This window comes from Cellulosimicrobium sp. KWT-B, assembly GCF_002127155.1.
Taxonomy (GTDB): Bacteria; Actinomycetota; Actinomycetes; order Actinomycetales; family Cellulomonadaceae; genus Cellulosimicrobium; species Cellulosimicrobium funkei.
In genome coordinates this window covers 512822-568104 of the sequence record NZ_NEDO01000002.1, presented here as the reverse complement: position 1 = coordinate 568104, position 55283 = coordinate 512822, and the positions used below count along the sequence as shown (strand labels likewise).

Sequence of the window (55283 nt, the reverse complement as noted above, 5' to 3'; positions counted from 1 at the left end):
GGTGGGGCAGATAAGGTTAGGCAGTCCTATCCCATGACGAAGGAACCTCCTGTGCCGATCTCCCGGACCACGTCGAGCCCGCGCGTGCGCCGCAGCGTCACCACCACCGCCCTCGTGCTCGCCGCGACCCTCCTCGCGGCGTGCTCGTCCGACCCCGAGCCCGCGGCGACCGGCGCGCCGGCGCCGGACGACACCGCGGCGGGGTACGCCGTCGAGCACGCGCGGGGGACCGCCGAGCTCGACGCGGCGCCGCAGCGCGTCGTGACGCTCGAGCCCGTCGAGACGGACACCGCCGTCGCGCTCGGCGTCGTCCCCGTGGGCGCCGCCGTGCTGAGCGTCGAGGCGGGCGTGCCCGCGTACCTCGGCGAGGAGGCGCAGGCGATCGAGGTCGTCGGCACCGTGCCCGAGCCGAACCTGGAGGCCATCGCGGCGCTCGAGCCGGACCTCATCCTCGGCACGGAGTCGCGCCACTCCGACCTGTACGACCAGCTCGCGAGCGTCGCGCCGACCGTCTTCATGGCGACCCAGACCGACCCGTGGCAGGAGAACGTGCTCCTCGTCGGGCGCGCGCTCGGCCGGGAGGCGGACGCCCAGGCCCTGCTCGACGCCTACGACGCGCGGTGCGCCCAGCTCCAGGAGGACTACGACGTCTCCGGGACGGCGCAGCTTCTGCGCCCGCGCGACGGCATCGTGTCCGCGTACGGGCCGCGGTCGTTCGCGGGCAGCACGCTCGAGTGCGTCGGGTTCACGACGCCGGAGCAGGAGTGGGGCGAGGACATCTCCGTGGACCTGTCCCCGGAGCGCGTGACCGAGGCCGCCGCCGACCTCGTGCTCGTCTCGGCCGCCGACCCCGACGACGCGTCCGCGGTCCCCGCGGAGATCCCGCTCAACGCCGCGTCGTTCCCCGACGTGCGCGTCGTGGACCAGTCCTTCTGGATCAGCGGCGTCGGGCCGCTCGGCGGGCAGGCCGTGCTCGACGACGTCGAGCGCTTCCTGCAGGACCGTGCCAGCTCCTGACGCGGCGGCCGGGGCCCCGGCGACCGCCGGGAGCCCGGCCGGGTGCCGGTTCCACCGGTCGCCCAACGTGCTCTTCCCGACGACGGTCGCGCGCGTGCACGACGTCGGCCCGCGCCTCGTGCGCGTGACGCTCGCCGGGCCGGACCTGGCCGTATGCGCCGACGTCGGGCTCGACCAGCGCGTGAAGATCCTGCTCCCGGGGCCCGGCGCGGACCGCCTCGCGCGCCGGGCGCGCCTCGCGGACGAGAGCACGTGGCGCCGCGAGTGGTCCGGACTCGACGACGACGTGCGCCCCGTCATGCGCTCGTACACGCCCGTGGCCGTGCGCCCGGAGGTCGCCGAGGTGGACCTCGACCTGTACCTGCACGAGCCCGCGGGCCCGGCGAGCGCCTGGGCGCGGCGGGCGGCGGTCGGGGACCGCGTCCTGCTGTCCGCGCCGCACGCGCGGTTCGGCGTGACCGACCACGGCACGCAGTGGGACCCGGGGCCCGCCGTCGGGCACGTGCTCCTCGTCGCGGACGAGACGTCCGCGCCCGCGGTGCGCGGGATCCTCGCGAGCCTCGGCCCTGACGTCCGGGCCGACCTGCTCGTCGAGGCCGACGACCCGGCGGACGCCCCGCTCGGGGACGTGCCCGCGACCGTGCGCGTCGAGCACGTGCCCCGCCTGCGACGCCGCGGCGCCGAGCGGGCGGTGCTGGGCGCCGTCCGCGACTGGGCCGCCGTGCACGGCCGGTCCGCGGCCTCCGCGGGCGACGGCTTCTACGCGTGGTGCGCGACGGAGAGCGCCACGGTCGCGCGCGTCCGGGCCGAGCTCGTGGCGGCGGGCGTGGCCCGCTCGCGCGTGCACGCGCAGGGCTACTGGCACGACCGCGCCCGGCCGGACGCGGCGGTCAGACGAGGAACGCGACCATGACGACGAACGCGACCAGGAAGAACAGCAGCACGCCGAGCCCGACGAACAGGCCCAGCGCGACCGGGTGCGCCTGACGCCACGGCACGAGCCGGGGGTCCATCGCCCGCAGCTGCGCGGGCGTGACCGGCTGGTGGACCGGGTTGAGCGGGACGCCGCGGTGCGCGAGGTCGAGCGCGACGGCCGAGAGCTGGTCGCGGTCCCACATCTGTCCGACGAGCAGGGCGAGGCGCTTCGTCGGCCCCACGACGATGAGGTGGTGCGTCGGCGTCATGCCCCCGAACCCCATGCTGTCGACCGTGACGACGCGCTCGATCTCGGCCACCGTGAACCGCCGCGGCCGGCCCCAGCCCTGGACCGTCACCGACCCGTCGCCGAACGTGACGCGGGAGCGGTCGGTGAACCGGCGCGCGAGCACGTACGTCAGCGGGATCATCGCGAGCACGACGCAGGCGTAGCCCAGCGCGAGGGCGAGGTTGCGCGTGCTGATCCCCAGGGAGACCGCCGTGAGCCCGAGGATCGGCACGAGGACCGCGGCGAACGTGAGGTTGGCGCGCACCACGCGGCGCTTGGCGTCGTCGTGCAAGGTCAGCTCCGTCACGGGCGGCATCGTCCCACGGCACCGCGCCCTCGCGCCGGGCGGCCCGCCCGGGCGGTGCAAGGTTCGCCCACCGGGCGACACGATCGAGACATGACCCGACGACGTCCCCCGCGCAGGACGACGGCCCTCCCGGTGCTCGCCGTGGCGCTCCTCGCCTCGTGCGCCGGACCGGGCGCCGACGCGCCCCTCCGCCCGGGGGAGACGGCCGGGCCGGCGCCGACGACGGCCGCACCCTTGCCCGACGGCACGGCGCCCGCCACCGCGGGCGACCTGGTCGGCCGCTGGCAGCCCGGCACCGACTATGCGACCGACCCGCACGTCGTCCTCGCGGAGGACGGCTCGTGGACCGGGACCGACGGGTGCAACGTCGCGGACGGCACCTGGCGAGTCGGCGCCGAGGGGCGCCTGGTCGTCACCTCGGGCGGGCACACCGAGATCGGCTGCGAGGGCGAGCCGGTGCCGTACCTCCTGGCACTCTCCGCCCGCGCCGGGCTCGACGGTGACGTGCTCGTCCTCGTCGACCACGACGGCGTCGAGCTCGCGCGGCTGGAACGGGGCTGACTCTCGTAGCGCCCGTCCTGGGCTACCGGTAGGCGTCGGCAGATCGTCATGCCCGGGTAGGTACGGGTGCTCAGGAACCGCGGAAGAGGCGCTTGCGCGACCGCGGGTCGCCGGGGGAGCCGGCGGGCAGGTCGTAGGCGCTCGTCCACACCGGGACGTCGTCGGGCGGGAGCGCCCCGGCGCGGACCGCGGCCTCGTGCAGGTGCCGCGCGACGGCGCCGAAGCTCTCGCGGCACGAGAGCTGGCCCTCGACCAGGGAGAGCGTGACGACGGTCCGGTGCGCGGCGCCGTCGGGCTGGACCGTCGCGACGGCCCGCCCGTGGGAGAAGAACGCCGCCGCACGCGGGGTGACGAGGCGGAGCACGTCGAGGTCGTCGAGGAAGAACGCGCGGGCCGCGCCCCCGACCTCCCACAACGACGCGCCCTCGCGGTGCGCGGTGCCGGACGCCCGGCGCTTCCAGCGCAGCGCGCCGAACGCAGCGGCGACCCACCCGGCCGCCGTCTCGGGGTCGGTCGCGAGCACGAGGGTGCACGCGGAGAACGTCCCCCGCGGCGGGTCGGACGTGATGCGGACGGGAGGGCGAGCCACGCCCGTCACCGTAGCCCGTGGGGGTCGCGCCCCTCGCCGAGGCCGGCGAGCGCCCGCAGCAGCACGTCGTGACCGGACCGTGCGGCCCCGGGCAGCCAGGCGGCGAAGACCGCTCCGAAGGCGAGGGGGAGGAGCGCGACGAGCCACGCGACCCCGTTCTGGTAGACGGCGCCGAGCGTCGCGATCCCGGCGGTCGCGGCGAGCCAGATCGCCACCAGCACGAGGTCCAGCCCGCTCGGGGCGACCGTCCCGCGCAGGCGGACGCCGTCGGGCTCCTCGGTGAGCCGGGCGCGCAGCACGCTGTGCCCGCTCGCGTGCGCGCCGGGGGCCCAGCGGCGCGCGACCAGCACGTCTTCGCGCACGCGGACCCGGACCTCCTGCCCGCGGCGGGGCAGCTCCGCGGCGCGCCGCCGGACGTCGGCGGTGGAGACCCGCGGCAGGAGCAGGTCGAAGGGGACGCGGAGCACGGCGCCGAGCCTAGGCCGTCAGCAGCAGCGCGACCCCGGGTTGGCGTCCTGCTCGGCGTGCCGCATGCGCCAGAACTCGCGCTCGGTCATGACGACGCCGCCCGGGTGCACCGCGCGCTGGTGCGCGGCGTAGGTCGCGTACGCGTCGTCGCCCATCACCTGCCGCACGTACCAGCGGACGTGGACCGCGCCGTCGCGCACGCGGGCCGCGGCGGTGCGGAGCCCCGCCACGACGGTCGCGCGGACCGTCGTGGCGGGACCCTGCGTCCCCTGCCGCACCGTCACCGGTGCCCCGTCGCGGCAGGGCGCTTCTCGGGCGGCAGCGCCGCCCACTCCTTCTGGATCGCCTTCTCGGCCTTCGTCGCGAACAGGTCGGCCGGGGCGAACCGACGCGACGCGACGGGCGGGTCCTCGTGGTTGGCGCCGCCGCCGTCGCGCAGCGCCTTCGCGGTCACGAGGACCGACGCGACGATGACGACGATCGCGAGGACGACGAACACGATCGAGAGCGTGCCCTGGACGAACGTGTTGCGGACGACCGCCTCCATCGCCTCGACCGAGCCGGCGGTGCCGAACGACGTCTCGCCGGCGGCGAGCGCGTCCTTGAACGCGTTGTGGTTGGCCCAGTACCCGACCGCGGGGACGGGGGAGAAGATCTTCTCGATCGACGCCCAGATGGTGATGACCGCGGTGAACGCGAGCGGCGCCGCGACGATCCACAGCCAGCGCTGGTAGCTGCGCCCGCGCTTGGCGACGATCGCCAGCACGACGGCGAGAGCGATGGCCGCGAGGAGCTGGTTCGCGATGCCGAACAGCGGGAAGAACGTGTTGATCCCGCCGAGCGGGTCGGTGACGCCGAGGTAGAGGATGCTGCCCCACCCGGCGACCATGATCGCGGTGCACAACCACACGCCCGGCCGCCACGTGACGTCGCGGAACTTCGGCGACACGTTGCCGAGGGTGTCCTGGAGCATGAACCGCGCGACGCGCGTGCCGGCGTCGACGGCGGTGAGGATGAACAGCGCCTCGAACATGATGGCGAAGTGGTACCAGAAGCCCATCATCGCGGTGCCGCCCACGAGCTGCTGCATGATGTGCGCGAGGCCGAGCGCGAGCGTCGGGGCGCCGCCCGTGCGGGACACGATCGACGGCTCGCCGACGGCCTCCGCGGTCGACGTGAGCATGTCCGGCGTGAGGTTGACGCCCATGAGGCCGAGCCCGTTGACGAACGCGACCGCGCCCTCGACCGTGCCGCCCGTGGCGGCGGCGGACGAGTTCATCGCGAAGTAGATGCCGCGGTCGATGGAGATCGCGGCGACGAGCGCCATGATCGCGACGAACGACTCCATGAGCATGCCGCCGTAGCCGATGAAGCGCGTCTGGCGCTCCTTCTCGACGAGCTTCGGCGTCGTGCCCGACGCGATGAGCGCGTGGAAGCCGGACAGCGCGCCGCACGCGATGGTGACGAAGAGGAACGGGAACAACGCCCCGGACACGACCGGGCCCGTCTCGCCGCTCGCGAACTCGCTGATCGCGGGCACCGTGATCTCGGGCCGCACGACGATCACCGCGACCGCGAGGACGACGATGACGCCGACCTTCATGAACGTCGAGAGGTAGTCGCGGGGCGCGAGCAGGAGCCACACGGGCAGGACGGCGGCGACGAAGCCGTACACGATGACGCCGACCGCGATGGTCGTGCGGTCGAGGTGGAAGAGCTCGGCGCCCCACGCGGTGTCCGCGATCCAGCCGCCACCGACGATCGCGGCGAGCAGCAGGACGAAGCCGATGACCGAGACCTCGGTGATCTTCCCGGGCCGGATGTACCGCAGGTAGACGCCCATGAACAGCGCGATGGGGATCGTCATCGACACGGAGAACACGCCCCACGGGCTCTCGCCGAGCGCGTTGACGACCACGAGCGCGAGGATCGCGACGATGATGATCATGATGAGCAGCGACGCGACGATCGCGGCGGTGCCGCCCACGCGGCCGAGCTCCTGGCGCGCCATCTGGCCGATGGTCCGCCCGCCGCGGCGCATGGAGAAGAACAGGACGAGGTAGTCCTGCACCGCGCCGGCGAGCACGACGCCGACGATGATCCAGATCGTGCCGGGCAGGTAGCCCATCTGGGCGGCGAGCACCGGGCCGACGAGCGGGCCCGCGCCGGCGATCGCGGCGAAGTGGTGGCCGAACAGCACGTGCCGGTCGGTCGGGACGTAGTCCTTGCCGTCCTCGCGGGCCTCGGCGGGCGTCGCGCGGCGGTCGTCGGGGCGCGTGATGTAGCGCTCGATGACCTTGGAGTAGAAGCGGTACCCGATGAGGTACGTGCACACGGCGGCGAACACGAACCAGATCGCGTTCACGGTCTCGCCGCGGACGACCGCGAGCATGACCCACGCGATGCCGCCGAGCAGGGAGATCGCGGCCCACAGGGCGATCTTCTGCGGCGTCCAGCGGGTGCGCGCCTGTGCCCCGGGAAGCTCCTCGGGCACCGCGGTGGGGGGCAGGGACGGGTCCGGCACGATCTCCGGGTCGTCGTCCGCGGCGTTCCGCGCCGCGCGGGTGTCTGTCGTCATCGAGCCTCTCCAGGGTCGCGTCGTTGCGGTCCGACCACGGAAGGCTAGGAACCGCGGCGGACCGTGATCCACGTCACGACGGCGGGCGGTCGAGGTGTGCGACGAACGGTGGTCGGTGTGCGACGAACGGCGCGTTCGTCGCGCGTGGTGGTGCTCGTCGCGCTGTCCTGGGCACGTGCCGCCGGGCGGGCGGCGTCGCCGCGCGGACCCCTGAGCGGAGGGCTAGTGTCCTGCCGTGGCCGACGACGGCGCGGAGGGCAAGGGCGGCAGGTCGTTGCGGGAGACCGTGACGGTCGTGCTGCTCGCCGTGACGGCCGTGCTCACCGCGTGGAGCGGGTTCGAGGCGAGCAAGTGGGGCGGCGAGATGTCGATCGCGTTCTCGCGCGCGTCGACCCAGCGCATCGAGGCGTCGACCCAGCGTGCGCACGCCGACACCGCCCGGTCGATCGACCTGCAGGTCTTCAGCCTGTGGCTGGAGGCGTACGCGACCGGGGACACAGAGCTGGAGGAGTTCACGCGCGCGCGGTTCACCGACCACTTCCGGCCCGCGTTCGACGAGTGGCTCGCGTCCCGCCCGCTGCAGAATCCCGCGGCGGCGCCGAGCCCGTTCGCGCTCGACACGTACGTCCCGCCGGGAGAGGTCGAGGCCGCCGCGGCGGACGAGCGGGCCGACGCCCTCTTCGCGCAGGCGCTCGTGAACAACCAGCGCGGCGACAACTACACCCTCACGACCGTGCTCTTCGCGCTCGTGCTGTTCTTCGGGGCGTTCGCCGGCCGGTTCCGCTCGGAGCGCGCCTCGTGGGCGATGGTCGGGCTCGCGTGCGTGGTGCTCGTCGTGGGCGTGGGCTTCCTCCTCACCTTCCCCAAGATCGTCTGACGCCGTCGGCCAGGGCCCGCGCCGGCTCGTAGCCTGGGGCGGTGCAGACGCTGACGACGCCCCGACTGACCCTCCGCCCCTGGCAGCCCGACGACGCCGACGCCGTGCTCGACATCTACTCCCGCTGGGACGTGATGCGGTACGTCGGGACGACGCCGCGCGTCCTGGAGCACCGGGACGAGGCGCTCGCGCGCGTCGCCGCGTGGGCGGAGGTCGACGACGGCACGCACGGCGTCTGGGCGGTCGTCCCGCGCGAGGACGACGGCGCCGGTCTGCCCGACGGCGCACCCGTGGGGACCATCCTGCTCAAGTCGATCCCGGCGTCGGGCACGGGCGAGCCGCTGCAGCCGTCGGGCGACACGGAGATCGGGTGGCACTTCCACCCCGCCGCGTGGGGCCGCGGGTATGCGTCGGAGGCGGCCTCGGCCGTCCTCGCGCACGCGTTCGCCCGCGGCCTCGACCGGGTCGTCGCCGTGACGCACCCCGACAACGCGGCGTCCCAGGCGGTGTGCCGCCGGATCGGCATGACCCCCCGCGGCAGGACCGACGCGTACTACGGCGTGACGTGCGAGCTGTTCGACGTCACCGCGGCGGAGGGGGCGCGGGCGGCCCGACCCGCGTGAGGCGGCGGACCGCGCCGAGGACGTCGACGTCGTCGTGCGGCTCGGTGTCGAGCGCGCGGTGGATCGTCATGCCCTCGATGAACGCGTCGAGCACGCGGCACGTCGCGGGGTCGAAGTGGCGGCCCAGCGCGGCGCGGCTGCGACGCATCCAGTCGTTGGTGAGCGTCCGGTAGGCCGGGTCCCGCGCCGCGAGCGTGTAGAGCTCGTGCGACAGGACGAGGTCGCGCTGCGTCGCGAAGACGTCGTGCGTGATGAGCGTCGTGACGGCCTGGACGGCCTCCTCGGGCGTGCGCGCGTCGCCCATGCGGCGCTCGAACTGCGCGGCGGCCTCGCGCGTGAAACGGCCGAACGCCTCGCGCAGCAGGTCGTCCATCCCGGCGAAGTGGTACGTCATGGAGCCGAGCGGGACGTCGGCCGCCGCCGCGACGCGCCGGTGCGAGGTCCCTTCGACCCCGTGCTCCGCGATCACGTCGAGGCACGCGTCGATGATGCGGTCGCGGCGCTCCGGGTCGTGGCGGCGCGCGCGGCCCGTCGGGCCGGGGGGCGCGGGGGTCTCGGTCACGGCTCAGATGTTCTCGCGGATCACGCGCGCCGGGTTGCCGACGGCCACGACGTTCGCGGGCAGGTCGCGCGTGACGACGGACCCCGCGCCCACGACGGTGTTGTCGCCGATCGTCACGCCCGGGCACACGATGACCCCGCCGCCGAGCCACACGTTGTCGCCGAGGGTGATGGGCTCGGCGGCCTCGAGCTTGTCGCGCCGCGGCTGGGGGTCGACGGGGTGCGTGGGGGTGAGGAGCTGGACGTTCGGCCCGAGGAGGCAGTCGTCGCCGATGGTGATCGCCGCGACGTCGAGGGCGGTGAGCCCGGAGTTGACGAACGTCCGGTCGCCGAGGTGCACGTTGCTGCCGAAGTCGACCGCGAGCGGGGGCTTCACCGACGCGCCCTCGCCGAGCGAGCCGAGCAGGTCGGTGAGGATCGCGCGGGCGCCGTCGTCGTCGCCGTCGAGCACCGCCCGGTGGTAGGCGTCGACGAGGCGCAGGCCGCGCTGGACGCCGCGCGCGATCTCCGGGTCGTCGGCGACGTAGAGGTCTCCTGCGGCCATGCGCTCGTAGCTGGTGCGGTCGTCGCCGGCGAAGTAGTCGGTGGTCATGCGTTGGTCTCCTGGGACTCGAGGGTGCGGTCGTGGGGGGCGGGGTGGTGCGGCGAGCTGGTGGCGCGGCGCGGTGCGAGGACGCCGGCGAGCAGCACGACGACGACGCCCGCGAGCGGGAGCACGAGCAGGCCGGTCCGCAGGCTCGTGGCGTCGGCGACGAGCCCGACGATCGGCGGCGACAGGAGGAACCCGAGCCGCATGAGCCACGAGACGAGCGTGAGACCCGTGCCCGCGCGCAGCCCGGGGAGCTCGTCCGCCTGCTGCATCGCGGCCGGGACGAGGGTCGCGACGCCGAACCCGGCGGCGGCGAACCCGGCGATCGTGCCGGGCACGGAGGGGAGCGCGAGCGCGAGGCCCGTGCCGAGCGCGACGAGCGCGCCCCCGGTCCGGGCGACGGCGCGCTGGCCGAAGCGGTCCACGAGGCGGTCGCCGACGAGGCGCCCGACGAACTGGGCGCCGACGAGCGCGACGAAGCCGGCGGCGGCGAGCGTCGCGGGGGCGCCGAGCGACCCGGACAGGTAGACCGCGGCCCACGTGCTGCCCGCGTCCTCGACGAGGGTGCCCGCGACGGCGACGAGCACGAGCGCGGCGAGGACGGCGGCCGTGCGGGCGCGGGACGCGCGCGCGAGTGCTGCGCCGGCCCCTGCGGGTTCCGCGCCTGCCGGGGCGCCGGCCGGGGTCGCGGCGGTCTCCGCGGCGACGGCGTCGGGAGCCTCGCCGTCGAGCCCGGGCAGGCACCAGCGGAGCGCGACGAGCGCGACCACCGCGAAGAGCGAGCCCGTGATCGCGAGGTGGACGCCGAGGGGCAGGCCGAGCGCGATGGCGGCGGCCGCCATGCCGCCGCCCACGACGGCGCCGACCGACCACAGCGCGTGGAAGCCGTTGATGATCGAGCGGCCGTACCGGCGCTGCACGCGCAGGCCGTGCGCGTTCTGCGCGACGTCGGTGAACGCGTCCATCGCCCCCGCGGCGAACAGCGCGACGACGAGCAGCGGCAGGGCGGGCGCCAGGCCCGCGAGCAGCAGCCCGGCCGCGGTGAGCACGGTGCCGGCGACGGCGACGCGCGCCGACCCGAACCGGCGGACGAGCGCCGCGGCGGCGAGCCCGGCGGTGATGGCCCCCGCGGGGAACGCTGCGACGGCGAGCCCGTACGTGGCGTTGCCCAGGTCGAGCCCGGCCTTGATCTCGGGGTACCGCGGCACGAGGTTCGCGAACAGCGCGCCGTTGGTGAGGAACAGCGCGGCGACGGCGACCCGCGCGCGCCGGACGTCCGGCGCCGGGCGCGCGAGGGTGGGAGACGGCATGCGGACGATCGTACACACGATGTGTACGGACGTACACATCGCGGGTCAGCGCCCGGCGAGGAGCCTCTCGGCGAAGGCGTCCCACTCGGCGACCAGGTCCACCGTCGTGGGGGAGCGCAGCCAGCGGAGCTGCAGCCCGTCCATCGCGGCGAGCGTCTCGCGGGCCGTCGTCACGACGGCGGCGCCCGGGACGCGGTCGGTGCGGGCCGCGCGGGAGAACAGGTCCATGACCCATTCCTCGCGCTGCTGGAAGTAGGCGTAGGCCGGGTGCGACTCGTCGAGGGACTCGCCCTGGAGCACCGTGTACAGGCGCACGATCTCCGGTTGGGTGACGTTGCGGGCGACGAGCGCGGCGCACAGGTCGCGGAGCCCGACGGGCAGCGGGTCGTCATCGATGGCTGTCACGGGGACCGCGAGGCGCTCGGCGAGCGCGGCCATGTCGACCGCGTCGCGGTGCTCGAGCACCGCGACCAGCAGGCCGTCCTTCGACCCCGCGTGGTGCAGGACCCCGGCCTCGGTGATGCCGCAGTCGAGCGCGACGTCGCGCAGGGTGAGGCCCCAGAACCCGCGCTCGGCGATGAGCCGGCTCGCGGACGCCAGGATCTGCGCGCGGCGGTCTGCCGCGGCCATGCGCGTGCGGGGTCGTGCGCTCCAGGGGGCTGTGGTCATCGCTCCTCGTCGGGTCGTCGTCCGCCACTCTACGCCGGGGCGTCGCGGCAGGTCAGGCGAGTGGGAGGGCTCGCGGCGGTGAGCCGGAGCGTTGCCCCGGGACGAAGGTCCCCTTGCTCGGGCGGCTGCCACGACCTATCTTACTGAACACCTACTAGGTACTCAGTACCACTCACCACTCACGGACGAGGTGTGCAGGATGACGAGCGAAGACGCCGCTGGGACGACGACCGTCCCGACCGACACGGGGGCCTTCGGCCTCGCGACCGACGAGGTGCGCGCAGGCGCGGACCCCGTCGCCCAGGCCCAGGGCCTGTACGACCGGCTCACGGAGGACGAGCGGCTCTGGCTCCTCGACGGGGACCTGGAGTTCTGGAAGGGGATGCGCTCGTTCGTGGAGGACGGCTACAACGTCTTCCCCTACGTGATGGGCGCCGTGGACCGCCTCGGCATCCCCGGGATCCGGTTCGTCGACGGACCGCGCGGGTGCGTCGTCGGCCGTTCGACGGCGTTTCCGGTCTCCATGGCGCGCGGCGCCACGTGGGACGTCGAGCTCGAGGAGCGAGTGGGGCGCGCGATCGGGGCGGAGATCCGCGAGCAGGGAGGCAACTTCTTCGGCGGAGTGTGCATCAACCTGCCACGCCACCCGGCGTGGGGCCGCTCGCAGGAGACGTACTCCGACCAGCCCGTGCTGCTCGGCGCGCTCGGGGCCGCGCTCACGCGCGGCGTCCAGCACCACGCCATGGCGTGCATGAAGCACTACGCGCTCAACTCGATGGAGAACGCGCGCTTCACCGTTGACGTCACCGTCGATGAGGCCACGCTCCACGAGGTCTACCTCCCGCACTTCAAGCAGGTGTCGGACGCGGGCGTGGCCGCCGTCATGAGCTCCTACAACTCGGTGAACGGCGAGTGGGGCGGGCAGAACCCGTACACCCTCACCACGGTCCTGCGGGAGGACTGGGGCTTCGAGGGCACCGTCGTCACGGACTTCATCTGGGGCATGCGCGACGGGGCGAAGGCGCTCGCCGCCGGGCTCGACGTCGAGGCGCCGTTCCACCAGCAGCGCGGCGCGTGGCTGCGCGACGCCCTCGACGACGGCCACGCCACCTGGGCGGACGTCGAGCGCGCGGGCGTGCGCATCCTGGCGACACAGCTCCGCCACCACGCCGGGCGTGACGCCGACGAGCCGCGCGGCACCGTGGTGAGCGCCGAGCACGTCGACCTGGCGCGCGAGGCGGCGCGGCGCGCCGTCGTGCTCCTCAAGAACGACGAGGCGTCCGGCGCGCCCGCGCTCCCGCTCGATCCGGCCGCCCTGCGTCGCCTGGCCGTCGTCGGCCGGCTCGCGGACGTCGCCAACACCGGTGACCACGGGTCGTCCGACGTCCGGGCCCCGTACGTCGTCACCGCGGTCGAGGGCCTGCGCGCCGCGCTCCCGGAGGCCGAGATCGTCACGGCGGACCCGGAGCGGGGTGCCCCGGCGGCTGCGGACGCGGCCCGCGGTGCCGACGCGGCCGTCGTCGTCGTCGGGTACACCGCGGCCGACGAGGGTGAGTTCGTCGACGGCTCCGTCGCGACGCGCGAGGACCTCCTGCGCCTCTACCCGGACCCGGTGGACGACGCCCAGCGCGCCGACCGCGACGCCGTCATGGCCGCGATGGGCCAGGGGTTGAGCGTCGTGGGCAGCGGGACCGCGGGCGGCGACCGCCGCGACCTGCACCTGCGGCCCGAGGACGTCGAGACCATCCGTGCGGTCGCGGCGGCCAACCCGCGCACCGTCGTCGTCGTGGTCAGCGCCGGCGCGGTTCTCATGGAGGAATGGGTCGACGACGTCCCGGCCGTCCTGCTCGGCTGGTACGCCGGCATGGAGGGCGGCAACGCGCTCGCCGACGTGCTGCTCGGCGCCCACAACCCGTCCGGGCGTCTGCCCTACCCGATCCCGGCGTCCGAGGACCACCTCCCCCCTCTCGACATCGACGCGACCGCCATCACGTACGACCGCTGGTACGGGCAGCGGCTGCTCCAGCGCGACGGCGTGGAGGCGCTGTTCCCGCTCGGCCACGGGCTCGCGTACACGACGTACGAGGTGACGCGGATCGACGTCGGCCGGCTCGACCGTGCCGCTGGCCACGCCGAGGTGCGCGCGACCGTGCGCAACGCGGGCGACCGGGACGGCCGCCACGTCGTCCAGGTGTACGGCTCACGGGCCGACGGCGACCGTGCGGGCGAGCGCGAGCTGCTGGGCTTCGCCGTGGCGGACGTCCCGGCGGGGTCGAGCGTCACGGTGCCGGTGGCGCTCGACCTCACACCCTTCGGGCGCTGGGACGAGCGCACCCGAGCGGTCGTCGTCGCGGCGGGGCCGGTCGTGCTCGAGGCGGCGTCGTGCTGGGGCGACGCGGGCGCGGCACGGGCGGAGGCCGAGCTGTGACCGTGACCGGGCCCGGCGCCGTCGCGCCAGAGGCCGTCAGCGAGTGGTCCGGCACCGTCGAGGACGGTCAGCAGCCGCGCCGGCCGCTGCGCGTCGGCGTCGCCCTCGCGCTGGGCGTGGTGCTGTGGCTCGGCCCCTACCTGGGCGTCAACGCCGTCCTGCTCCCCGCGCGCGTCGCAGAGATCGCTCCGGCGAACAAGGAGGCGGTCGTCGCGCTCCTCGCCACGAGCGCGATGGTGGTCGCCACGATCGCGAACATCCTGTTCGGCGCGCTCTCCGACCTCACGCGCTCGCGCTGGGGGAGGCGCACGCCGTGGATCGTCGTCGGGTCGGTCGCGTCCGCGGCGATGCTGCTCGTCGTGGGCTCGGTGCGCAGCGTCGGGCTGCTGGTCGTCGCGTGGTGCGTCTACCAGTTCTTCCTCAACGCGATCGTCGCGCCGCTCATCGCCGTGATCTCCGACCGTGTCGCCCCGCGTCACCGCGGCACGATCTCGTCCGTCTACGCCCTCGGGTACTCCGCGGGCCTCTACGGTGGGCAGATCGTAGGCGCGCAGTTTCTCGGCTCGCTCACCGGCGGTTTCACGGTCCTGGCCTGGCCTGACCCTGCTCTCGGGCCCGGTCGCCGCCCTGCTCATGCGCGAGGGCTCGAGCCTGGGCATGGCCCGGCGCCGACTCGACAAGCGGATGCTGCTGGACAACTTCTCGTTCCCCCGGCGCGGTGCGCGCGACTACTACCTCGCGCTGTTCGGGAAGTTCCTCATCATCGCCGCGACGTTCGCGATCTCCGGCTACCAGCTCTACATCCTCACGGACTACATGCGTCTCGGCGAGGACGAGACCTCGCGGTACGTCTCGCTGGTGTCCTTGTTCCTCATGATCACGGCGCTCGTGATGTCGGCCGTGGCAGGCCCGGTCTCGGACCGCCTGCGGCGACGGCGGCTGCCCGTCGTCGTGGCGGCCGTGCTCGTCGCGATCGGCGCGTTCGTGCCGTTCGTGTCCGCCGAGCCCTGGACGATGCTCGTCTACGGGCTCGTCGCCGGCATCGGCATGGGCGCCTTCAACGCCGTCGACCAGGCGCTCAACGTCGAGGTGCTGCCCAATCCGGAGACTGCCGCGAAGGACCTGGGCATCCTCAACCTCGCCAACACGGGCGGCCAGATCCTCGGACCGGTCCTCGCGGCCGCCGCGATCACGGCGCTGGGCTACCACGCGATGTTCCCCGTCGCGGCCGCGCTGGCCCTCGTCGGGGCGGTGCTCATCCTCCTCATCCGCTCGGTCCGCTGAGCGGGGAAGCCTGACGGCCCGGGTCGTGCGCCGCGTGCGGTGGCACGTGACGCACGGCCCCGGGGTGCGGCGGCGGCGCGCCGTGGTCTGCGCCTAGGCTGGCGGGCATGGACACCGAGGAGCGACTGGCCGTCTTCATCGACTACGAGAACCTCGCCCTGGGGGCCCGCGAGCACCTGGGCGGCATGACGTTCGACTTCGGCCCGATCGCCGACGCGCTCGCCGTGCGCGGGCGCGTCGTCGTGCGGCGGGCGTACGCGGACTGGTCGTACTTCGACGAGGACCGCCGCTCGCTCACGCGCCACCAGGTCGAGCTCATCGAGATGCCCCAGCGCATGGGGGCGTCCCGCAAGAACGCCGCCGACATCAAGATGGTCGTCGACGCGATCGAGATGGCGTTCGAGCGCGACTACATCTCGACGTTCGTCATGTGCACGGGGGACAGCGACTTCTCCCCGCTCGTCCACAAGCTGCGCGAGCTGAACAAGCGCGTCATCGGCGTCGGCGTCGAGAAGTCGACGTCCCGCCTCCTGCCGCCCGCGTGCGACGAGTTCCTCTTCTACGACCGGCTCGAGGGCGTCGACGTCCCCGACGAGCCGGAGCCCCGCTCGGTCCGCGGCGGGCGCGCCGGGGCGCCGTCGGGCGGCGCGAAGGCGAAGCGCACCGGGGGTCGCACGTCCGGGCGCCGCAAGGCGACCGAAATCGCCGAGCCGGAGGTCGAGACCCCGGCCGCGGCGGCGCTCGCGGAGCTCGGCGAGGCCGTCGGGCGCTCGTCGCGCCGGGGCGAGCCCGTCGTGACCGAGAACGCCGAGGTCGACGGTGAGACGACGCCCGTCGAGCAGCCGGCCGACGAGCCCGCGCTCGTCGCGACGACCCCCGAGGCCGACGACGACGCGCCGTCGGGCGAGGACGTCCCGATGGAGGTGCGCGTCGCGCAGACGCTGGCCGACCTCGAGGCGTCCACGAGCGGCCCCGTCACCGCGTCGGTGCTCAAGCGCACGCTGCTGCGCAAGGACCCGACGTTCAGCGAGGCGGACTACGGGTTCCGCAACTTCGGCGAGTTCCTGCGGTTCCTCGCCGACCGGAGCTTCGTGGAGCTCGCGCCCGGCCCCGCGACGGGCGACCCCGAGGTGTCGCTGCCCGCGCAGGGCGACACGGACCAGGCGTTCGCGCTCGTGCGCGACGTGGTCCGCGAGGAGGGCGGCTCGACGGTCCTGTCCGGGCTGAAGAACGCCATCCGCAAGAAGCGCCCCGACTTCAGCGAGAAGGCGCTCGGGTACCGCGGGTTCCTGCAGTTCTGCAAGGCGGCGCAGGCCGCCGGCGCCGTCGACCTCGCCTGGGACGACGACGCCGACGACTACCGCGTGACGGTCGCCTGACGCTCACTCGGCCGTGGCGCCGGGCGCCGGGGACCACCCCGGCGCCCGGTCGCGGCGCTCGGACGGGCGACCGCTCCCGCGAGGAGCGTCGCGGTCAGCGACCGACGAAGGCGAGCAGCGCCTCGTTGACCTCGGCCGCGTGCGTGACGAGCAGGCCGTGGGGAGCACCCTCGACCTCGACGTACTCGGCGTCCGGCACGAGCTGGCGGAAGCGGCGCCCGGTCGCGTCGATCGGCAGGATGTTGTCCTTCGTGCCGTGCAGGATCAGCGTCGGCTTGCCGGCCGCGCGGACGGCCTCGACGTCGGCCCGGAAGTCCTCGATCCAGGTCGGCACGACCGCGTACGCGGCGACGGGCGCGGACCCGATCGCGGTGATCCAGCTCGCGTGCACGGCGTCCTCGCTGATGCGGGTCCCGAGGTTCTCGTCGAGGTTGTAGAAGTCCTTGTAGAACTGCGTGTACCAGGCGTAGCGGTCGGAGCGCGCGGCCTCGACGATGCCGTCGAACACGGACTGCGGGACGCCCTCCGGGTTGTCGTCGCGCTGGACGAGGAAGGGCTCGAGCGAGGCGAGGAACGCGAGCTTGGCGACGCGCTCGTGGCCGTGGTTCTTCACGTAGCGGGCGAGCTCGCCGGTGCCCATGGAGAAGCCGACGAGGATCACGTCGCGCAGGTCGAGCGTCTCGAGGACGGCGTTGAGGTCGGCCGCGAACGTGTCGTAGTCGTAGCCGCTGCCGACCTTGCTCGACGCGCCGAACCCGCGGCGGTCGTACGTGATGACGCGGTGGCCGGCGTCGAGCAGCTCCCGCTTCTGCAGCTCCCAGCTGTGGCCGTCGAGGGGGTAGCCGTGGATGAGGACGGCCGGCTGCCCGGCGCCCTGGTCCTCGTAGTAGAGCTCGATGTCGGTGGAGTTCTCCTGCCCGACGGTGATGTACCCCATGGTCGTGCCCCTTTCGCGAGGTCGGGAGAACGGTCGTTCTCTCGTTGGTCGCTACACTAGAGAACGATGGTTCTCCGCGCAAGCGGTACGACGTGAACAGGAGATGAGCGATGCTCGACGACGCGAGCGCCCGCGCGGCCGTGGTGGCCGCGGCCGACCGGCTGTTCTACGCCCAGGGCGTGCAGTCCGTCGGGATGGACGCCGTCCGTGCCGAGGCCGGGGTGTCGCTCAAGCGCATCTACTCGCTCTTCCCGTCCAAGGACGACCTGGTCGTGGCCGTGCTGCGCCAGCGCACGCGCCGGTGGGACGAGGGGATCGCGCAGGCCGCCGCGGGAGCGGCCACGCCCCGCGACCGCCTGCTCGCGGTCTTCGACTTTCTCGACGCGTGGTTCCGCGAGGACGGCTTCCGCGGGTGCGCGTTCATCAACTCGTTCGGCGAGCTCGGCGCGACGTCGCCCGGGGTCGCCGCCGCGGTGCGCGAGCACAAGGAGTCGTTCCAGCGGTACGCGCGCGACGTCGTGCGCGAGGCGGGCCTGCCCGACGACGTCGCGCTCCAGGTCGTGCTGCTCGCCGAGGGGGCGCAGACGACGGCGGCCATCACCCAGGACCTCGACGTCGCGCGCCAGGCGCGCCGGGCGGCCGAGGCGATCCTCGACGCAGCGGTCCCCGCGAGGGCGTGACGCCCGCGGCGTTTCCGGGGGCGTTCGGGCCGTTCGCGCGCCGGTGGTGTCGGAGAAGCGAGGTGGGAGCGATCCCACGACACGCCGAGAGAGCGCTTGCTCGGCACGATCCCGCCGCCGTAGGTTCGCGACGGAGGGCCGAGGAACGGCCCCCGCCCCGGTGCAGAGTCGCGCCGAGAGCACGTCGCGCACCGTGGCGAGACGCAGGCGGCACCGCCGCCGGACCTGGAGGAACGATGGACCTCGCACGTCACCGCTCCCTGACCCCACTCCTGACCCCACCCCGCACCCCGGCCGGGCGCCGACCACGCGCCCGGCGGCGCCTCGCGGGTGCGCTCGTCGCCGCGCTCACGGCCGCCGCGGCAGCGCTCGCCGTCACCGTGCCCGCGACGTCGGCCGCCGCCGCGCCCGGCGACCTCCTGTGGTCCGACGAGTTCGACGGCGCGGCGGGCTCCGCGCCGAACCCCGCCGTCTGGAACCACGAGACCGGCGCGCACGGGTGGGGCAACGCCGAGCTCCAGAACTACACGGCCTCGCGCGCCAACTCCGCGCTCGACGGCCAGGGCAACCTCGTCATCACCGCGCGCCGCGAGGGCGACGGGTCGTACACGTCGGCGCGCATGACGACCCAGGGGAAGTACCAGCCGCAGTACGGGCGCATCGAGGCTCGCATCCAGATCCCGCGCGGCCAGGGGATCTGGCCGGCGTTCTGGATGCTCGGCGGGAGCTTTCCCGGGACGCCGTGGCCGTCGTCGGGCGAGATCGACATCATGGAGAACGTCGGGTTCGAGCCGCACCGCGTGCACGGCACGGTGCACGGCCCGGGGTACTCCGGCGGCTCCGGCATCACGGGCATGTACCAGCACCCGCAGGGCTGGTCGTTCGCGGACACGTTCCACACGTTCGCGGTCGACTGGAAGCCGGGGGAGATCACTTGGTTCGTCGACGGCCAGCAGTTCCACCGCGTCACGCGCGCGAGCGTCGGCGCGAACGCCTGGGTGTTCGACCAGCCGTTCTTCCTCATCCTCAACGTCGCGGTCGGCGGGCAGTGGCCGGGCTACCCCGACGGCACGACCCAGCTCCCGCAGCAGATGAAGGTCGACTACGTGCGCGTCTACGACAACGGCTCGGGCTCGTCGAGCCCGGGGAACCCCGGCACCGGCCTGCCGACGGGGACCGGCGCGGTGCGCGCCGCGAACGGCATGTGCGTCGACGTCCCGTGGGCGGACCCGACCGACGGCAACCAGGTGCAGATCGTCACGTGCAGCGGCAACGCCGCGCAGACCTGGACGCGCGGCTCCGACGGGACCGTCCGCGCGCTCGGCAAGTGCCTCGACGTGCGCGACGGCGCGACGACGCGCGGCGCGGCCGTGCAGGTGTGGACGTGCAACGGGACGGGCGCGCAGAAGTGGGCGTACGACGCGGGGAGCAAGGCGCTGCGCAACCCGCAGTCCGGGCTCTGCCTCGACGCCACGGGCGGCGCGCCCCTGCACGACGGCCAGCGGCTGCAGACCTGGACGTGCAACGGCACGACCGCCCAGCAGTGGACGCTGTGACGGCCGGCTGATCCGGCGACCGCGGCGACCGGCCGCGCGGGCGGGGCACCCCGGGGTGCGTCACCCGCGCGCGGTCGCCGCGTCGTCGGGCGGGTCGACGCGCGGGCGCGGCTCGCCCTGCTCACCCGGTCCGGCCGAGCGGGCGCTCGGCTCACGCGGGCCGAACCGGCTCGCGACCATCGGCAGCACGATCACCGACAGCACGCCCGCGCCGACGAGCGCCGCCCCGACCTGCGACGTCATGGCGCCCTGCTCGACGGCGATCTCCGTGAGCGCGACGAGCAGCGGCAGCGCGGTCGCCGCGTAGAGCGCGGTCTGGACGCGCTCGACCGACGGCAGCTCGCGCCGGAACCACAGGAGCACCGGGCCGCCCCGCACGACCACCATGAGCGCGAAGAACGTCAGCGGCAGCAGCGGGGACGCGACGATGGAGTCGATGTCCAGGCCCATGCCGGAGCTCACGAAGAACACCGGCACGAACACGCCCCACGCGACCGCGTCGAGCTTCTTCTCCAGCGCCTCGACGTCGCCGGGCGCCCAGCGCCGCAGCACCATGCCGCCGACGAACGCGCCCAGCACCGCGTCGAAGCCCAGGCCCGCGGCGAGCGCGAGCAGCACGACGAGCAGCAGCACCGTGAGGCGCAGCGTGCTCTGGCCGGTCCCGTGCTCCGCCGCGCTGAAGAGGCGGTCGCCGCCGAGGGCCTTGAGGCGCCCCAGCCGGCCCGGCAGCGCGGACAGCGCGACCGCGACGACCGCGAACAGGACGAGCAGGATCGCCGCGACCCCGCTCTCGCGCGTCCCGAGCAGCACGGCCATGGCGACGATCGGGCCGAGCTCGCCCACCGCGCCGACCACGAGCACCGCGCGGCCGAGCCGCGAGCCGAGCTGGCCGCCGTCGCGCAGGATGGGGAGCACCACGCCGAGCGCCGTCGTCGTGAGCGCGATCGCCCCCGCCGCGACGGCGTGCGGCGAGTCGTGGCCCACGACCACGAGGACGAGCACGGCGCCGATGACGAGCGACGTCAGCCACGCCGCTCCGGCCCGCCGACCGACGCGCTCGCGCAGGAGGCTCGGCTCGAGCTCGTACCCGGCCAGGAGGAAGAGGAAGCCCATGCCGAGGTCCGAGAGGAGCGTGACGTCGTCGGGCGTGGCGAGGTCGAGCGCGGACGGCCCGACGAGGATGCCGCCCAGCAGCAGCACGACGACCTGCGGGACGCGCGACCGCACGGGCATGAGGCCCGTGAGCAGCGGCGCCACCAGGGCGACGACGAACACCGGCACGAGCGGGGCGTAGACGTTCACGGACGGCTCCCGGTGGTCGGCGGCGGCGAGCACCAGGATGGCGCAGCGGCCGAGGTCGCGCGCGGGAAGCGGCGGGCGCATCTTGACGGCGGTCGCGGCCCGGCCTAGCGTCGGCCGGGCCGCGTGACGCGCGGCACCTGGATCGGCAGACAGGACCACTGAGCCGGCGCACCGTGGCGCCGGAGCCGCGCCCCGGTGAGCGACGAGCCACCAGGAGGCACCATGACCAGCACCGACGCAGCGACCAGGACGTGGGTCCGCGACCCGCTCGGCGTGTTCACCGCCGACGACTCGCCGGGCGCCCCGGACGCACGCGGCGGCCTCGTCGTCGAGGGCGGGGTGATCGTCGAGCTCGTCGCGGCCGGCGCGCAGCCGTCCGCTCCCGTCGACGAGACGTTCGACGCGTCGCAGCACGTGCTCACGCCGGGCCTGATCAACACGCACCACCACTTCTACCAGACGCTCACGCGGGCCTGGGGGCCGGTCGCCGACGCCCCGCTCTTCCCCTGGCTGCAGCGCCTCTACCCGGTCTGGGCGCGCCTCACGCCGCGCGACCACGAGCTCGCGACGACCGTCGCCCTCGCCGAGCTCCTGCTCTCCGGCTGCACGACGGCGGCCGACCACCACTACGTCTTCCCCGCCGGTCTCGACGACGCGATCGACCTCCAGGTCGCGGCGGTCCGGCGGCTCGGGATGCGCGCGACCCTCACGCGCGGGTCCATGACGCTCGGCCAGGACGACGGCGGCCTGCCGCCGCAGTCGGTCGTCCAGGACCTCGACACGATCCTCGCGGACTCGCGGCGGCTCGTGGACACGTACCACGAGCGGGGCGCCGGGGCGCAGGTGCAGATCGCCTTCGCGCCCTGCTCGCCGTTCTCCGTGACGACCGACGCGATGCGCGAGAGCGCGGCGCTCGCGGAGGAGCTCGACGTCCGCCTGCACACGCACCTCGCCGAGACGGTCGACGAGGAGGACTTCTGCCGCGAGCGCTTCGGGATGCGCACGGTCGACTACCTGGAGTCCGTCGGCTGGCTCACGGACCGCGCCTGGCTCGGCCACGGCATCCACCTCGACGACGACGAGGTGCGCCGCCTCGGGGCGGCGGGGACCGGCGTCGCGCACTGCCCGACGTCGAACATGCGCCTCGCGTCCGGCATCGCCCGGGCCGTGGAGCTGGAGGACGCGGGCGCGCCCGTCGGGCTCGGGGTCGACGGCTCGGCGTCGAACGACGCCTCGACGATGATCCTCGAGGCGCGCCAGGCGCTCTACCTCCAGCGCCTCCGGTACGGCGCGGACATCCCCGTGACGCGCGCGCTCGGCTGGGGGACGCGGGGCTCGGCGCGCGTGCTGGGGCGGGACGACGTCGGCGTGCTCGCGGTCGGCAAGCAGGCCGACCTGGCGCTGTGGCGGCTCGAGGAGCTGCGCTTCTCGGGCGCCCACGACCCGGTCGCCGCGCTCCTGCTGTGCGGCGCCGACCGCGCGGACCGGGTCATGGTGGGCGGCGCGTGGCGCGTCGTCGACGGTGCGATCCCCGGGCTCGACCTCAGCGCCCTGGCGGCCGAGCACTCGGCGGCGGCCCGGCGCCTCGTCGCGGGGTGAGCCGGGCCGGCGGGGACGGGTCGGGCCGACGCCCGGGCGTCCCCGCCGGCTCAGAGCTCGCGGTAGTAGTGGACGACGGGCAGGGCGGTGAAGCCGCTCGACTCGTACAGGGCGCGCGCGGCGCCGTGGCCCGGGTCGCCGCCGGTCCAGACGTTGGCGTAGGCGCACCCGGCGTCGCGCATGAGCGCGAGGGCGGCGTCCACGAGCCGACGGCCGATGCCGTTGCCCTGCACGTCGGGGTCGACGGCGATGATCTCCAGGTCGGCGGTGCGCGCGCCCTCCGGCGCGGGCTCGCCGAGCACCGTGGTGGCGAACCCGACGACCCGGCCGTCGCGCTCGGCGACGACCGTCGTCGCGGGGTGCTTCTCGCACGCGCCGCGCACCTCCGCCGCCTGGCTGCGGCGCCAGTCGGGGTAGGCGAGGTCGTAGAGGCGCTCCCCGAGGATCTCGCGCCAGGAGGCGAACGCGCCCTCCCACGCGCGCAGCGACAGCGCGACGACCGCGTCGAGGTCGGCGGGGCGGTAGGGCCGCAGGGTCGTGGTCACCGGTGGAGCGTAGGGAGGGCGCGGAGCGTGGCGCCAGCGCTTTGCCGCGCCCAGCGGGCGACGTCGGGCGGGGGACGTCGGACGGTCGCGACCGTCCCCGCTGGCCACGTACGAGTTGCGGGCCGGGACTTGACACACGTCACACGAGGCGTTCGAATAGTGGAAGTAGTTTTCCGCCAAGCGGAACGATAGCTGACGAGGAGGTCCGCTATGAATGCGCGAGCCACGAGGGCCACGGACGGCGCCGAACGGCGTCCGGTACGCCCCGAGGACGAGCGGCTGCCCATCGGGTCGACGTTCGGGTACGGGTTCCAGCACGTGCTCACGATGTACGGCGGCATCATCGCCCCGCCGCTCATCGTGGGGAGCGCCGCGGGCCTGACCGGCGCCGAGATCGGGATGCTCGTCGCGGCGTCCCTCTTCATCGGCGGCCTCGCGACGATCCTGCAGACGGTGGGCATCCCGTTCTTCGGGTCCCAGCTGCCGCTGGTCCAGGGCGTGTCCTTCGCGGGCGTGTCCACGATGGTCGCGATCGTCAACGGCGGGGGAGGGATCCCGGGCGTCCTGGGCGCGGTGCTCGTCGCCTCCGTGATCGGCCTGCTCATCACGCCGTTCTTCGCGCAGATCATCCGGTTCTTCCCACCCGTGGTGACGGGCGTCGTCATCACGACGATCGGGCTCACGCTCATGCCCGTCGCGGCCAACTGGGCGATGGGCGGCAACGCGAGCGCGCCCGACTACGGCTCGGTGAGCAACATCGGCCTCGCCGCGCTGACGTTCGCGATCGTCATCCTGCTGTCCAAGGTCGGCAGCGGCACGATCTCGCGCCTGTCGATCCTCATCGCGATCGTCGTCGGGACGCTCATCGCCCTCGCGCTCGGCAAGGCCGACTTCTCCGGCGTGGGCGACGGCCCCGTCGCGGCGTTCCCGTCGTTCCTCGGCTTCGGGGCGCCGACGTTCGAGATCGCCGCGATCATCTCCATGCTCATCGTCATCCTCGTGACCCTCACCGAGACGACGGCCGACATCATCGCCGTCGGCGAGATCGTCGGGACCAAGGTGAACCGCAAGCGCATCGCGGACGGCCTCCGGGCCGACATGGCGTCGTCCATCGTGTCGCCGTTCTTCGGGTCCTTCACGCAGTCGGCGTTCGCGCAGAACGTCGGCCTCGTGGCCATCACGGGCGTGAAGTCGCGGTTCGTCGTGGGGGCGGGCGGCGCGATTCTCGTGATCCTCGGCCTGCTGCCGGTCCTCGGCCGCGTCGTCGCCGCGGTGCCGACGCCGGTCCTCGGCGGCGCGGGCGTCGTTCTGTTCGGCTCGGTCGCGGCGTCGGGCATCCGCACGCTCGCCAAGGTCGACTACTCGCGCCCGATGAACCTCATCATCGTGGCGGCGTCGATCTCGTTCGGCATGATCCCCATCGCCAAGCCCGACTTCTACGACCAGTTCCCCACGTGGTTCGGGATCATCTTCCACTCGGGCATCAGCTCGGCCGCGGTCATGGCGATCCTGCTCAACCTGCTCTTCAACCACCTGAAGTTCGGCACGCCGCCCGACCCGTCGGTGTTCGCCGCCGGGGCGGAGCACGGTGCGAACGCCGTGGACGACGAGGACCTGGACGACCTCCAGGACGACGGCGTCCTCAACGGCTCGACGCGCCGACCGGTCGCCGTCGACGCCGCGGCGCCGGCGCCTGACGCCCCGGCGCCGGACGGCGACGGACGGCAGGCCGGCACCGCCGCCGGAGCGGGCGACCGCGCCGACGACCCGGCCGCACCGGGCGACGGCACCGCCGCGCCGCGCCAGCACGCCGTCGCCCCGCTCCCGCGGACCGCGACCCCGTAGCGACGGCACAGCGTCGTGCCCGACGCCGCCCCGCACCCCGAGCGTCCCTCACGCCGGGTGCGGGGCGTCGTCGCGCCCGGGCCGTGTAGCGTCGTGGGTCGGCGTCGAGCACGGCGTCCCGACCCCGACCGCAGGACCGCACCATGAGCACCCCCACGCCCGAACGCCCGGCACCGTCCGCGAGCGGGGCCCCGGCCGAGACCCGGCCGTCGACGACCGACCCCACCGGCGACCCGACCGTCGACCGCGGCGCCGACCCTGGCGCCGACCCGGGAGCCGACCACCTGGGCAGCGGGCTGCGCACGCGGCACCTGACGATGATGGGCCTCGGCTCCGCGATCGGCGCCGGGCTGTTCCTCGGCTCCGGCGTCGGGATCGCCACCGCCGGCCCGGCCGTGCTCGTGTCGTACGCGATCGCGGGCGTCGTCGTCATCCTCGTGATGCGGATGCTCGCCGAGATGGCGAGCGCGCGCCCCGCGAGCGGGTCGTTCTCCGTCTACGCGGAGGAGGCGCTCGGGCCGTGGGCCGGGTTCCTGCTCGGCTGGCTGTACTGGTTCATGCTCGTCATGGTGCTCGGCGCCGAGATCACCGGGGCCGCGCGCATCGTCACCGGCTGGTACCCCGACGTACCGCAGTGGGGCGTCGCGCTCGCCGTGGTCGTCGTGTTCGCGGTGATCAACCTGTGGGGCGTGCGGCAGTTCGGCGAGCTCGAGTTCTGGTTCGCGTTCGTCAAGGTCGCGGCGATCGTCGGGTTCCTCGTCGTCGGCGTGCTGCTCGTGCTCGGCCTGCTGCCCGGGACCGAGCCCGTCGGCACGTCGAACCTGCTCGGCCAGGGCGGCTTCGCCCCGGAGGGGTGGGGCGGCATCGCGGCGGGGCTGCTCGTCGTCGTCTTCGCGTTCGGCGGCATCGAGATCGTCACGATCGCCGCCGCCGAGGCGCGCGAGCCGCGCACCGCCGTCGCGCGCGCGACGCGCAGCATCGTGTGGCGGATCCTCGTGTTCTACCTGGGCTCGGTCGCGATCATGGTGCTCGTGCTCCCGTGGGACTCGCCGCTCCTCGCCGAGAGCCCGTTCGTCGCGGTGCTCGACCTCGCCGGGCTGCCGGGCGCGGCGCGCGTCATGGAGGTCGTCGTCGTGGTCGCGCTGCTCTCGGCGTTCAACGCGAACGTGTACGGCACGTCGCGCATGGCCTACTCGCTGGCCGGGCGCGGCGACGGCCCGCGCGCGCTGCGGCGCGTGTCGCGGCGCGACGTCCCCTGGGTGTCGGTGCTGGTCTCCGTGTTCTTCGCGCTCGTCGCGGTCGGGCTGAACTGGCTCCTGCCGGAGGCGCTGCTGGGCATCCTGCTCAACGCCGTGGGCGCCGCGCTGCTCGTCGTGTGGGTCCTCGTCGCCGTCTCGCAGCTGCGGCTCCGCCGTCGGATCGAGGCGCAGGCCCGTGCGTCGGGCGAGCCGATGACGCTGCGCATGTGGGGCTTCCCGTGGCTCACGTGGGCGGTGCTCGTGGGTCTCGCGGCGCTCGCCGTCCTCATGCTGACCGACGCCGCCGCGCGCGCCCAGCTCGTGTCCACCGCGGGGCTCGTGGTCGTGATCCTCGCGGTGTACCTCGTCACCCGGCGGGGCCGGGCGCGGCGCGGTGCGGCGGTGGGGGCGCGCGCCGACGGGTGAGGCGTCGTCCACGGCGTGCACGGACGTGCGCCCGGGACGGTGCACAATGAACGGATGACCTATCGCGTCCTGAGGCTCATCCTGTCGCTGCTCGCCTACGTGCTGCTGCGGCCCCAGGTGACAGGTCGCAACAACATCCCGCGCCACGGTGCGGTGATCCTCGCGAGCAACCACCTGTCGTTCATCGACTCGCTGCTCATCCCGATCGTCGCGCCGCGGCACGTGACGTTCCTCGCCAAGGCCGAGTACTTCACGGGCCGCGGGATCAAGGGCCGCCTGTCGCGGTGGTTCTTCACGACGATCGGCATGATCCCCGTCCAGCGCGACGACCCGCGCGCCGGGCAGCGCTCGCTCGAGGACGCGCTCGAGGTGCTCCAGCGCGGCGGCGCGTTCGGGATCTACCCCGAGGGCACGCGCTCGCGCGACGGCAAGCTGCACCCGGGCCGCACGGGCGTCGCGTGGCTCGCGCTCGCCGGGCACGCGCCCGTCGTCCCCGTCGCCGTGCGCGGCACGGACAAGGTCCAGCCGGTCGGCAAGCGGATCCCGCGCCTGCACCGCGTCGAGGTGCACTTCGGCAAGCCGATCGACCCGCAGCGCCAGATCACGGCCGGGACCAAGCCGGCGCAGGCGCGGCGCGAGCTCACGGACGAGGTCATGGCGTCGATCCACCGCATGAGCGGCCAGGACCTCGCGGCCTGACGGCGGTCAGCCGCCGATCGAGCTCAGCCCGAACGCCGTCGCGAACCCGAGCACCGTGACGAGCCCGGTGACCGGTCCGCCGAACTCCGTCGCCTCGGGGATCATCGTGTCGACGAGCATGGTGAGCAGAGCCCCCGCGGCGAACGCCTGGGTGACCGCGACGACGGCCGGTGACGCGCCGTCGAGCGCGAGGTAACCGATCCCGGCCGCGAGCGCCGAGACGAGCGTCGTCGACCCCCACAGCGCCCACAGCCGTGACGGCTTCGTGCCGGCCTTGAGCAGCCCCGCCGTCGCCGACATCGCCTCCGGCAGGTTGGACACGAAGACGGCGGCGAGCATCGCGACGCTCACCCCGCCGCCCCCGATGAGCGTCGCGCCGAGCACCACGGACTCGGGGATGCCGTCGAGCACGGTGCCGAGCGCGATCGCCGCGCCGCCGGTCCCGCCCGCGGCCTGGACCGACTCCTTCTGCACGCCCGTGGAGCGCTTGCGGCCCTCGCCGCCCATCCGGTCGATGATCCGGTCGCCGACGAAGAACGTCAGCGCCCCGCCCGCGAGACCCGCGAGCAGGACGAGCCCGCTCGCGCGGGTCGACGCGTCCTCGACGAGGTCGTAGGCGACCGCGCTGATGAGCACGCCCGAGCCGAACGCCATGACGAGCCCGACGAGCCGCTGGCCCGGCGGGCGCCAGAAGACGAGCGCGGCCCCGAGGAGCAGCGACGACGCCCCGACGAGGCCCCACCAGAACCCGATCACGCTCCCATTGGACCAGCGGGCGTGCCAGGGCGCGCGGCGTCGCGCACGTCGCGGTTCCCCCGCCGAGGGGATGTGCCGCGCGGGCGGCGCGGTGAGACTGGGGGCCATGACGACCGACGCGCGCCCGCCGCGAGGGTGGGGACGGGTGCTCGCCCCGCTGCGCAGCACGGCCACCGTGCGCGCCGGCGTGCTCCTCGTGGTCGGCGGCGTCGTCGCCGGGGCGTACGCGGCACTCGTCGCGGGGTTCGTGCAGATGTTCGCGTCCCTCCAGACGCCGCGCGTCGCGACGGTCGTCCTGGCGCTCGTGACGGCGGTCCTCGCGAGCACGCCCCCGTTCCTCGCGCCCGTGCGCACGCTCGAGATCGCGGCGGCGCGGACGTTCCTCGACGTCGACGTGCCGCTCCCCGCGGCCGGTGCCGCCCCGCCGGGCGCGGCGACCCGCTGGCGGGCCGCGGCCTGGTACGCGCTGCACCTGTCCCTCGGTGCCGCGGTCGTGGTCGTGGTGCTGTTCGGGGTCCCGGTCGCGACGCAGCTCGTGCTGTCCGCGACGGGCGTCGAGCCGGTGCTGCTCGCCGACTGGCGGCCGTGGGAGGCGCTGCCTGCGTGGACGTGGCTGCTCACCGCGGTGCTCGTGCTGCTCGCCGTCCCGTACGTCGTGGCGCTCGCGCGCGCCGTGCTGCGTCAGGCGGCCCTCCCGCTGCTCGGCCCGGACCAGACGGAGCAGATCGCGGAGCTGGAAGCGGCCGCGGACCGTGCGGCCGAGCGGGGCCGGCTCGCGCGCGAGCTGCACGACTCGGTCGGCCACGCGCTGACCGTCACGACGCTCCAGGCGGCCGCGGCGGCACGCCTGCTGGACTCCGACCTGCCCGCGGCGCGCCGTGCGCTCGCCGCGATCGAGGAGACGGGCCGCAGCGCGATGGCGGACCTCGACCACGTGCTCGGCCTCCTGCGGGCGGACGTCCCGGGGGCGCCGCCCCGCGCCCCGGCGCGCACGCTCGCCGACCTCGACGCCCTGCTCGACGACGCGCGCGGCACGGGCGCGGACGTACGGCTCGCGCGGGACGGCGCCGCGCTGCCCGACGTCCCGCGCGCCGTGTCGCAGGAGGCGTACCGCGTCGTGCAGGAGGCGCTGACCAACGCGCTGCGCCACGCGCCCGGCGAGCCCGTCGCCGTCGAGGTGGCTCCCGGCCCCGGCGACGCGCTGGTCGTGGAGGTGCGCAACCCGCTCGGGCCGGGGACACGGCGTCGGGCACCCGACGGCGCCGCGCGCGAGCACCGCGGCCTCGCGGGCATGCGCGAACGGGCCCACCTCTTGCGCGGGGAGGTCGCGGCCGGTCCCGCGCCCGACGGCGGCGCCTGGGTCGTGCGCGCGACGTTCCCGCGCGCGGGGTCGTCGCGATGAGCGCGGGCCCGGGCCGGAGCGGTCCCGTGACGGAGACGGTCCGCGTGGTGATCGTCGACGACGAGCCGCTCGTGCGCGCGGGGCTGCGCGTCATCCTCGACGCGGAGCCGGACCTGGAGGTCGTCGGCGAGGCGGGGGACGGCGCGGAGGTGCCGGGCGTCGTCGCGCGGGCGCGGCCCGACGTCGTGCTCATGGACGTGCGGATGCCGCGCGTCGACGGGATCGCGGCGACGCGGGCGCTGCTCGCGCGCGACGGCGCGCCACGCGTCCTCGTGCTCACGACGTTCGAGAACGACGACCACGTGCTCGACGCGCTCCGGGCCGGGGCGCACGGGTTCCTGCTCAAGCGCGCTCGCCCGGAGGAGGTCGCGCAGGCGGTGCGCGTCGTCGCGCGCGGCGAGTCGCTGCTCTTCCCCGACGCCGTGCGACGCCTCGCGACGGCGCGCCCGCCCACGGGCGACGCGCTGCGGAGCGCGCGGCTCACCGAGCGCGAGGGGGAGGTGCTGCGGCTGGTCGCGCAGGGGCTGTCGAACGCGGAGGTCGCGGCCGAGCTCTACCTCGGCGTCGAGACGGTGCGCACGCACGTGGGCAACGTCCTCGCCAAGCTGGGCGTGCGCGACCGCACGCAGGCCGTGGTGCGCGCCTACGAGTCGGGGTTCGTGCGGGCGGGCTGACGCGCGCGCCGACCGCCCCGGTGCGACGATCGCGCCATGGACCTCTCCGTGCTCACCCGCCCCGCCCCGCCCGTGCCGCCCGTCGCGACGGTCGCACGCGTCGCGCTGGGGCTCGCCCTGGTCGGGGCCGGGATCAGCCACCTCACGGTCGCGCGCGAGGAGTTCCAGGCGCAGGTCCCGTCCTGGTTCCCCGTGGACGACGACGTGACGGTGCTCGCGTCGGGCGCCGTCGAGATCGCGCTCGGCGGGTCGCTCGTCGTGCTGTCCCGGTGGCGCGTCGCCGTCGGGCTCGTCGCCGCCGCGTTCTTCGTGGTGATCTTCCCGGGCAACGTCGGGCAGTGGCTCGAGCACCAGGACGGGTTCGGCCTCGACACCGACGCCAAGCGGTTCGGGCGCCTGTTCTTCCAGCCGGTGCTCGTGGCGTGGGCGCTGTGGTCCACGGGCGCGCTCCGGGCGCTGCGTCGGGCGCGCCCGCGCGACTGACCCCCTGAACGTGTCGGTCCGGTCGCTGACGGACCGGCCGCTGGCGGACCGGTCGCGCCGGAGCGCGGTCACCCGCGCGGGGGAGCGTGCTCGCCGTGCCGGGGGATCCGCCGCCGGGCGGGGTCCGGGAGCGTCGAGGCATGAGCACCTCGACACCGCACCCGGCCCTGTCCGACCGCACGCCCGCACCCGCGCCGTCGGGTCGCGACCGTGGACCGTCCACCCGCGGCGGGCCACCCGTCCGTCCCGGGCGCGCGTCCCGAGGACGCTGGATCGCTCCCGCCGCGGCCGCGTGGTGGACCCTCGGCGGCGTCGTCGCGCTCGTCGTCACGCTGACGGGCGGCACGCTCGCGGTCGGCGCCGCGAACGACCTGTCGTTCGGCGCCCTGAGCAGGGTCCCGGGCGCGACCCTCACGCCGTGGGTCGCGGTCCTCGCCCTCGTCGGCGCGGCCACCGCGCTGCGCGCGTGGCTCGGAGCCCGGCGCGGTCCCGTCGCCCGGGCGGACCGCGCGCTGACCATCGCGGCGACCGCGGTCGTCTCGGCCGGGGTGCTCGCCCTCACCGACGCGTCGATCCTCGCCCGGCTCGGGTACCTGCCGGTCACGCTCGTCATGGCGCCGTTCGACCCCGTGATCCGCGCCGCGTTCGAGGACTTCCTCGGCGCCGGGCCGCTCACGCAGCTCTCGCTCCTCGGCGGCGGTGCCCTGCTCGTCGCGTCGACGTGGCGGTTCGTGCGCCGCGGGGCCGGGGCGTGCGCGTCCTGCGGGCGCCGCCACGACGGGCACGACCCCGCGTGGACCACGCCCGCCGCCGCGGCGCGCTGGGGCCGGACCGCCGCGCTCGTCGCCGCCGCGATCCCCACCTTCTACGCGGTCACGCGCATCGCCTGGGTGCTCGGCATCCCGCTCGGCTTCTCGCCCGACGACGTCGCGCAGCTCGCCGGGGACGACGGCTGGGTCGCGGCGCTCGGGCTGGGCGGCTTCGCGCTCGTCGGCGCGGTGCTCACGCTCGGCCTGTTCCAGCGCTGGGGCGAGGTCTTCCCGCGCTGGACGGTCGGGCTCGCGGGACGCCGCGTGCCGGTGGGGCTCGCGGTCGTCCCCGCGACGGTCGTCGCGGTCGCGGTGCTCCCCGCGGGGCTCTCGCTCATCGTCCTCGGGTTCGGCGAGAGCCGGCTGGCCCTGACCGCGGACTCGTGGGGCGCCGTCGGGCCGACGCTCCTGTGGCCGGTCTGGTCGCTCGCGCTCGGCGCCGCGACCTACGCCTACTGGCTCCGACGCCGTGGCGCGTGCCGGGTCTGCGGGCGCGGCTGAGCCGGGCGGCGTTGGCCTGGAGCGCGCACCAGGACCCAGAATCGGGAGCGGGTACCGACAGCGCAGAGAGAGGCTCCTCATGTCCGACACGCTCACGCCGCAGGCCGCCGCCGCCCGAGCAGGCGTCAGCCTCGACACGCTCCGCTACTACGAGCGGGAGGGGCTCATCGGGCCGATCGCCCGGACGGCCGGCGGGCACCGGGCCTACGACGGGGACGACCTGTTCTGGATCGGGCTGGTGACGTGCCTCCGCGACGCCGGGCTGGGCATCTCCGAGCTGCGCGAGTTCACCTCGCTCCTGCGCCGCGAGGGGAGCCCCGCGGACCGCGTCGCGTTCCTCCAGGGCCATCGTCGGGAGCTGCACGAGCGCAGGGCGCGGATCGACCTCGCGCTCGGCGTGCTCGACGACAAGATCGCGTACTACCGCGAGCAGGCAGGAGAAGCCCCGGGGCCGAGCGTCGAGGGGGAGCCGGCTCCGCCGTCGCGCACCGCTTGACCTGGAGCGCGCTCCAGCATCGAGCATCGGGGCATGACCGCACAGCAGAACGCCCCCCAGATCGTCCTCGGGACCATGGACCACGGCACGCGCGTGGAGCAGACCACCGCGTTCCGGCTGCTCGACCGCTTCGTCGAGGCCGGCGGCCACTGGCTCGACACCGCCAACTGCTACGCCTTCTGGACCGACCCGAGCGGGCTGGGCGGCGCCAGCGAGCGCGTGCTCGGCGCGTGGCTGCGGGCGAACCCGGGGGCGCGGTCGGCCGTCGGGCTCGCGACCAAGGTCCGTCAGGACCCGCTGGTCGCGCACGCGTGGCCCGAGAGCGCGGAGGGGCTCTCCGCGTCCGCCGTCCGGGCCGGGCTCGACGGGAGCCTCGAGCGCCTCGGCGTCGACCACGTCGACCTGCTGTGGGCGCACGCGGAGGACCGCACGGTGGACCTCGGCGAGACCGTCGCCGCGTTCGGGGAGGCGGTGGCCGAGGGGCGTGCCACCCGGATCGGCGCGGCCAACCACGCGTCGTGGCGGGTGCAGCAGGCACGTGACCTCGCGCGTCGGCAGGGCGTGGCCGAGTGGTCGGCGCTGCAGCTCCGGCACTCCCTCGTGCAGCCCCGCCCGGGCACGACGGTCCCGGAGGCGGGCCACAAGCTCCTGGCCCCCGACGACCTCGACCACGCCCGCACGGAAGGGCTCGACCTGTGGTGCTACACGCCCCTGATGATGGGCGGGTACACCCGCGCGGACCGTCCGTTCTCCGCGGGCTACGCCCACCCCGGGACCGAGCGCGTGCTCCGCGTGCTCGACGAGGTCGCCCGGGAGACGGGGGCGACGCCGAACCAGGTCGTCCTGGCCTGGCTGATGAGCCAAGGGATCTCGCCCATCGTCGGGGCGAGCAGGATCGAGCAGGTCGACGAGGCGATGGCCGCGCGCGACGTCACGCTGTCCCCGAGCCAGCTCGACCGCTTCGCCGACGCCCGCTGACCGCTCGGCGGGGCTACTGCGGCTCGACCGGGCCGTCCTGGCCGGCCACGAGGTCGCCGCAGCTCGTCTCCTGGGCTGTCGTGACGACCGGGTCGTCGGCGGCGGCGCCCTGCGCGACCGTCTCCTCCTCGCCGTTCGTCGCGACCTTCGCGCCCGGGTCGAGGTCGACGAAGGTGCGCGACACCGTGAAGGTGGAGCCGTCGTCGGGCACGGCGTTCAAGCCCGCGAGGCGCAGCGCGCCGTCGACCTCGGTGCAGCCGACGCCCGTGCCGAAGCCCGTGAAGCCCTTGTCGAACGTGTAGGGCTCGTCCTGCGCGTTCTGCGTCGGCGTCAGGGCGCAGTCGGCGGCCGAGAGCAGCAGGACCTCGCGGCCGGTGTCGACGAGCGCGATCGGCGCGGTCCCGTCGCCCGCCGCGACGAGCTGGACGATCGCGCTCGCGGGCTGCGGGCTCGCCGACTCGACGGGTGCGGAGAACGTGGCGCCGGACGCCGTCGTGATGCCGAACGTGCGGTCCGCGCCGCCCGTGAGCCACGCGGTGTCCGGGCGGCCGTCGCCGTCGACGTCGACGATCTCGTGCGTGCCCGCCCCGGCGGGGACGCCGTCGCCGGTGGCGGGGCACCCTTCGGCGGCGGGGGTCGAGGCGCCGTCGGTGGGCGACGCCGCGTCGGTGGAGGACGGGCTCGCGGGAGCGCTGGTCGACGGCGCGGGCGTCTCGACGGCGGGGCCGTCGTCCGTCGGACGGTTGACCAGCCACACGACGAGCGCGATCACCAGCACCGCGACGACCGTGACGACGATCCACGGCCACGTGCGGCGCGGCGGCGCGGGCTCGGGGTCGGGCGTGGGGAAGGGGTCTCCGGGCGTGGTCATGTCCCCAGGCAACCACCACGCGCGGGGGACGGCACCCCGGGCGCGTCACGTTGCGTCACGTTCGCCCGAGATGCGAGAACCCGCTTCCGGTCGACGGCCCGGCCCGAGGACCATGTCGCCATGACCGGCACCCGACCTCCCGCGGAGCGCGCCCCGCGCCCCGGCGTGCTGTGTCGACGGGGCGACGGACCCCGACACGTCGCGAGGTAGGCCGCGCTCTCGCGGTCGTCGCGCGGTCGTCCGCCGCCCCTGCCCGGACTGCCGACCCCCGACTCCCTGCGACAGGACCACCATGAGCGAGCACGAGACTCCCGGCGCCGCGCGCGTCGAGCCACCCGTCACCGTCGAGACCGTCCGCCGCGTCCACCTCTCCGAGGACTGGCTCGCGACCGGCGTCGGCCTCCTGATCGTGGCCCTCGGCCTCCTCGGCCTGATCCCCGAAGGGCTGGTGCCGTGATGAGCGCCCCCACCCCGCCCTCCGCGGCGACGAGCACCACGCCGACCACCGACCCGGCGGCGGACCCCGAGGGGAGCGGCCCGACGTCGGGCGCGAGCCTGGAGGAGTCCGTCGTCCAGGACGGGCGCAACCCCGGGGCGGGCTACGTCGTCGCCGGGGTCGTCGTCCTCCTCGGCCTCGCGTGGTCGGTCCGCTACCTGGAGCAGCACGTGCCCGACTGGCTCGGGGGCACGCCGCTGGCGGGCATCGCCAAGGCGGTCGAGTACCCGGTGTACGCGATCGCGCTCGGTCTGCTCGGCAACCTCGTGCTCACCGCGCTCGGGCTGCGCGACCGGCTCTCCGCCGCGTTCCGCACCGAGCTCTTCATCAAGACCGGGCTCGTCCTGCTCGGCGCGACGGTGAACCTGGCGCTCATCGTGTCCGCGGCGGGCCCGGCGATCGCCCAGGCGTTCCTGCTCATCACGCTCGTGTTCGGGTTCACGTGGTGGCTCGGCGGACGCCTCGGTATCGAGGACCGGCTCCGGGCGCTGCTCGCGTCCGCGGTGTCGATCTGCGGGGTGAGCGCCGCGATCAGCGCGGCCGGGGCCGTGCAGGCGAAGAAGGAGCAGCTCGCGTACACGGCGAGCGTCGTCATCCTCTTCGCGCTCCCGTCGATCTTCGTGCTGCCGGCGCTGGCCGAGTCGCTCGGCCTCAGCCCCGCCGTCGCGGGCGCCTGGATCGGGGGCAACATCGACACGACGGCGGCCGTCACCGCGGCGGGCGCCCTCGTGGGAGACGAGGCGCTCCAGGTCGCGGCCATCGTCAAGGCGACCCAGAACGCGCTCATCGGCGTCGTCGCCGTCGCCCTCACCGCGTACTTCGCGTTCAAGGTCGAGCGGACGCCGGGCGCCTCGGCCCCGCGCGTGCGCGAGCTGTGGACGCGGTTCCCGAAGTTCGTGCTCGGCTTCCTCGCCGCGTCCGTCGCCGCCACGGTGTACGTCGGCGCCGTGGGCGCCGACGCGTCGGCGGACCAGATCGCGGTCCTCAAGTCGCTGAGCACCGTGTTCTTCATCGTCGCGTTCGTCTCGATCGGCCTGGAGTTCAAGGTCACGGCCGTGCGCGAGGCGGGCTGGAAGCCGCTCGTCGTGTTCGGGTCCGCGACGGTGTTCAACCTCGTGGTGGGGCTCGCCCTCGCGAGCGTGCTGTTCGCGAACCTGGAGGTCTGACGCGCCAGTCCTGACGCGCGAGGTAGAGGCGTGGTCCTCGGACCGTGCCTCTACCTCGTGGCGCGGGGCCCCGAGCGGCGCCGGACGGTCAGCGGCGCAGGACCCGGGCGAGCGAACGGGTGAGCGCGTCGCCGTCGGGCCCGTGCGCCGTCGGGACGCCCCCGACGTCGCCCGGCAGGCTGCCCGGCGCGGGCAGCGGCGAGCCGTGCGCGAGGACCTGCTGCGCGGGCGTCAGCTCGCGGATCGCGACGGCCGCGACGTGGCCCGGGTGGCGCCGCGCGGCGCGCGCGTAGATGTCGGGGTCGTGCTGGCCGTCGTCGCCGATCAGCAGCCAGTCGACGTCGGGCAGCTCGCGGAACAGCCGGTCGAGCGACGTGTCCTTGTGCTCCGGGCCGCTGCGGAACCAGCCCGTGTTGGTGGGGCCCCAGTCGGTGAGCAGCAGCGGGCCGGGCGGGAAGCCGTGGCGCTGGAGGAAGCGCCGCAGGTTGGCGGCGGTGTTCCACGCGCCCGTCGACACGTAGACGAACGGGGTGCCGGGCCGCGACGTCGCGATGCCGCGGTACAGCGCCGCCATGCCCGGCACCGGCACGCGGGCGCTCGAGTGCCGCACGAACGTGTTCCACGCCGCGATGAACGGGCGCGGGACGGCGGTCACCATCGCGGTGTCGTCGATGTCCGAGACGACGCCGAGCCGGCGCCCGTCGGCCACGACGAACACCCGGCCGGTCGCCGTCGCGCCGGCCGCCGTCCGGAACGAGACGTCGTGCCAGCCCGGCGCGAGGTCGACGTCGATCACCCGGTCGAGGTAACCGCCGCGGTCGGACACGAGGTCGACCGTCGTGCTGCCCACCCGCACGCGGACCTCCTCGCGCGGGGCCGGGGCGGTGAAGAAGTAGCGCCAGCCGCGGCGGTCCGCGGACTCGCGCTCGTGCAGCGCCGGGTCGAACGCGGGGCTCGCGAGCAGCACCCGGCCCAGCACGCGCACGCGGCGCGGGCTCCCGTAGCCGGCGAACGGCTCGACGCGCGGGCGCCACCCGCGGGCCTTCTGGAAGCGGGAGACGACGGCGCGCCACCGGTCCTCGAGCCGCGCGGCCCGGTGGGGGCGCTGGCTCGGGGTCGGCTCGCTCGGGACGGTCGGTACGGGTGCGGTCTGTGGCATGGCTCGGGGCGCTGTCCTCGGTCGGGGGTGGCGGGTCAACCCTGTCACAGCCTGCCCACGAGCGCGGGGTGTCGCTCGGGGCGGCGGTCGTCGCTCGGGGACGGCGGCCGTCGCCGACGAGCGCGTGCGGGCCCGGCGGGCCGTGCCTAGCGTGGCCGCGTGAGCGACGAGACCTCCCGGAACCCTGTCGACCTGCCCGGCCGTCCCGTGCCCGACGGCGTGAGCGACGCGACCGTCGAGGCGCTCGGTGCCCTGAGCGAGGCGCTCGAGACGACGGAACGCGCGCGCGGGCACCTCTACACGTTCCACCAGCTCACCGGCGAGGCGGACCTCGCCCTCGGTGACGCGGTCGAGAAGCTGCGCGCCGCAGGGCACGCCGAGGTCGCGGACCGCATCGACACGGACCTCGTGGGCCGCAACGTCGTCCCCGGCCGCTGGACGTTCCAGCTCGTCGAGGAGTACGACGACGGCTACTGGTCGGCGTTCCGGGAGCACGAGCGCGCCGCGCGCGACGAGCTCGCGGGCGGCGCGCGGCACCTGTTCGAGGCGCGGATGAAGCAGGACCGGCGCACGGCGGGCCGCCCCGGCCACGAGGCCGGTCCGGACGACGTGCGGTGACGTCCCGCCGGTCGGCGCAGGACCGAGGCCCGCGCGACCGATGAGTCCGGGCGCGCTCGTCGGTCCCAGGGGCAGGACCGACGAGAGGACCTCGATGACCACCGCCGACCAGCCCGACGCCCGACCCGCCGCCCCCGACGCGCCGGAGGGCACGCTCGTCCCCGGCTTCAGCTCTCCCGGCGCGCGCCCCGTCCCGTGGGAGACGGTGCGCGGCGCGCTCGAACGGGCCGAGATCTCGTGGATCTCGACCGTGCGCCCCGACGGGCGCCCGCACGTGACGCCGCTCATGACGGTCGTCGCCGACGGCCGCCTCCACGTGACCACCGGGCCGGACGAGCGCAAGGCCCGCAACCTGGCCGAGAACGCGCGCGTCGTCCTCACGACCGGGACGAACGCCTACGAGGACGCGCTCGACGTCGTCGTCGAGGGCACCGCCGCGCGCGTCACCGACGACGCCGCGCTGCACCGCCTCGCCGAGCGGTGGCGCTGCAAGTACGGCGACGACTGGGCGTTCGACGTCGGGGACGGCGTTTTCCTCCACGACGGCGACCCGGCGCTCGTCTTCGCCGTGCGGCCCGAGGTCGTGTTCGCGTACGAGCGCACGTCCGAGCACGCGGCGATGCGGTGGCGGTTCGGCCCGGGCCCCCGCGCCGTCAGTGCCGCGGGTCCCTGATCGCCGCGGTGAAGAGCGGCCAGCCGGTGTCGTCGGAGGACACCGAGAAGAGGTAGGGCCGGTCCACGCGGAAGGTGACGATCTCGGCCACGGCCTCCGCCGACACCGCCCCGACACCGACCTCGGTGACGGCCGCCGCGACGGTGCCCTCGGCGTCGACCTGGAGGAGCGCCTGCTGCCACGCCTGCGAGACGTAGAGCTCCTCGTCGCTGATGCCGCCGAGGTCTGGCGGCGTGGCCGGGTCGAGGAGCCCGCCCAGCCCGGCGGCGGCGAGCGCGGGCCGGAGGTCCAGCGGGTCCTCGGCGGGGACGTCGAGCGTCGGCAGGATGAGCGCGACCGTCAGCCGGGGTGCCGTGTCCAGCGTCTCCCGCAGCGCGACGAGCCGCCCCGGCGCGACGGACGCCGGATCGACTCCCTCGGGCGGGAGCACGACGTCGGCGTGGAACCCCTCGACGTGCGGCAGCCGGACCGCGCGCCACCCGTCGTCCTCGGCGTACGCCCACGTCTCCGTGAGCCGCAGCGACTCCACGTCCACCGTGTCGCCGCCCCGGAGCGTGAAGGGCGAGGGCGCCGTGTCGCCCACGTCGAACGGTGCCTCCCACCGGGCGGCGAACAGGACCGCGTTCTGGAGCACGAGGCGCAGGTCGACGTCGGGCTCGATGGCGCTCTCCTCGATCAGCCCGCCGGTGTGGAACCGGACCCACTCGCTGAGCGGCACGATGCCCGACGACGTCCCGAGGTCCGTGTGCAGCACCCCGGCGCCGTACCCGGCCGCGAGCGACTCGAGGTAGGGCTCGTGGACCTCGGCCTCGTCGTCGAGCACGACCTGGTTCGCGACGTGCACGAGAGGCTTCTCCGGGAGCTCGTCCGCCCGGACCTGCCCCGGGTCGCCGTCGTAGGCGTCGAGCGACGCGAGGAGGGCGTTGACCGCGTCCGTCCGGTCCTGGCCGGACGCGCCGAGCACGTCGTCGAGGGTGAGCGCCGTGTCGCCCCGCGCGCCCTCGGCCAGCATCGAGAGCGCGACGACGGCGCTCGCGGGCGACACCACGACGTTCCCGTCGCGCGGTGCCGCGGCGAGCATCGTCAGGCCGAGCCGTTCGGTCGCGTCGACGACGCGGGGTGTCGCGCCGGCGTCGGTCACGCGCACGACGTCCCGCGCGGTGTCGGCGGTGGCGAGCGGCAGGTCCGGGCCTGCCGGCACGCCGCCCGCGCACGCCGTGAGCGCGGCCAGCGCAGCCGTCGTCGCCAGAGCGGTCAGCGTGCGCCGCGGCGGGCTCGGCTCCCGGTGCGGTCCTGCGGTCGTCGTCATCGATCCCCCCGGCCGTCGGGGGCGGCGCGCTCGCCGCCCTCTCTCCGACTGTGTCGGCGGGGGCGCGATCCTTGCGCAGCGGTACCGCCGCCGCTCTGATGCCCCGTCGCGGTCAGTCGACCGCGGGCCCGAAGCGCTCGGTCTTGATCCGCGCCGGGTCGTGGCCGAGCGCCACGAGCTGCCGTGCGACGGCCTCGACGAACCCCGTCGGCCCGCACACGAAGCACGCGGGCTCGATCTCGGGCGGCCAGCCCCACGCGGCGAGCTCGCGCCGCTCGACGCGGCCGGGCCCGCGCATCGAGCCGAGCGGGGTCGAACGGGTGTGGACGACGTGGACGTCGAGCCCGTCGTGCGCGGCGGCGAGGCGGTCGAGGTCGTCGACGTAGAGCTCGTCCTCCGGCCGCCGCACCGAGTACACGAGCCGGAACGGCGTGCGGTCGCCGGCGTCGCGCCGGGTGCGGAGCATCGCCATGAGCGGGACGAGGCCCGAGCCGCCCGCCGCGAGCAGCACGGGAGTCCCGGCATCGCGCTCCGGCGACCAGACGAACCACCCGCCGACGGGCCCGCGCAGCTCGATCGCGTCACCCACCGCGAACGCGTCGGTGAGGTAGGTCGAGACCTCGCCGCCGGGGACCCGCTGGACGGTGACCTCGACGCGCGCGGGGGCGACGCCGTCGGGCACCGTGCCGTCCTGCGGGACGGTGGGCGGACCGCCCGGGGAGGGGTCGTCGTCGGGCAGGGGGGTGCGCGTCGCGGCGCTGCCGATCGAGTAGCTGCGCTCGGCGGTGTAGCCGTCGGGCGCGGTGAGGCGCAGGTCGACGTGCTGGCCGGCGAGGTGGCCGGGCCACGCGGGGACCTCGAGGACGAGCGTCCGCGCGGACGGGCTCTCGGCCCACGCGTCGACGAGCGTCGCGACCTGCCAGCGCGACGGCGTCGCGTACCGCGCGCCGAGGCGGACGGGCGCCTCAGTCACCCTGGTACCTCTGCTCGCGCCACGGGTCGCCGAGGTCGTGGTAGCCGAGCCGCTCCCAGAAGCCCTGCCGGTCCATGGGCATGAGCGTGACGCTGTTGACCCACTTCGCCGACTTCCAGAAGTACAGGTGCGGCACGAGGAGCCGCGCGGGGCCGCCGTGCACGGGGTGCAGCGGGGCGCCGTCGAACGTGTGCACGACCCACGCCTTGCCGCCGAGCAGCTCGGCGACCGGGAGGTTCGTCGTGTAGCCGCCGTAGCAGCCGATCATCGCGAAGTCGGCCGTGGACTCGACCTCGCCGAGGAGCGTGTCGAGCGAGACGCCGCGCCAGGACGTGCCGAACTTCGACCAGCGGGTGACGCAGTGGATGTCGACGGTCGGCTCGTCCTGGGGGAGCGCCAGGAGCTCGGCCCACGACCAGGAGCGGGTCGCGCCGGTCTCGGTGGTGACGTCGAAGCGCCAGGTCGCGGTGTCGACGCGCGGTGTGGGCCCTGCCGAGAGCACGGGGAACCCGGTCTCGACGTACTGGCCCGGCGGGAGCGCCACGCCCTGCGGGCGGGGCCGGCCCTGGAAGCCGGGGGTGAGGGTGCTCATGGCTCACGGTAGGCGCGGCCCGCCAGGCCGCGCCAGGGGTCAGGCGACCGCGTCGCCTGGCGGCGGTGCGGCGACGAGGCGCACGACGGCGTCGCGCAGCCACGCGCGGTACCGCTCGCGCGACCAGCCCGCACCGGCTCCGAAGTGCGTCCAGCCCTCCGGCGCGAGGAGGTAGGACAGGGTCTCGGCGGCCTCGTCCCGCGGCGCGCGCAGCCGGAACCCGTGGTCCGCGAGCACGTCGACGCTCGCGCGCAGGTCCGCGCGACGGCGGTCGAGGAGCGCCGCGAGCTCGGCGGCGACGGCCTCGTCCGACCGGGCCGCCGACGTGAACGCCGACCACAGGGCCGCGACGCGTTCGTTCGCCGCCGCCACGAGCACGACGAGCCCGTCGAGGAAGGCCTCGGGGTCGGTGGTCCCGGCGACGGCGCGGCCCTCGGGCCGGGCGGCGAGCGACTCCTGGCCCTCGGACCCCGCGAACGTCACCTCGAAGGCCGCGAGGAGCAGGGCGCGCTTGGGCCCGTGCGCCTTGACGGTCTCGAGCGACACGCCCGCCCGCTCGGCGACGCGCGCGAGGGTCGTGCGCTCGTAGCCGCGCTCGGCGAGCTCCTCGGCCGCCGCGCGCACGACGCGCTCGCGAGTGCGCGCGGCCTGCTCGGCGCGGAGGTCAGACGTGTAGGCGCGGGGGACCACTATTGACTACCCCTCTAGGGTGATGAATACTCCTGACGGTTACCGATCTTCTCACACGCCGCCTCCCCCTCGGCGTCCTCGCGCGGACGGCCCGGTCCCGCGCCCTTCCCGTCCGACCGGCGCGTCCCGCGCCGCCCGAGAGAGGCACACCGATGGCCACCGTCCTGCTCTGCTCCACCCCCGTGCACGCTCACGTCACCCCGCTGCTCGCGGTCACGCGCGCGCTCGTCGCCCACGGCCACGAGGTCCGGTTCCTCACCGGCGCGCGCTTCGCCGCGGCCGTGGAGGCGGCCGGCGCCGAGCATGTGCCGCTGCCCGCCGCCGTCGACTTCGACGACCGCGACCTCGCGGCCGCGTTCCCGGGCCGTGCAGGGCGCACCGGTCTCGACGCGATCCGCCACGACATGCTCGAGATCTTCGTCCGGCCGGGCGCCGCGCAGCACCGCGCCGTCGCCGACGCCCTCGCCGCGCGCCCGGCCGACGTCGTGCTCGTCGAGCCCCTGTTCCTCGGCGCGATGGCGCTCGTCGCCACCCCGGCCGACCGGCGCCCTCCCGTGCTCGCGCTGGGCATCTTCCCGCTCGGGCTGAAGAGCGACCTCACCGCACCGTTCGGCCTCGGCGTGCTGCCCGCGCGCGGGCCGCTCGGGGTGCTGCGCAACCGGGCGCTGCACCGGTTCGTCGAGGGCGTCGCGTTCGCCGCGCCGCAGCGCGCCGCGCAGGACATGGTGCGCGCGACCGGCGCCACCCCGAGCGACACGTTCTTCCTGGGCTGGCCCGCCGACGCGGACGCCGTCGTGCAGCTCACCGTCCCCGAGCTCGAGTACCCGCGGCCCGACGTCGTCACGCCCGTCCGGTTCGTCGGCCCGCCGCGACCCGTCGCCGCGCACGGCGACCTCCCCGCCTGGTGGGACGACCTCGGCACCCGCCGACCCGTCGTCCACGTCACGCAGGGCACCGTCGCGAACGAGGATCCGCACCAGCTCCTCGTCCCGACCCTGCGCGCGCTCGCGGACGAGGACGTGCTCGTCGTCGCCGCCACCGGCGGGCGGCCCGTCGAGACGCTCGGCACGCTGCCCGCGAACGCGCGCGCCGCCGAGTACCTCCCGTACGACGCGCTGCTCCCGCGCACGTCGGTCCTCGTGACGAACGGTGGCTACGGGGGCGTGCACCACGCGCTGCGGCACGGCGTGCCCGTCGTCGTCGCCGGGAAGACGGAGGACAAGGCGGAGGTCGCGGCCCGCGTCGCGTGGACCGGGACGGGCGTGCGGTTGCGGACCAGCACACCGCGACCTGCCCAGGTACGACGCGCGGTGCGCCGCCTGCTCGACGACCCCGCGTACACCCGGGCCGCCGCGCGCCTCGGCGAGCGCATCGCCGCCGCGCCGGGGGAGGACGGTGTCGTCGCGGTCGTGGAGGAGGCCGTCGCCCGGCGCGCCGCGCCCCGTGCCGCACGCTGACGGGGGAGGAGGATCGGGGGATGCCCAGCGACCTGCTCATGCGCATCCACGGTCCCGAGTTCCGCGCCATGTCCGAGCGTGTGCTGGAGGCGACCGCGCTCACCTCGCGGCTCAACGTGCTCCCGTTCGACGACGAGGACGGCAAGGCCCGGCTCCTCGAGCAGATCCTCGGGCGGCCGCTGCCCCCGCGCACGACGATCTACCCGCCGTTCTTCACCGACCACGGACTGCACCTCGACCTCGGTGAGCGGGTCTTCGTCAACCAGAACTGCACGTTCCTCGACTACGCGGGCATCCGGCTCGCCGACCGCGTGCTGGTCGCACCGCGGGTCACGTTCATCACCGTCGGCCACCCCGTCGACACCGACGACCGCAAGGTCTGGCTCACCGGCGGCCCGATCGACGTCCACGAGAACGTGTGGATCGGCGCGGGCGCGACCATCCTGCCCGGCGTGACCATCGGTCGCGACGCCGTCGTCGCCGCGGGCGCCGTCGTCACCGACGACGTGCCGCCGCGCAGCCTCGTGACCGGGCCGCGGGCGGACGTCCGCCGCACCTGGTGAGGGACCGCCGGCTCAGCACTCGACCACGTTGACCGCAAGGCCGCCCGTCGAGGTCTCCTTGTACTTGGTCGACATGTCGACGCCCGTCTGGCGCATGGTCTCGATGACGGTGTCCAGCGAGACGACGTGCGAGCCGTCGCCCTGGAGCGCGAGGCGCGCGGCGGACACGGCGGTGCACGCGGCGATGGCGTTGCGCTCGATGCACGGGACCTGGACGAGCCCCCCGACGGGGTCGCACGTGAGGCCGAGGTTGTGCTCCATCGCGATCTCGGCCGCGTTCTCGACCTGGGCGGGCGTCCCGCCGAGCACCGCGCAGACGGCGCCGGCGGCCATGGAGCAGGCCGACCCGACCTCGCCCTGGCAGCCGGCCTCCGCGCCGGAGATGGAGGCGTTGCGCTTGTACAGCGCGCCGATGGCGGCGGCGGTGAGCAGGTACGTGCGCATCGCCCGACGACGGCGGGCCGGGTCGGCGGCGACGTCCGGGTGCGTGCGCAGGAAGTGCCGCCCGACGGCCGGGATGATCCCGGCCGCGCCGTTCGTCGGGGCGGTCACGACGCGCCGCCCGTCGGCGTTCTCCTCGTTGACGGCCATCGCGAAGGCCTGGAGCCACTCGATCGTCGTGTCGGCGCCGCGCTCGTCGGCCAGCTCGAGGCGCTCGCGCTGCGCGCGGGCCCGACGCCGGACCTTGAGCCGTCCGGGCAGGACGCCGTCGCGCTCCAGCCCGGCGTCGACGCACGCGCTCATCGTGTCCCAGATCCGGTCGACGCCCGCCTCGACCTCGGCCGCCGGGCGCAGGGCGGTCTCGTTGGCCCAGGCGACCGCGGCGACGGACGTCCGCTCGCGCTCGCACACCGCGAGGAGCTCGGCCGCGTTGGCGAACGGGAACGGCACGCCGTCCGGCTCGGTCCGCGGGTCGATCGCCTCGCCCGCGAGCTCGGCCCCGACCTGGGCGGCCTCGTTCGCGGCGGCTGCCTCGAGCTCGGCCGCGGTGAGGACGAACCCGCCGCCGACGGAGTAGTACGCCTCCTCGGCGACCGTCGCGCCGTCGGCGTCGAGCGCGGTGAAGCGCATCCCGTTGGGGTGACCGGGCATGCGCGTCAGCGGCGCGAGGCGCACGTCGTCGCTGGTCATGGTGATGCGGTGGCGGCCCAGGAGCGTGACGGGCGCGCCGTCGCCGAGCTTCTCCCACGACCCGGGCACGCGCGCCGGGTCGCACGTCTCGGGGTCGAGGCCGAGCAGGCCCGCGACGACGGCGTCCGGCGTCCCGCGGCCGACGCCCGTCGCGCCGAGCGAGCCGCACAGCACGATCCGCAGCCCGGCCACGGTGCCGAGCGCGTCGTCCGCGGCCAAGGACGTGACGAACGCCTTCGCCGCGCGCATCGGCCCGACGGTGTGCGAGCTCGACGGGCCGACGCCGACGGAGAACAGGTCGAGGACCGAGACGTAGGCGCTCATGCCCACCATGGTCGCACCTCGTCCACGATGCGGGCGGATTTTGCTATAGCGGATCGGTCACGACCGTGCGGAGGCGGACCGGCCCAGCACGACGGGGCACGTCGCGAGGTGGTCGTCCACCAGGCCGCACGCCTGCATGGCCGCGTACGCCGTCGTGGGCCCGACGAACCGGAAACCGTGCTTCTTGAGCGCCTTCGACAGGGCGACCGACTCCGGGCTCGTGCTCGGGACGTCGCCCCACGTGGCGGGCCGGCCGGAGCGGGCGGGCGGTGCGAACGACCACACCACCTCGTCGAGCGAGCCGCCGCCGGCCTGCAGCGCGAGGAGCGCCCGCGCGTTGTCGATCGTCGCCGTGATCTTCTGGCGGTTGCGGATGATGCGGGCGTCCGCCAGGAGCCGCTCGACGTCGGGCTCGTCGAACGCCGCGACCGCCGCGGGGTCGAACCCGGCGAACACCTCGCGGAACGCCGGTCGCTTGCGCAGCACCGTGATCCAGGACAGCCCGGACTGGAAGCCCTCGAGGACCAGGCGCTCGAACAGCGCGGTGTCCCCGTGCACCGGTACCCCCCACTCGGTGTCGTGGTACTCCTCGTAGAGCGGGTCGCCGTCGCCGAAGCAGCGGGTGCCGGGGCGCGGCGCGGGCGGCGCGTCGTCGGGCACGGCGAGCGGGGTGGACACGTCGGTCTCGGTCGTCATGCGCCCCACTCTGCCGCCTCCCGCCGACACCCACGGGGTCCCTGTGGACGGCGCGCGTCCGGACGCGCGCGGCGAGGAACCTGTGGTCAGGCGTCGGCCGGGGGCAGCGCGACCTCCGCGATCGCGCGCAGCGCGTCGAGGTGCGCGCGCAGGGCGGCGGCGCCGGCGGGCGTGAGGCGCACCCAGGTGCGCGCGCGTCGTCCGGCACGCTCCTTGCTGATCTCGACGTACCCGGCGTCCTCGAGCACCGTGAGCTGCTTCGACAGGGTCGAGTCGGACAGCTCGATGGTGTCGCGCAGGGTCCGGAAGTCCGCCTTCTCGACGCCCGAGAGCGCGGCGACGACGGAGAGGCGCACGGGGGAGTGGATCACCTCGTCGAGCGTGTGGCGCGGGTGGTGCTCGACGGCGGAGCCGTCACCCGCCGGGGGACGGTGCGTCGTCACGCCGTCACCGCCGCGTCCCGCGGGGCGGGCCGCCACGCCGCGACGAGCAGCGGGACGGCGCTCACGAGCGCCGCGGGCACCCAGTACGCCACGGAGCCGGGCCACACCACCAGCCCGGCGACGAGCACGGCCCCGTAGACCACGGCCCAGGACACGGCGCCGACGGCGATCCGGCGTCGCGTACCGACGGCCAGGGCGCCCTGCCGCCCCGCCCACGTGGCGCCGACGGTGACGATCGCGACCCAGGCCGCCATGCCGACGACGAAGCCGACGCGGCCGCCGAGCCCGATCGCGAGCACCAGCCCGACGCTCGCGACGGCCCACCCCGTCAGGTAGAGCCGGACCCACCGCCACCCGCGCGCCCGCGTGGCGCCGGCGAGGCGGTCGGCACGGTCGAGAGCGGCTGCCGCGTCGAGGGGCGCCGGGGAGGTCGTGTCGTCGGTGCTCATGGATGCCATCGAAGCATCTACTTTCCATCATGGCAAGTGGTTTCCATGGGGACCTCTCCCTATCGTGCGCGTCACCGGTCCCGTGCACACTGGTCCCCGGCCGTGCCCCGCCCCGGGCCGCACGACGCCGTCGTCCCGACCGCCGTCCCCGAGGAGCACCCATGTCCGACGCCCTGGCCGCGCTCGCCGCCGCCGTCGCGGCAGCGCCCGCGAGCGCGCCGCTGCGCGTGCACTACGCGAGCCTCCTGCTCGCCGCGGGGCGTCCCGTCGAGGCGCTCGAGCAGGCCAGCGCCGGGCTCCGGATCGACCCCGCCGACGACGAGGCGCTGCGGCTCGTGCAGGAGGCGGCCGCGTCCGCCGCGGCGGCGTCGCGACCGGGAGACGCCGCGCCCGGGCACGCGCCGGGCGACCCCGGGCACGCGCCGGGCGACCCTGCGCCGTCCGGCGACCGTGCGCCGTCCGATCACCCGGCGCCGTCCGACCACCCCGGGCAGGGCGCTCCCGCCGGGCCGGGGAGCCCGGCGTCGGGCATCGACTGGGACCGGCTGGAGGACGAGCTCGACGTGCGCGTCCCGCCGCCCTTCGTCGAGGAACCGGCCGTCGCCCCCGCTCCCGCCGACCCGGGCCCGACGCCCCCGCAGGAGGGCGCCGACCCCGCACCCGGGGGCGGGCAGCCGTTCCTCGTGCCCGCGCGCGACGACGCCCCCGACGACGGGTCGGGCCTGCTCGAGGTCTCGCGCGAGACGGTGACGCTCGCCGACGTCGGCGGCTTGGAGCCGGTGAAGAAGCGCATCCGCGAGGCGTTCCTGGAGCCGATGCGCCACCAGGCCATCGCGCAGGCGTTCGGCAAGTCGCTGCGCGGCGGCCTGCTGCTCTACGGGCCGCCCGGCACCGGCAAGACGTACATGGCGCGCGCGGTCGCGGGCGAGCTCGGCGCGCGGTTCCTCACGGTGACGCTCGCGGACATCCTCGACAAGTACATCGGGGAGAGCGAGCAGAACCTCCACGCCCTGTTCCAGCGCGCGCGACAGCTCGCGCCGGCCGTCCTGTTCCTCGACGAGGTCGACGCGATCGGCGGCAGGCGCGCGCAGTACTCCGGTTCGTCGGGCATGCGGACGGTCGTCAACCAGCTCCTCCAGGAGATGGACGGCATCGGCTCCGACAACGACGGCCTGTTCGTGCTCGGCGCGACCAACCACCCGTGGGACGTCGACACCGCGCTCCTGCGCCCGGGCCGGTTCGACCGCGTCGTGCTCGTCCTGCCGCCCGACGAGCCCGCGCGCGAGGCCATCCTGCGCCACCACCTCGCGGGGCGGCCCGTCGCCGGGATCGACCTGGGCGCCGTCGTGCAGCGCACCGAGGGGTTCTCCGGTGCGGACCTGGAGCACCTGGCGGCCACGGCGGCCGAGAAGGCGATGATGGACTCGATCGCGTCCGGCCAGGTGCGACCCGTCACGATGGCCGACATGGAGTCGGCGCTCGCGGACGTGCGGCCCTCCACGACGGCGTGGCTCCAGTCCGCGCGGAACGTCGTGACGTTTGCGAACAACGACGGCCGCTACGACGAGCTCGCCGCGTACCTGCGCGCGCGGCGCATGCTCTGAGAGGGCGAGGCAGCCGACGGTGACCACGACCACCGACCCGCGCGCCGTCGGCGCGCGCGTCGAGATGCTCGTCCAGATGGGGCGGCCCGAGCGCGCGCTCGACGAGGTCGACGAGGCGCTCGCGACCGTCCCCGACGACCCGCGGCTCCTCCTCGCCGCCGCGTGGGTGCGGCTGCACCTCCTGGAGCAGGTGGTCGCCGCCCAGCCCGCGGCCGACGGCGCGCTCTACCTGCTGTCGGTCGCGCGCCAGAACACCGGTGACGTCCCGGGCGCGCGCGACGCCGCACGCCGCGCGCTCGAGCTCGACCCCGACGACGCGCGCTACCACCTCCAGCTCGCCGACGCCCTCCTCTCGGGGCGCGTGCGCGGCGCCGACCGGCGGCTCGCGCGCGAGCGCATCGCCTCGGCGCTCGAGCTCGCCCCCGAGGCCCCGGACCGGCTCGCGCAGGCTGCCCGCCTGTGGTCGCGCCTCGGGGACGACGACCGGGCGCGCGCCCTCGTGCGGCAGGGGCTCGCCGTCGCGCCGGAGCACGAGGACCTCCTCTACCTCGACGCGGCCCTCGCGCTCGACGCGAGCCGCAGCGCCCAGGGGTACAGCGGCGTCCTCGCCATGAACCCCGAGCACGCCGAGGCCGGGTACCTGCTGCACCTCAGCGTGTGGCAGCAGGTGCTGCGGCTCGTCGAGATGCCGGTCCTGCTCGTCGGGGCGGTCGCCCTCGTCGTCGCCTTCGCGATGAGCGACGCGCACGTGGGCAGCGTGCCGGTCTGGGGGGTCGTCGTGCTCCTGTGGACGGCCGTGACCGCGCTGCGCGTCCTGCCCGTCCTGCTCCAGGTCCCGCGCGGGCTGCTGCGCCGCACCCTGCGTCGGACCCCGTTCCGCGGCGGCACCGTCGTGGCGATCGCCGTCGGGTGGGCGGGCGTCCTCGCGGGCCTCGCCCTGCTCTACCTCGTGCGCGACGCCGTCGCCGTCCGCTGGTTCCTCGTCGGGCTCGGGGTCGTGCTCGCCCTGACGACCGTGACCTCGGCGGTGCTGCACGCGGCGATGTTCACGCAGGCGCGCGAGCTCGGGTACCTGCCGCCCGGGACAGCGGGAGCCGTGCGGATCACGGCCCTGCGGGCGAGCCTGCGGGGCGCCGTCGTGCGCCGTGCCGTCGTCCTCGGGATCGTCGCGGTCGTCGTCGGGAGCATCGGCCCGGGCGCGGTCGCGCGCGAGGACGCGCGCCCCGTGGCGGCGCTCGCCGCGGTGGCGTACGTGCTGCCGCTCGTCGTCGGGATGTGGGCCGCGTGGCGCGTCGCGGCCCGGCAGCGCGCGGTGTCCGACGAGCGCCCGCCCGTGAGCACGGCCGCCGCGGTCCGCGCGGGGCTGGGCGGCGCCGTCCTCGTCCTCGTCACGGTCCTGCTGCTGCTCGCCGAGGCGGCCGCGCTCGCCGCGCTGCCCGCCGCCCCCGACGAGCACGACGCCGACGGCCGCTACGCCCAGGAGGAGCGCGCCCCGCGCGACCCGGGCTCGGCCGTGCAGGAGTGCACCGGGCGCCCCGCCGCGCGTCTCGCGTGCCTCCAGGAGAACAACCGGGTCCGCCAGGAGGAGCTCCAGGAGCGGATGGGCGAGCTCGACGTCCCGACGATCGACGTCCCCACGTTCGACGTGCCGGACCTCCCGGACCTCCCGGATCTCCAGGCGCCGGGCTCCACGGGGCAGCAGACCCCCTGATCCCCGGCACCCCGGGCGGGTGACGAGCCCGCGGCCGTGCGGGTGACCCGGGGCGGTGCGACCGTGGCCGCGTGGCAGGACTCGTGGAGACGCTCTCTCGACCCGTCGGCGCGGCGCTCGCGGCCGTGACCGGCACGGTCGCGAGCGTGCGCGGCGGCCGCCCGATGCACGCGCGCGGCGTGCTGCTCCGCGGCACGCTCGTCGTCGCGGAGGACGAGGCGGGCGCGGTCAGCGTCCCGCAGGGCCGCACGCCCGTCACGGTGCGCGTGTCCCTCGGGGCAGGCCTCCCGCGCGGGCTCCCGGACGTCGTCGGGATCGCCGTGCGCTGGACCGACGACGGCGCGCCCCAGGACGTCCTGTTCGCCTCCTCGGGGAGGGGGCGGCTCACGCGCTTCCTCCTCGTGCCGCGCCGCGCGCTGCTGGGCGGCTGGCTGTCGACGCTCATGCCGCTGCGGTCGCCGCACGGTCCCCGCGTGCTCGCCCTGCGGCCGGACCACGACGCGGCGCGGGCCGTCGGCACGCCGGTGCTCGAGGTGCTGGAGGCGACCCCGCTCGGCGCCTGGCACCGGTTCGGCGCGATCGAGCTGCACGGCCCCGAGACGGGTTCCGCGCGCGACGGCGACGACCCCGAGGTCCGGTTCGACCCCACCGGTCACGCGCCGCGCCACCTCGGCACGTACGGCTGGGAGGACGCGCTGCGCGCTCGCGGCTACGCGGCGGCGCGCCGCGCCGGCGGGCCCGCAGCCCGGTAGCGAGAGAAGGGCGGCGACCCCGGAGTCCTGTCCACCGGGACCGCCGCCCGCGAGGGCGGCACCGTCGACGTGAGGCCGCCCCCGAGCCGAGGGCCGGGCGGCGAGGACGCCGCCCGGCCGTGCGCGCCGGTCCGTCAGACCGCCGCGAGCCGACGGCGCAGCCCGAGCCCGACGCCCGCGACGCCCGCGAGCACGGATCCGCCGACCAGCGCCGACATGCCGAGCGACACCCGTCCGACGGGGCTGTTCTCGACGCTGTCCTTGAGCTCCGTCGTGCCGTCGGAGAGGGTGCCCGTGCCATCCGCGAGCGTGGCCGCGCCGTCGGCGATGCGGGTGCTGCCATCGTGCAGGTCGGACGCGCCGTCGGCGAGGGTCGTCGTTCCGGCGTGCAGCGTCGCGGAGCCCTCGGCCAGCGCCGCGTTGCCCGCCGCGAGGGTCGTCGCGCCCGTCGAGAGGGTCGTGAGCCCGTTCTGCAGGCGCAACGTCCCGTCCTCCAGCCGCGTGGTCCCGCCGAACAGGTCACCTGCGCCCGTGCGCAGCCGCACCGTCCCGGCGGAGAGGTCGCTCGCGCCGGTCGCGGCCTTCGCCGTCCCGGCCTTGAGGTCGGCGGCGCCGGACGCGAGCTCCGACGCGCCTGCGGCGAGCTCGGAGGTCTTGGTGGCGAGCTGGGCGTTGCCGCCGGCGACCCGGGAGGCGCCGTCGGCCAGGCGAGCCGTGCCCTCGGCGAGCGCTGCCGAGGCGTCGGCGGCGTCGGTGTTCCCGGCGGCGAGACGGGCGGCGCCGTCTGCCGACGCCGCGTTCCCGGCGGCCAAGGTCGTCGCGCCGCCCGACACCTTCGCAGCGCCGTCGGCGAGGGCGCGGGTCGCCCCGGCGAGCGAGGCGTTGCCGGCCGAGACCGTGCTCGCGCCAGCAGCGAGAGCGTCGGCCCCTCCGAAGAGCTGCGCCGTCCCGGCGGCGAGGCTCTGCGCCCCGCCGGAGACCGCGGCGGCGCCGGTGGCGAGCCCGGCCGCGCCCTCCGCGAGCCGCGTCGCGCCCGCGTCCGCCTCCTGGGCGCCGGTGGACACCCGTGCGGCTCCGGTGCTGAGGTCCCGAAGACCCGCCTCGAGCCGGGCCGCGCCCGCTGCGGCGCCGGAGTCGCCCGCGAGCCCGTCGCGCAGGGCGGACGCGCCGGCGACGAGCCCTCCTGCGCCGGCGTCGACCCGCGCCGCGCCGTCGCGCACCGAGCCCGCCGCACCCGCGAGCGCGTCGAGCCTCGCCTTGAGGGCCGGGTCGTCGGTCGCCGCGGCCAGCCCCTGGAGCTGTGCGGCGAGGGAGTCCGCGCCCGCGTGGACCTGGTCGGCACCCTCGGCCACCGAACGCGTCCCGTCGGCCAGGCGGACGGCGCCGTCGCGAGCCGTGGACAGACCTGCCGCGAGTCCGGTCGCGCCGTCCCGGAGCTGGAAGGACGCCGCCGCGACCTGCTGCGCGCCCGGCGCAAGGAGCGCCGTGCCGGCCTGCAACGAGCTCGCTCCGGCGGACAGCTGCTCGGCGCCCGCCGCGACCGTCGCCGCGCCCGGTGCGAGCGAGCCCGCGCCCCGGGCGGTGGCGGCGACGCCGTCGCGCAGGGTCGACGCGCCCGCCGAGACGCTGCTCGCCCCGGTCGCGAGATCGCGCGCGCCGGACGCGGCGCCGGTGAGGCCCGTGGTGACCGTCGACGCGCCGTCCGCGACGGTGCTCGCCCCGACGGCGAGCCGTGCCGTGCCGTCGGCGAGGTCGGACGCGCCGCTGGCGAGCGCCGAGGTGCCCTCGGCGAGCAGCCCGGCACCCTGCGCGGCCGTCGCGTTCCCGGCGAAGAGCTCGGCCGCGCCGTCCTTCAGGGTGCCCGCACCCGACGCGATCTGGGACGCGCCGTCGGCGGCACGGGCGTTCCCCGCGGCGAGGCGTGCCGCCCCGGAGTCGAGGTCCTTGCTGCCCGCGGCGAGGCGGGCCGCGCCGCTCGCGGCGTCGCCCACCCCGGCGGCGAGGCGTGCCGCCCCGGCGTTGAGCTCGTCCGCCCCGGCGGCGAGCTCGGTCGCGCCGTCCAGCGCGGTGGCGCCGCCCGTGGCGAGCTGGGTGGCGCCGTCGGACGCCTTCCGAGCGCCGGCGGAGAGGTCGCCCGCGCCGGCCTCGAGGTCGCCCGCGCCGGCGGCGAGACGCTGCGCGCCGGCCTGGGCCTCGGTCGTGCCGTCGGCGAGGGTCGCGGCGCCCGCGTCGAGCTCGGCGGCCCCGTCGTCGAGGCGGGTCGCGCCGTCGGCGACCTTGCCGTTGTACACGAGGAGGAACGCGACCAGGCCGGCGACCGCGAGGGCCAGCACGGCGAGCGCGACGGAGGTGAGGACCGTGTGCGTGCGTGACGGTCGGAGAGAGTGCTGCGTCATCTGTCGTCCTTCCTCACGCCCGGCGTCGTCGCGGGGCGGTCGGCACGAGGGGAGAGCTGCGGGAGAGGCGGGTACCGGTCTGCTCGGCGCGGGAGTGCGCCGGTGCGCCCGCCACCGTTGGCGGGACGTGGAGTAGCAGGTAGATCCCCAGCGACGCTAGCAACGCCCCGGACACCACGGACAGCGAGTACTAGGTACTTTTGCCGTCACGATTCGGTCACGGGTCCGAAGTATCAGGTACTCCGTGCGCGAGTCCGTCGCTCGGAGCAACGGCCGCCCGTCCGGGGCGCCGGAGACGAGCCCGAGCGCTGCCGTCCGGAGCCGGAGCCGCGCCGCTCATGAGGCGATCTTGGTACTCATCGGCGAAGGTAGGGCGGTGCTCGACGACGCGCCCGACCAGCGGGGCTCGACGGTGACGCTCCGGACGGTGCTGGGACCGGGGCGGAACGAGGGTAGGGCAGAAGGGGAAGAGGAACAGCATGGAGTGCAGTGCGCCGACCGGCGTGTCGTCCCTCCGGGGCAGGGCGTGGAAGACCGACGCCGAGCCCGGGACCACCGTCGACGGCTCCGGAGCCGTCCGCGAGCAGGGGCGGTGATCCGGTGAGGGCGTCGTCACGCGCGGCGCGGTGGGCCGCCGGCCTCACGACCGCGGTCGTCCCGCTGGCGGTGGCGGGGTGCTCGTTCCAGAGCTCCGAGGAGAGGGCTGCGGAGCAGGTGGTCACGACCTTCTTCGACCGCCTCGTCGACGGCGACGCCACGGGCGCGGGCGAGCTGCTGAGCGATCCGTCGGTGGTCAGCCCGGTCGCGCTCGACGACGCGGTCTACGCCGAGGCGGTGCGCCCCGTCGAGGCCCGTGTCACCTCCGTGACCGGGTCGGGCCCGGAGTCCTCGGTGGACGTCGAGTACCGGCTCGACGGCGAGGAGGAGACGCGCACCCTCGTGGTCAGCACGGAGACCGTCGGAGGGGAGCCGAGGGTCGCGCTCTGGTCCGACCACGGGCTCCCGGTCGTCCATCCGGGCGTCCCGGTGGAGATCGTGGTCGAGGGGTCGGGCGCGTTCGACCTCGCGACGTCGGGGCCCCTGCGGCTGCTTCCCGGGATCTACGACCTCGAGCTCGCCGGGCCGCAGGACCTCACGACGATCGATCCCGACGGCGGCGACAGCGAGCCGTTCACGGTGGAGTTCCCCGTGGACCCGGACGAGATCCAGCCTCCTCCGGGAGCGGAGCTGCGTTCGAACATGCTGCACGTCGACCCGGTGCTCCGCGCCGAGGTGGCCACCGAGGCCGAGGCGCGCATCGACGAGCTGCTCGCCTCGTGCACCGCCGCCGGGCTCACGGGCGACGCCTGCCCGCAGAGCGTCGCGGACGGGATCTTCCGCGGGTACGCAGGGGTGGACGTGGCGTCCGCCGTCTGGGCCCAGGCGGAGCCGCTCTCCCTCGTGGCCGGGGAGGAGGTGCGCGCGTCCGCCCCGTACACGGTGAGTGCTCGATGGCCGCAGGGCCCGCTGGAGGTCACCGTGAGGGTCGAGGGCACCGTGCTGCGTGACCCGTCCGGCGCCGTCGTCGTCGATCTCGACTGAGGCGTCCCGGCCCGCCGGGACGAGTCGGTCGAACGACCGCCAGGGGCTTTGCCCGACCGGCGCGTGGACCGTGGTCAGTCGCGGTCGTTCGGCATGAGGGCCCACAGGACCAGGTACGCGATGACCTGGGGGCCCGGGAGCAGGACCGAGACCGCGGCGACGATGCGGACGACGGTCGGGTCCCAGCCGAACCGGCGGGCGATCCCGGCGCACACGCCGGCGATCATCCGGCCGTGGCGCGGGCGGGACAGCGTCGGGC

Annotated in this window: 55 protein-coding genes and 1 pseudogene (1 of these 56 cut by a window edge); 31 read left to right on the top strand and 25 right to left on the bottom strand. The window is 75.4% G+C overall.

Features of this window, described 5'->3' with window-relative positions:
* The first annotated feature begins 51 nt into the window (after positions 1-51).
* A complete protein-coding gene (locus B9L22_RS08710) occupies positions 52-1017 on the top strand; it encodes an ABC transporter substrate-binding protein (RefSeq protein ID WP_233139897.1) in 966 nt (321 codons plus the stop codon).
* Positions 1004-1930 (top strand): siderophore-interacting protein, encoded by a 927-nt coding sequence (locus B9L22_RS08705; RefSeq protein WP_086150027.1) that lies wholly within the window; start codon positions 1004-1006, stop codon positions 1928-1930. The genes B9L22_RS08710 and B9L22_RS08705 overlap by 14 nt, the downstream gene beginning before the upstream one ends.
* Here the strand turns inward: B9L22_RS08705 and B9L22_RS08700 are convergent.
* The gene (locus B9L22_RS08700; protein ID WP_086150026.1) at positions 1908-2528 is read right to left on the bottom strand and encodes a hypothetical protein; all 621 of its coding nucleotides are present in this window, start codon (positions 2526-2528) and stop codon (positions 1908-1910) included. The genes B9L22_RS08705 and B9L22_RS08700 overlap by 23 nt on opposite strands.
* A gap of 90 nt (positions 2529-2618) precedes the next feature.
* On the opposite strand from B9L22_RS08700, the gene B9L22_RS08695 reads away from it, so the two are divergent.
* On the top strand, positions 2619-3089 hold the full coding sequence (locus tag B9L22_RS08695; RefSeq protein ID WP_143317193.1) for an META domain-containing protein: 471 nt from the start codon (positions 2619-2621) through the stop codon (positions 3087-3089).
* 70 nt (positions 3090-3159) lie between these two features.
* Here the strand turns inward: B9L22_RS08695 and B9L22_RS19980 are convergent, their stop codons facing one another.
* Genes B9L22_RS19980 through B9L22_RS08675 form a run of 4 tightly spaced genes read right to left on the bottom strand, consistent with a single transcriptional unit; the run spans position 3160 to position 6724 of the window.
* The gene (locus tag B9L22_RS19980; RefSeq protein ID WP_158097178.1) at positions 3160-3678 is read right to left on the bottom strand and encodes a hypothetical protein; all 519 of its coding nucleotides are present in this window, start codon (positions 3676-3678) and stop codon (positions 3160-3162) included.
* A gap of 5 nt (positions 3679-3683) precedes the next feature.
* Positions 3684-4145: a hypothetical protein gene (locus B9L22_RS08685; RefSeq protein WP_086150023.1), complete on the bottom strand. Its 462-nt coding sequence runs from the start codon at positions 4143-4145 to the stop codon at positions 3684-3686.
* An 18-nt stretch (positions 4146-4163) separates the two neighbouring features.
* Positions 4164-4430, bottom strand: a complete 267-nt coding sequence (locus B9L22_RS20625) for a YbdD/YjiX family protein (protein ID WP_369824819.1) — start codon at positions 4428-4430, stop codon at positions 4164-4166.
* Positions 4427-6724: a carbon starvation CstA family protein gene (locus B9L22_RS08675; protein ID WP_021481587.1), complete on the bottom strand. Its 2298-nt coding sequence runs from the start codon at positions 6722-6724 to the stop codon at positions 4427-4429. Before B9L22_RS08675 ends, B9L22_RS20625 begins: the two co-directional genes overlap by 4 nt.
* Positions 6725-6959: 235 nt before the next feature.
* On the opposite strand from B9L22_RS08675, the gene B9L22_RS08670 reads away from it, so the two are divergent.
* Both B9L22_RS08670 and B9L22_RS08665 read left to right on the top strand, forming a co-directional pair.
* Positions 6960-7601, top strand: a complete 642-nt coding sequence (locus B9L22_RS08670; RefSeq protein ID WP_086150022.1) for a hypothetical protein — start codon at positions 6960-6962, stop codon at positions 7599-7601.
* 41 nt (positions 7602-7642) lie between these two features.
* Positions 7643-8224: a GNAT family N-acetyltransferase gene (locus tag B9L22_RS08665; protein ID WP_021481589.1), complete on the top strand. Its 582-nt coding sequence runs from the start codon at positions 7643-7645 to the stop codon at positions 8222-8224.
* Here the strand turns inward: B9L22_RS08665 and B9L22_RS08660 are convergent.
* The 4 genes from B9L22_RS08660 to B9L22_RS08645 are packed head-to-tail and all read right to left on the bottom strand — an operon-like array spanning position 8184 to position 11353.
* Positions 8184-8786 (bottom strand): TetR/AcrR family transcriptional regulator, encoded by a 603-nt coding sequence (locus B9L22_RS08660; RefSeq protein WP_086150021.1) that lies wholly within the window; start codon positions 8784-8786, stop codon positions 8184-8186. The two genes, B9L22_RS08665 and B9L22_RS08660, sit on opposite strands and share 41 nt — an antisense overlap.
* A 3-nt stretch (positions 8787-8789) precedes the next feature.
* Positions 8790-9377 carry a sugar O-acetyltransferase gene (locus B9L22_RS08655; protein ID WP_061268962.1) on the bottom strand — a complete coding sequence of 196 codons (588 nt, stop codon included), beginning with the start codon at positions 9375-9377 and terminating at the stop codon, positions 8790-8792.
* Positions 9374-10684, bottom strand: a complete 1311-nt coding sequence (locus tag B9L22_RS08650) for an MFS transporter (RefSeq protein ID WP_086150020.1) — start codon at positions 10682-10684, stop codon at positions 9374-9376. The genes B9L22_RS08655 and B9L22_RS08650 overlap by 4 nt, the downstream gene beginning before the upstream one ends.
* A 45-nt stretch (positions 10685-10729) precedes the next feature.
* Positions 10730-11353, bottom strand: coding sequence for a TetR/AcrR family transcriptional regulator (locus B9L22_RS08645; protein WP_086150019.1), 624 nt, complete (start codon positions 11351-11353; stop codon positions 10730-10732).
* A 199-nt stretch (positions 11354-11552) separates the two neighbouring features.
* On the opposite strand from B9L22_RS08645, the gene B9L22_RS08640 reads away from it, so the two are divergent.
* The 4 genes and pseudogenes from B9L22_RS08640 (at position 11553) to B9L22_RS08630 (ending at position 16444) form a co-directional block, all read left to right on the top strand.
* Positions 11553-13781, top strand: a complete 2229-nt coding sequence (locus tag B9L22_RS08640; protein WP_086150018.1) for a glycoside hydrolase family 3 C-terminal domain-containing protein — start codon at positions 11553-11555, stop codon at positions 13779-13781.
* Positions 13736-14335, top strand: a pseudogene (locus B9L22_RS20735) (MFS transporter); the annotation flags it as partial. The gene B9L22_RS08640 and the pseudogene B9L22_RS20735, both read left to right, overlap by 46 nt.
* Positions 14336-14438: 103 nt before the next feature.
* Positions 14439-15065, top strand: coding sequence for an MFS transporter (locus tag B9L22_RS20225; protein ID WP_198947256.1), 627 nt, complete (start codon positions 14439-14441; stop codon positions 15063-15065).
* Between the two features lie 107 nt (positions 15066-15172).
* Complete coding sequence (locus B9L22_RS08630; protein WP_086150017.1) at positions 15173-16444, top strand: NYN domain-containing protein; 1272 nt, start codon at positions 15173-15175, stop codon at positions 16442-16444.
* A gap of 94 nt (positions 16445-16538) precedes the next feature.
* On the opposite strand, the gene B9L22_RS08625 is transcribed toward B9L22_RS08630, so the two are convergent.
* The gene (locus tag B9L22_RS08625) at positions 16539-17381 is read right to left on the bottom strand and encodes an alpha/beta fold hydrolase (RefSeq protein WP_086150016.1); all 843 of its coding nucleotides are present in this window, start codon (positions 17379-17381) and stop codon (positions 16539-16541) included.
* A gap of 110 nt (positions 17382-17491) precedes the next feature.
* On the opposite strand from B9L22_RS08625, the gene B9L22_RS08620 reads away from it, so the two are divergent.
* Positions 17492-18061 carry a TetR/AcrR family transcriptional regulator gene (locus tag B9L22_RS08620; protein WP_086150015.1) on the top strand — a complete coding sequence of 190 codons (570 nt, stop codon included), beginning with the start codon at positions 17492-17494 and terminating at the stop codon, positions 18059-18061.
* 236 nt (positions 18062-18297) lie between these two features.
* Positions 18298-19617: a glycoside hydrolase family 16 protein gene (locus tag B9L22_RS08615; protein WP_086150014.1), complete on the top strand. Its 1320-nt coding sequence runs from the start codon at positions 18298-18300 to the stop codon at positions 19615-19617.
* Between the two features lie 60 nt (positions 19618-19677).
* Here B9L22_RS08615 and B9L22_RS08610 read toward each other — a convergent pair whose 3' ends face one another.
* Positions 19678-21000 (bottom strand): cation:proton antiporter, encoded by a 1323-nt coding sequence (locus B9L22_RS08610; protein WP_086150013.1) that lies wholly within the window; start codon positions 20998-21000, stop codon positions 19678-19680.
* 141 nt (positions 21001-21141) lie between these two features.
* On the opposite strand from B9L22_RS08610, the gene B9L22_RS08605 reads away from it, so the two are divergent.
* Positions 21142-22518, top strand: coding sequence for an 8-oxoguanine deaminase (locus B9L22_RS08605; RefSeq protein WP_086150012.1), 1377 nt, complete (start codon positions 21142-21144; stop codon positions 22516-22518).
* Between the two features lie 50 nt (positions 22519-22568).
* Here the strand turns inward: B9L22_RS08605 and B9L22_RS08600 are convergent, their stop codons facing one another.
* Complete coding sequence (locus tag B9L22_RS08600; RefSeq protein WP_086150011.1) at positions 22569-23063, bottom strand: GNAT family N-acetyltransferase; 495 nt, start codon at positions 23061-23063, stop codon at positions 22569-22571.
* Between the two features lie 210 nt (positions 23064-23273).
* Here B9L22_RS08600 and B9L22_RS08595 point away from each other — a divergent pair, with 210 nt between their 5' ends.
* From B9L22_RS08595 to B9L22_RS08585, 3 genes are all read left to right on the top strand, one after another.
* Positions 23274-24908, top strand: a complete 1635-nt coding sequence (locus B9L22_RS08595; protein WP_233139896.1) for a nucleobase:cation symporter-2 family protein — start codon at positions 23274-23276, stop codon at positions 24906-24908.
* 143 nt (positions 24909-25051) lie between these two features.
* On the top strand, positions 25052-26572 hold the full coding sequence (locus tag B9L22_RS08590) for an amino acid permease (RefSeq protein ID WP_233139895.1): 1521 nt from the start codon (positions 25052-25054) through the stop codon (positions 26570-26572).
* Positions 26573-26626: 54 nt separating this feature from the next.
* Complete coding sequence (locus B9L22_RS08585; protein ID WP_061268954.1) at positions 26627-27271, top strand: 1-acyl-sn-glycerol-3-phosphate acyltransferase; 645 nt, start codon at positions 26627-26629, stop codon at positions 27269-27271.
* A gap of 6 nt (positions 27272-27277) precedes the next feature.
* On the opposite strand, the gene B9L22_RS08580 is transcribed toward B9L22_RS08585, so the two are convergent.
* Complete coding sequence (locus B9L22_RS08580; RefSeq protein WP_085387050.1) at positions 27278-28027, bottom strand: ZIP family metal transporter; 750 nt, start codon at positions 28025-28027, stop codon at positions 27278-27280.
* A 106-nt stretch (positions 28028-28133) separates the two neighbouring features.
* On the opposite strand from B9L22_RS08580, the gene B9L22_RS08575 reads away from it, so the two are divergent.
* The 6 genes from B9L22_RS08575 to B9L22_RS08550 all read left to right on the top strand — a co-directional run bounded on the left by B9L22_RS08575 (position 28134) and on the right by B9L22_RS08550 (position 33370).
* On the top strand, positions 28134-29429 hold the full coding sequence (locus B9L22_RS08575; protein WP_086150010.1) for a sensor histidine kinase: 1296 nt from the start codon (positions 28134-28136) through the stop codon (positions 29427-29429).
* 26 nt (positions 29430-29455) lie between these two features.
* A complete protein-coding gene (locus B9L22_RS08570) occupies positions 29456-30103 on the top strand; it encodes a response regulator transcription factor (RefSeq protein WP_233139894.1) in 648 nt (215 codons plus the stop codon).
* 36 nt (positions 30104-30139) lie between these two features.
* Entirely contained in the window at positions 30140-30586 is a 447-nt protein-coding gene (locus B9L22_RS08565) for a MauE/DoxX family redox-associated membrane protein (protein ID WP_009864071.1), read from the top strand.
* Positions 30587-30726: 140 nt separating this feature from the next.
* A complete protein-coding gene (locus B9L22_RS08560) occupies positions 30727-31896 on the top strand; it encodes a hypothetical protein (protein ID WP_198947255.1) in 1170 nt (389 codons plus the stop codon).
* A 79-nt stretch (positions 31897-31975) separates the two neighbouring features.
* Entirely contained in the window at positions 31976-32392 is a 417-nt protein-coding gene (locus tag B9L22_RS08555; RefSeq protein WP_086150008.1) for a MerR family transcriptional regulator, read from the top strand.
* Positions 32393-32425: 33 nt separating this feature from the next.
* On the top strand, positions 32426-33370 hold the full coding sequence (locus B9L22_RS08550; RefSeq protein ID WP_043658937.1) for an aldo/keto reductase: 945 nt from the start codon (positions 32426-32428) through the stop codon (positions 33368-33370).
* 13 nt (positions 33371-33383) lie between these two features.
* Here B9L22_RS08550 and B9L22_RS08545 read toward each other — a convergent pair whose 3' ends face one another.
* Positions 33384-34241 carry a hypothetical protein gene (locus B9L22_RS08545; protein ID WP_086150007.1) on the bottom strand — a complete coding sequence of 286 codons (858 nt, stop codon included), beginning with the start codon at positions 34239-34241 and terminating at the stop codon, positions 33384-33386.
* A 292-nt stretch (positions 34242-34533) separates the two neighbouring features.
* Here B9L22_RS08545 and B9L22_RS20220 point away from each other — a divergent pair, with 292 nt between their 5' ends.
* Positions 34534-34698, top strand: a complete 165-nt coding sequence (locus B9L22_RS20220; protein ID WP_021483057.1) for a hypothetical protein — start codon at positions 34534-34536, stop codon at positions 34696-34698.
* A complete protein-coding gene (locus B9L22_RS08540) occupies positions 34698-35903 on the top strand; it encodes a YeiH family protein (protein ID WP_086150006.1) in 1206 nt (401 codons plus the stop codon). The genes B9L22_RS20220 and B9L22_RS08540 overlap by 1 nt, the downstream gene beginning before the upstream one ends.
* Positions 35904-35991: 88 nt before the next feature.
* On the opposite strand, the gene B9L22_RS08535 is transcribed toward B9L22_RS08540, so the two are convergent.
* Complete coding sequence (locus tag B9L22_RS08535; RefSeq protein WP_086150005.1) at positions 35992-37062, bottom strand: App1 family protein; 1071 nt, start codon at positions 37060-37062, stop codon at positions 35992-35994.
* A gap of 159 nt (positions 37063-37221) precedes the next feature.
* Between B9L22_RS08535 and B9L22_RS08530 the strand changes: the two genes are divergently transcribed.
* Together B9L22_RS08530 and B9L22_RS08525 are read left to right on the top strand one after the other, a co-directional pair.
* On the top strand, positions 37222-37680 hold the full coding sequence (locus B9L22_RS08530; RefSeq protein WP_233139893.1) for a hypothetical protein: 459 nt from the start codon (positions 37222-37224) through the stop codon (positions 37678-37680).
* Between the two features lie 94 nt (positions 37681-37774).
* Positions 37775-38353: a pyridoxamine 5'-phosphate oxidase family protein gene (locus B9L22_RS08525; RefSeq protein ID WP_086150004.1), complete on the top strand. Its 579-nt coding sequence runs from the start codon at positions 37775-37777 to the stop codon at positions 38351-38353.
* Here the strand turns inward: B9L22_RS08525 and B9L22_RS08520 are convergent.
* From B9L22_RS08520 to B9L22_RS08505, 4 genes are all read right to left on the bottom strand, one after another.
* Positions 38334-39662 (bottom strand): serpin family protein, encoded by a 1329-nt coding sequence (locus tag B9L22_RS08520; protein ID WP_086150003.1) that lies wholly within the window; start codon positions 39660-39662, stop codon positions 38334-38336. The two genes, B9L22_RS08525 and B9L22_RS08520, sit on opposite strands and share 20 nt — an antisense overlap.
* 112 nt (positions 39663-39774) lie before the next feature.
* Complete coding sequence (locus B9L22_RS08515) at positions 39775-40635, bottom strand: ferredoxin reductase (protein ID WP_086150002.1); 861 nt, start codon at positions 40633-40635, stop codon at positions 39775-39777.
* Complete coding sequence (locus B9L22_RS08510) at positions 40628-41227, bottom strand: molybdopterin-dependent oxidoreductase (RefSeq protein WP_086150001.1); 600 nt, start codon at positions 41225-41227, stop codon at positions 40628-40630. Before B9L22_RS08510 ends, B9L22_RS08515 begins: the two co-directional genes overlap by 8 nt.
* A 39-nt stretch (positions 41228-41266) precedes the next feature.
* The gene (locus tag B9L22_RS08505; protein ID WP_233139892.1) at positions 41267-41917 is read right to left on the bottom strand and encodes a TetR/AcrR family transcriptional regulator; all 651 of its coding nucleotides are present in this window, start codon (positions 41915-41917) and stop codon (positions 41267-41269) included.
* Positions 41918-42069: 152 nt separating this feature from the next.
* Between B9L22_RS08505 and B9L22_RS08500 the strand changes: the two genes are divergently transcribed.
* Both B9L22_RS08500 and B9L22_RS08495 read left to right on the top strand, forming a co-directional pair.
* Positions 42070-43374 (top strand): glycosyltransferase, encoded by a 1305-nt coding sequence (locus B9L22_RS08500; RefSeq protein WP_086149999.1) that lies wholly within the window; start codon positions 42070-42072, stop codon positions 43372-43374.
* 20 nt (positions 43375-43394) lie between these two features.
* Complete coding sequence (locus B9L22_RS08495; protein WP_021483787.1) at positions 43395-43937, top strand: DapH/DapD/GlmU-related protein; 543 nt, start codon at positions 43395-43397, stop codon at positions 43935-43937.
* Between the two features lie 12 nt (positions 43938-43949).
* Here the strand turns inward: B9L22_RS08495 and B9L22_RS08490 are convergent, their stop codons facing one another.
* The 4 genes from B9L22_RS08490 to B9L22_RS20475 all read right to left on the bottom strand — a co-directional run bounded on the left by B9L22_RS08490 (position 43950) and on the right by B9L22_RS20475 (position 46980).
* The gene (locus B9L22_RS08490; protein WP_086150233.1) at positions 43950-45392 is read right to left on the bottom strand and encodes an L-serine ammonia-lyase; all 1443 of its coding nucleotides are present in this window, start codon (positions 45390-45392) and stop codon (positions 43950-43952) included.
* A 57-nt stretch (positions 45393-45449) separates the two neighbouring features.
* On the bottom strand, positions 45450-46088 hold the full coding sequence (locus B9L22_RS08485) for a DNA-3-methyladenine glycosylase I (RefSeq protein ID WP_086149998.1): 639 nt from the start codon (positions 46086-46088) through the stop codon (positions 45450-45452).
* A gap of 86 nt (positions 46089-46174) precedes the next feature.
* Positions 46175-46531, bottom strand: coding sequence for a transcriptional regulator (locus B9L22_RS20480; RefSeq protein ID WP_233139891.1), 357 nt, complete (start codon positions 46529-46531; stop codon positions 46175-46177).
* On the bottom strand, positions 46528-46980 hold the full coding sequence (locus tag B9L22_RS20475) for a hypothetical protein (protein ID WP_233139889.1): 453 nt from the start codon (positions 46978-46980) through the stop codon (positions 46528-46530). Before B9L22_RS20475 ends, B9L22_RS20480 begins: the two co-directional genes overlap by 4 nt.
* Positions 46981-47141: 161 nt before the next feature.
* On the opposite strand from B9L22_RS20475, the gene B9L22_RS08475 reads away from it, so the two are divergent.
* The 3 genes from B9L22_RS08475 to B9L22_RS08465 all read left to right on the top strand — a co-directional run bounded on the left by B9L22_RS08475 (position 47142) and on the right by B9L22_RS08465 (position 51047).
* Positions 47142-48584, top strand: coding sequence for a 26S protease regulatory subunit (locus B9L22_RS08475; protein WP_086149997.1), 1443 nt, complete (start codon positions 47142-47144; stop codon positions 48582-48584).
* Between the two features lie 19 nt (positions 48585-48603).
* The gene (locus B9L22_RS08470) at positions 48604-50295 is read left to right on the top strand and encodes a tetratricopeptide repeat protein (protein WP_086149996.1); all 1692 of its coding nucleotides are present in this window, start codon (positions 48604-48606) and stop codon (positions 50293-50295) included.
* A 71-nt stretch (positions 50296-50366) separates the two neighbouring features.
* Complete coding sequence (locus B9L22_RS08465; protein WP_143317191.1) at positions 50367-51047, top strand: hypothetical protein; 681 nt, start codon at positions 50367-50369, stop codon at positions 51045-51047.
* A 134-nt stretch (positions 51048-51181) separates the two neighbouring features.
* On the opposite strand, the gene B9L22_RS08460 is transcribed toward B9L22_RS08465, so the two are convergent.
* Positions 51182-53443 carry a hypothetical protein gene (locus B9L22_RS08460; protein ID WP_086149994.1) on the bottom strand — a complete coding sequence of 754 codons (2262 nt, stop codon included), beginning with the start codon at positions 53441-53443 and terminating at the stop codon, positions 51182-51184.
* Between the two features lie 600 nt (positions 53444-54043).
* On the opposite strand from B9L22_RS08460, the gene B9L22_RS08455 reads away from it, so the two are divergent.
* On the top strand, positions 54044-55024 hold the full coding sequence (locus B9L22_RS08455) for a hypothetical protein (protein WP_086149993.1): 981 nt from the start codon (positions 54044-54046) through the stop codon (positions 55022-55024).
* Positions 55025-55098: 74 nt separating this feature from the next.
* On the opposite strand, the gene B9L22_RS08450 is transcribed toward B9L22_RS08455, so the two are convergent.
* Positions 55099-55283 carry the 3' portion of a PspC domain-containing protein gene (locus B9L22_RS08450; RefSeq protein ID WP_086149992.1) on the bottom strand. Its footprint extends 34 nt past the window's final position, so the window shows 185 of its 219 coding nt (coding positions 35-219); the start codon falls outside the window, past its right edge; its stop codon occupies positions 55099-55101.

What these genes read in the sequence shown, in the direction of transcription:
- B9L22_RS08545 (WP_086150007.1), bottom strand. Translation starts at nt 34,241, where the DNA reads ATGACCACGCCCGGAGACCCCTTCCCCACGCCCGACCCCGAGCCCGCG.
- B9L22_RS08535 (WP_086150005.1), bottom strand. Translation starts at nt 37,062, where the DNA reads ATGCCACAGACCGCACCCGTACCGACCGTCCCGAGCGAGCCGACCCCG.
- B9L22_RS08675 (WP_021481587.1), bottom strand. Translation starts at nt 6,724, where the DNA reads ATGACGACAGACACCCGCGCGGCGCGGAACGCCGCGGACGACGACCCG.
- B9L22_RS20225 (WP_198947256.1), top strand. Translation starts at nt 14,439, where the DNA reads ATGGCCCGGCGCCGACTCGACAAGCGGATGCTGCTGGACAACTTCTCG.
- B9L22_RS08620 (WP_086150015.1), top strand. Translation starts at nt 17,492, where the DNA reads ATGCTCGACGACGCGAGCGCCCGCGCGGCCGTGGTGGCCGCGGCCGAC.
- B9L22_RS08490 (WP_086150233.1), bottom strand. Translation starts at nt 45,392, where the DNA reads ATGAGCGCCTACGTCTCGGTCCTCGACCTGTTCTCCGTCGGCGTCGGC.
- B9L22_RS08640 (WP_086150018.1), top strand. Translation starts at nt 11,553, where the DNA reads ATGACGAGCGAAGACGCCGCTGGGACGACGACCGTCCCGACCGACACG.
- B9L22_RS08695 (WP_143317193.1), top strand. Translation starts at nt 2,619, where the DNA reads ATGACCCGACGACGTCCCCCGCGCAGGACGACGGCCCTCCCGGTGCTC.
- B9L22_RS08555 (WP_086150008.1), top strand. Translation starts at nt 31,976, where the DNA reads ATGTCCGACACGCTCACGCCGCAGGCCGCCGCCGCCCGAGCAGGCGTC.
- B9L22_RS08610 (WP_086150013.1), bottom strand. Translation starts at nt 21,000, where the DNA reads ATGCGCCCGCCGCTTCCCGCGCGCGACCTCGGCCGCTGCGCCATCCTG.
- B9L22_RS08565 (WP_009864071.1), top strand. Translation starts at nt 30,140, where the DNA reads ATGGACCTCTCCGTGCTCACCCGCCCCGCCCCGCCCGTGCCGCCCGTC.
- B9L22_RS08525 (WP_086150004.1), top strand. Translation starts at nt 37,775, where the DNA reads ATGACCACCGCCGACCAGCCCGACGCCCGACCCGCCGCCCCCGACGCG.
- B9L22_RS08585 (WP_061268954.1), top strand. Translation starts at nt 26,627, where the DNA reads ATGACCTATCGCGTCCTGAGGCTCATCCTGTCGCTGCTCGCCTACGTG.
- B9L22_RS08475 (WP_086149997.1), top strand. Translation starts at nt 47,142, where the DNA reads ATGTCCGACGCCCTGGCCGCGCTCGCCGCCGCCGTCGCGGCAGCGCCC.
- B9L22_RS08625 (WP_086150016.1), bottom strand. Translation starts at nt 17,381, where the DNA reads ATGGGGTACATCACCGTCGGGCAGGAGAACTCCACCGACATCGAGCTC.
- B9L22_RS08460 (WP_086149994.1), bottom strand. Translation starts at nt 53,443, where the DNA reads ATGACGCAGCACTCTCTCCGACCGTCACGCACGCACACGGTCCTCACC.
- B9L22_RS08655 (WP_061268962.1), bottom strand. Translation starts at nt 9,377, where the DNA reads ATGACCACCGACTACTTCGCCGGCGACGACCGCACCAGCTACGAGCGC.
- B9L22_RS08540 (WP_086150006.1), top strand. Translation starts at nt 34,698, where the DNA reads ATGAGCGCCCCCACCCCGCCCTCCGCGGCGACGAGCACCACGCCGACC.
- B9L22_RS08510 (WP_086150001.1), bottom strand. Translation starts at nt 41,227, where the DNA reads ATGAGCACCCTCACCCCCGGCTTCCAGGGCCGGCCCCGCCCGCAGGGC.
- B9L22_RS08485 (WP_086149998.1), bottom strand. Translation starts at nt 46,088, where the DNA reads ATGACGACCGAGACCGACGTGTCCACCCCGCTCGCCGTGCCCGACGAC.
- B9L22_RS08615 (WP_086150014.1), top strand. Translation starts at nt 18,298, where the DNA reads ATGGACCTCGCACGTCACCGCTCCCTGACCCCACTCCTGACCCCACCC.
- B9L22_RS08595 (WP_233139896.1), top strand. Translation starts at nt 23,274, where the DNA reads ATGAATGCGCGAGCCACGAGGGCCACGGACGGCGCCGAACGGCGTCCG.
- B9L22_RS08550 (WP_043658937.1), top strand. Translation starts at nt 32,426, where the DNA reads ATGACCGCACAGCAGAACGCCCCCCAGATCGTCCTCGGGACCATGGAC.
- B9L22_RS08605 (WP_086150012.1), top strand. Translation starts at nt 21,142, where the DNA reads ATGACCAGCACCGACGCAGCGACCAGGACGTGGGTCCGCGACCCGCTC.
- B9L22_RS20475 (WP_233139889.1), bottom strand. Translation starts at nt 46,980, where the DNA reads ATGAGCACCGACGACACGACCTCCCCGGCGCCCCTCGACGCGGCAGCC.
- B9L22_RS08575 (WP_086150010.1), top strand. Translation starts at nt 28,134, where the DNA reads ATGACGACCGACGCGCGCCCGCCGCGAGGGTGGGGACGGGTGCTCGCC.
- B9L22_RS08500 (WP_086149999.1), top strand. Translation starts at nt 42,070, where the DNA reads ATGGCCACCGTCCTGCTCTGCTCCACCCCCGTGCACGCTCACGTCACC.
- B9L22_RS08560 (WP_198947255.1), top strand. Translation starts at nt 30,727, where the DNA reads ATGAGCACCTCGACACCGCACCCGGCCCTGTCCGACCGCACGCCCGCA.
- B9L22_RS20220 (WP_021483057.1), top strand. Translation starts at nt 34,534, where the DNA reads ATGAGCGAGCACGAGACTCCCGGCGCCGCGCGCGTCGAGCCACCCGTC.
- B9L22_RS08630 (WP_086150017.1), top strand. Translation starts at nt 15,173, where the DNA reads ATGGACACCGAGGAGCGACTGGCCGTCTTCATCGACTACGAGAACCTC.
- B9L22_RS08650 (WP_086150020.1), bottom strand. Translation starts at nt 10,684, where the DNA reads ATGCCGTCTCCCACCCTCGCGCGCCCGGCGCCGGACGTCCGGCGCGCG.
- B9L22_RS08495 (WP_021483787.1), top strand. Translation starts at nt 43,395, where the DNA reads ATGCCCAGCGACCTGCTCATGCGCATCCACGGTCCCGAGTTCCGCGCC.
- B9L22_RS08645 (WP_086150019.1), bottom strand. Translation starts at nt 11,353, where the DNA reads ATGACCACAGCCCCCTGGAGCGCACGACCCCGCACGCGCATGGCCGCG.
- B9L22_RS08520 (WP_086150003.1), bottom strand. Translation starts at nt 39,662, where the DNA reads ATGACGACGACCGCAGGACCGCACCGGGAGCCGAGCCCGCCGCGGCGC.
- B9L22_RS08590 (WP_233139895.1), top strand. Translation starts at nt 25,052, where the DNA reads ATGAGCACCCCCACGCCCGAACGCCCGGCACCGTCCGCGAGCGGGGCC.